Source organism: Spirillospora sp. NPDC049024, from assembly GCF_040649235.1.
Lineage (GTDB): Bacteria > Actinomycetota > Actinomycetes > Streptosporangiales > Streptosporangiaceae > Spirillospora.
In genome coordinates this window covers 1-55621 of sequence record NZ_JBEZFD010000025.1, presented here as the reverse complement: position 1 = coordinate 55621, position 55621 = coordinate 1, and the positions used below count along the sequence as shown (strand labels likewise).

Here is a 55621-nt window from a genome sequence, read left to right as displayed (position 1 = left end):
GGAGTCCCGGACGTGCCGCTCGTGGACGAAGCATCCCGCGACCGCGCCCGGACCGCTGTTGAGGTACTTGTAGGTGCACCAGGCGGCGAAGTCCACGTCCCAGTCGTGCAGCCGCAGGGGGACGTTCCCCGCGGCGTGGGCGAGGTCCCACCCGACGACGGCGCCGGCGGCCCGGCCCGCCTTGGTGATCGCGGGCATGTCCATCAGCTGGCCGGTCAGGTAGTTGACCCCGCCGAGCAGGACGAGCGCGACCGTGCCGCCCTCGCGTTCGAGGAACCCGATGACGTCCTCGGTGCGCAGGTTGTCCTCGCCGTCGCGCGGCCTGAGCCGCACGACCGCCTCGGCCGGATCGAGCCCGTGGTGGACGGCCTGGCTCGCCACCGCGTAGGAGTCGGACGGGAACGCCGTGTCCTCGATGACGATGCGGGTGCGGGCCCCGGCGGGCCGGTAGAAGCTCGCCATCATCAGGTGCAGGTTGACCGTCAGCGAGTTCATCGCGACGACCTCGTGCGGGCGCGCCCCCACGAGGCGGGCGGCGGGCCCCCGCAGCAGCTCGTGGTAGTCCACCCAGGGGCGGCGGGCCTGCGTGTGGCCTTCGACGGCGAGCCGCGCCCAGTCGTCCAGCTCCTCGCTGAGCCGCCCGGCCACGCTCCTCGGCTGGAGCCCGAGCGAGTTGCCCGCGAAGTAGGCGGCCTCCTCGTAGGGGCCGCCGGGGGCTGGCGGGACGAGGAACTCCCCTCGCAGCGTGGGCAGCGGGTCGGTCGCGTCGAGGCGCCGCGCCTCGTCCTCCAGGGTCACTGCGTCATTCCTTCGGTGGTCACCAGGTCGTGGGCGGGCGCGAAGAACTCCTCCGCGTTGCCGCCGAGCAGCAGGGCGCGCTCGGCGTCGTCCAGGCCGGGGCAGGCCCGGATGGTCGCGCCGGGGTCCTTCTCGCCGAGCGGGAACGGGTAGTCGGTGCCGAGCATGACCCGCTCGGGGCCCATCACGTCGACGAGCAGCCGGAGCGCGCGCGGGTCGAAAACGGCCGAGTCGACGTGGAAGCGGCCGACGTACTCCGACGGCGGGCGCGGCGAGTCGGCGCGGACGATGTCGCGGCGGTGCCAGGCGTTGTCGGCCCGCCCGAGCAGGAACGCGAAGCTGCCGCCGCCGTGGCAGAAGCACAGCCGCAGGGACTCCGGGAGCCGCTCGAAGGCCCCCGACAGCATCAGCCCGAGGATGCTCAGCTGCGTCTCGGCGGGCATCCCCGCCAGCCACGGCAGCATGTGGCCGCGCATCCGGTCGGCGCCGAGCATGTCCCACGGGTGCGCCAGGACGGGCAGGCCGAGCTCCGCGCAGTGCGCGAGGAACGCCGTGATCCCCTCGTCGTCGAGGTTGCGGTCCCCGACGTGGTTGCCGATGTGGACGCCGCGGTGCCCCGCGGCGGACGCCCGCGTGGCGACCTCGCAGGCGAGCTCCGGGTCCTGGAGCGGTACCTGGCACAGCGGCACGAGCCGGTCGGGGGCGTCCGCGCAGAACGCGAGGATGCGGTCGTTGACGAGGTCGCACCAGTCGGCGGCGCGGGACGGCTCGGCCGCGTACCCGAACATCAGCGGCGTGGACGAGACGGCCTGCCGGTCGACGCCGGCGGCGTCCATGTCGGCCACGCGGCGCGCGGCGTCCCAGAGCGCCTCTCCGACGGGCCGGTACTCCTGGTCGCCGCACATCATCATCCCGGCGCCGCCGCCGTCGACGCGCAGCCACGGCTCGCCCTCGTCGGCGAGGATCCGCCCCTCGGCCCGGCCGATCCGCGGGAAGACGTGCGTGTGGACGTCGAAGACCGTCACGAGGGCCCCGTCAGACACGGGGCGCCGTCGTCGGGGTCATCGAGCGCGGCCACTGCCGGCCCGGGTGGACCGCGCCGCAGTTCGGGCACGTTCGGTCACCGCCGTAGAAGCCCTCGAAGACGGGCGGCAGGTCGTCGACGATCGAGCGGACCTGGAGCTCGGCGCGGTGGACGAGGTGGTGGCACTCGGTGCAGTACCACTCGAACGCCTCGGTGAGGCCCTCCGGGCGCGGGATCTCCACGACGAGGCCGATCGACCCGGGCTCGGGCCGCTGCGGCGAGTGCCGGACGTGCGGCGGCAGCAGGAAGACGTCGCCCTCGTTGATCTGCAGGTCGGTGGGCGGGCGGCCCTCCTCCTCCATGACGCGGAGCACCATGTTGCCCTTGAGCTGGTAGAAGAACTCCTCGGTCGGGTCGTCGTGGAAGTCGGTGCGCTGGTTGGGGCCGCCGACCACCATGATGATCAGCCCGGCGTCGTCGAAGACCTGGACGTTGCCGACCGGGGGCTTCAGCAGGTCCCGGTGCTCCTCGATCCAGGCGTCGAAGTTGAACGGCCGTCCGAACGACAGCTGGGGCAGGGTCATGCTCCGCCCTCCTTTCCGGTCCGCGTCGCCTGCGGGATGTGCGCGACGCACGAGATCTCGATGAGCAGATGCGGGTGCGGGAGCTGGTGGACGGCGACGGTCGTGCGGGCGGGGCCGGTCTCGTCGAAGTACTCCCCGTAGACCTCGTTGTAACCGCCGAAGTCGTTCATGCTCACCAGGTAGGCGGTCACGTTGACGACGTCGGAAAGCCCGCCCCCCGCCGCCTCAAGCAGGTCGCGGATGTTCTCGATGACGGCGCGGGTCTGCTCCCGGATGTCGAGGTCGGTGACGCCCATGGCGTCGGCGCTCGCCCCGGCGAACGTCCCGTCCGGGCGGCGCGAGCTCGTGCCGGACACGAAGACCAGGTCGCCCGCGCGCCGCAGGTGCGGGAACCGCCCGCGCGGCCGCGCCTTGCCCTCCACCAGGATCGCCTCGTCCATCAGGTCGTCACCTCCACGGCGCCCAGGCCCGCGCCGACGACCCGGACATGGGCGTCCTTCGGCAGCGGGACGGCCGCCGTCGCGGCGCCGGCGAGGACGATCCAACCCGGCTCCAGCGTCAGCCCGGCGGCGAGCGCGAGCCGCGCCGCCGCGCGCAGCGACCGCACCGGGTCCCCGAGAATGGCGGCGGACGAGCCCGTCTGCACGGGACGCCCGTCGATCTCCAGCAGGAGCCCGGTGTTCGACAGGTCGCGGGGGGCGTGCCAGGCGCCGACGCCGAACCGGGCCGCCGAGGCGTTGTCGGCGATGACGTCCGGGAGGGTGAAGTCGAAGTTCTCGTAGCGGGAGTCGAGCACCTCGAAGCCGACGGCGACGCCCGCCACGGCGGACTCGACCTCGGCGGCGGAGCGGACCTCCCGCCCGATCAGGTACGCGATCTCCGGCTCGACGCGGGGATGGACGAGGCGGGACACGTCCACCGACGACTCGGCCGCCATGCCGTCGGTCAGCAGGCCCCAGATGACGTCGTCCACGCCCATCTGGACCATCTTGGCGCGGCTGGTGAACCCCATCTTCACCCCGGCGAGCCGCTCGCCCCTGCGGCGCCGCCGCTCGATCCCGGCGCGCTGGACCGCGTACGCCGTCGCGACGTCCAGAGGTGTCCGGGCGGTCAGCTTCGGGATCGCCCGGACGTTGCGGGCCGCCTCGTCGAGTTCCGCCGCGAGCGCGTGCACGTCGGCCATCAGGACTCCTCCTTGCCGAAGGCGACGCGGACGTCGCCGAGGCCGTCGATGCGCGCCTCGAACACGTCGCCCGGGTTCGCCGGGACGACCGGGCCGAGCGCGCCGGTCAGCACGGTGTCGCCCGCGCGCAGCGGGCGGCCGACCCGGACGAGGGTGTCGGCGAGCCACAGCGCGGCGTTCAGCGGGTGCCCGAGGCAGGCGGCGCCGTTGCCGGTCGAGACCTGCTCGCCGCGCCGCTCCATCACCATCCCGCACAGGCGCAGGTCGACGTCCTTGAGCGGGACGGGGCGGTTGCCCAGCGCGTACATGCCGGAGGAGGCGTTGTCGGCGACCGTGTCGGCGAGCGTGATGTCCCAGTCGCGGACGCGGCTGCCGACCACCTCGATGGCGGGCAGCGCGAACGCCGTCGCCCGGATCACGTCGGCGGCGGTGTGCCGCTCGTGGGTCAGGTCGTGCTCCAGCACGAGCGCCACCTCGGCCTCGGCGCGCGGCTGCAGGACGGCGCCGGCGGGGATCTCCTCCCCGTCCGGGACGGCCATGTCGGCGAACAGCATCCCGAAGTCGGGGCTGTCCACCCCGATCTGCGCCTGGACGGCGCGCGAGGTCAGCCCGATCTTGCGCCCGGCGAGGCGGCGCCCCTCCCCCAGCCACCGCTCGGTCAGCCGGTCCTGGACGGCGTAGGCGTCGTCGGCGGTGGTGATCAGGTCGCGGACGGGGGCGCACGGGGCGCCGGCGGCGTAGGCGCCGAGGAGCCGCTCGGCGGCGGCCTCGATGTTCGTGGTCACTGGGCTCGCTCTCAGATCTGGATGCAGACGTTGACGGGCTCGGAGAAGAAGTCCAAGGAGTACTCTCCCCCCTCCCTCCCGATCCCGGACGCCTTCACGCCGCCGAACGGGGTGCGCAGGTCGCGCAGGTTCCAGCAGTTCACCCAGACGATCCCGGTCTCGACGCGCGGCGCCACCCGGTGCGCCCGCGACAGGTCCCGCGTCCACACGGTGGAGGCGAGGCCGTAGGGGCTGTCGTTGGCGAGCGCGAGGGCCTCGTCCTCGGTGTCGAACGGCGCGACGTGGCAGACCGGCCCGAAGATCTCCTCCCGCACGCTCCGGGCGGTCTCGGGGAGGCCGGTGAGGACGGTCGGCTCGACGTGGAAGCCGCCGTCCCGCGCGTCCCCGAACTCCGGCGCGCCGCCGCCCGCGACGACCGTGGCGCCCTCCTCGCGGGCGAGCCGGTAGTACGACAGGACCTTGTCGCGGTGCTCGGCCGAGATCATCGGCCCGTAGCCCTCCAGCGCCCTGGCCCGCTCCCCGAGCCTCGCGGTGAACTCCTCGAAGACGGGGCGCTCCACGTAGACGCGCTCGGTGCACAGGCAGATCTGCCCGGAGTGGGTGAAGGAGGAGCGGACCGTGCCGTCCACGGCGGCGTCCAGGTCGGCGTCGGCGAAGACGAGCGCGGGGTTCTTGCCGCCCAGCTCGAACGAGACGGGGGTGACGTGGTCGGCGGCGTTGCGCATGATCGCCGCACCGGTGGCCGACTCGCCGGTGAACGCGATCGCGTCGACCCCCGGGTGCCCGGTGAGGAACTCGCCCGCGGCGCCGGGGCCGTGCCCGTGCACGAGGTTGAACACGCCGTCCGGGAGGCCCGCGTCGTCGATCACCCGGGCGAGCAGCGTCGCGGTGGACGGCGTCTCCTCCGACGGCTTGGCCACCACGGTGTTCCCGCACGCGAGCGCGGGCGCGATCTTCCAGGTGGACAGCAGCAGCGGCAGGTTCCACGGCGAGACGACCGCCACCACCCCGAGCGGCCGGCGCACCGTGTAGTTGAGCGCCTCGCCCGTCCCGGAGCTCCATCCCGGGACCCGCGTGGTGTAGGCCCGCTCGGGCCGCCCGTAAAGCAGGTCGGCATAGGCGCGGAAGTTGCCGACGGCGCGCGGCACGTCGACGGTTTCGGCGAACGCACGGGGCCGGCCGGTGTCGGCGACCTCGGCGTCCACGAACTCCTCGAACCGCGCCTGGATGCCGTCCGCGACGCGCCGCAGCGCCGCGGCCCGCTCCTCGGCGGCCATCGCGCCCCAGGGGCCCTTCAGCGCGGACCGGGCCGCGGCCACGGCGTCGTCGACGACCTCCTGCGTGGCCTCGGGGACGGTGCCCAGCTCGGTGCCGTCCACGGGTGCGATGAGGGGGAAGGCCGGACCGTCCGTACGGAACACCCCGCCGACGTAGTGCTCAGCCTTCATCCGTTTCCTCCCGCGTGGCTCGACATCCTGATCCTCTGCCCGCGAAGCTATGCCTGGCAAATACCAAACCACCCGGTCGATATGACGGAACGGGTATGCCGGAGGCCGTGGCCGGAATGCCGCACTCCCCCGCCCCGCCCATACCCGGACGGTGACCGGCGGGCCGCCGGTTATGACCGATCTGTGATACCAAGGCGGCATGCGCGCGATCGACCTGCTCAACGGACGGCTCAAGCTGCGGCACCTGGTGCTCGTCGTCGCCGTCGCCGACCACGGCAGCGTCCTGCGCGCCGCCGAGCACCTGCGGCTCGCGCAGCCCGCGGTGACGCGCAGCCTGCGCGAGGTGGAGGGCGTCCTCGGCGTGGAGCTGTTCACCCGCGGCCCGCGCGGCATGACCCCGACGATGTTCGGCGACGCGTTCGTCGAGCACGCCCGCGCCGTCCTGGCCGAGCTCCGCCGCGCCGGCGAGCGCATCAGCGGCCTGGCCGACGGCGAGGTCGGCACGGTCACGATCGGCACCCTGCTCGCCGGCTCCAGCGTGCTGCTCCCCCGCGCGATCGCGGCGCTGAAGCGGGACCGGCCCGGCGTCACCGTGATCGTCCAGGAGGCCACCTTCGACGCGCAGGTCCCCCGCCTGCTGGACGGTGAGATCGACCTGATCCTCGGCCGCCTCAACCCGATCGACGACCTGCGCGGCCTGCGCCAGATCACCCTGTACGGCGAGCCCGTCCGCCTCGTCGCCCGCCGCGGCCATCCCGCGCGCTCGGTGCCGGGCCTCGGCCTCGCCGACCTGCTCGCCTACCCGTGGGTGCTGCCCTTGGAGCGGACGGCGCTGCGGTCGGAGCTGGAGCAGGTCTTCCGCGCCGAGGGCCTGGAGCCGCCCGGCAACCTGGTCGAGTGCACCTCGGTGCTGACCGTGCGCACCCTCGTCCGCGACACCGACATGATCGCCGCCCTTCCCGAGCTGGTCGCGCGGACCGACGCCGACATCGCGCCGCTGCCGGTGCCGCTGGAGACCGTCCGCCGACAGGTGGGCGTCACGCTTCCCGCGCACCGCGCCCCGACCCCGTCCGCCCGGCTGATGCTGGACCATCTCCGCGGCGCGGCGGCTGAGATCACCGCCGGCTGATCACACCGCGCGGACCAGGTCGACGAGCGCCCGGCCGACCATGGAGTCCGGGTCCGCCAGGTCGAGGACCACGTCGAAGTGGTCGCGGTCCGGGACGACCATCAGGTCCCCGGCGTCCCAGCGCGGATGGAACATGCGGGACTGCGCGAGGAATCCGTCCCCGTCGTGCTCCGCGACGGCGATGACGGCCGGGCAGCGGTACCGCGCCGGCAGCAGCGCCGGGCTGAGCGCCGCCGCGCGCTCCAGGTCCAGCCGCACGTACTCGTTGACGTAGACGCGGGTGATCGGCCGGATGTCGAACAGCCCGCTGAACGGCATCGCGGCCTTGACCACGTCGATGGGAAGCCCCAGCTGCTCCTGCCATCCGCCGACCATGGTCATGCCGGTCAGGTGCCCGCCCGCCGAACTGCCCCCCACCACGATCCGGTCGGGGTCGAGGCCGTGGTCCCGCCCGTGCCGGTGGACCCAGGCCACGGCGGCCCGCACCTGCCGGACGATCTCCTCCAGCGTCGCCTTCGGCGCGAGCGTGTAGTCGGGCACCACGGTCGCGATGCCCTGCTCGTGGAGCGTCCTCGCCATGAACGACGACACGTCCCGCGACAGCGCCATCCAGTAGCCGCCGTGGAGGAAGACGAACACCGGGCGCGGCTCCCCGCCCGTGCCCCAGACGTCGAGGCGCTCCCCGCTCGCCTCGTCGTAGACGATCCCCGGGTGCCCGGGCAGGCCCGCGACGGCCGCCTCCGACATGGCCCGGTACCGGGCCATGTGCCGGTCGAACAGCTCGGGTCCGGCCTTCCTGCGCACGTTGTAGGCGACGTCCAGTTCCTCGTCGCTCAGCTCGCTGCCCGGCCAGTCGTCCAGATCGCTCACGAGAGCACCTCCGCCTCCGGGGCCAGCCTCCCGCCCGCCGGGGAAACGATCAAATACCCTTCCCGGCCTTCCGGTATCACGCCTCAGCCATACCCCGTCCCTCGTGCCCGGCGTCCTGCCCGCCGGGCACGAGGCCGGGGAGGTCGCCGGCGTGGTCGCGCAGGTAGGCGGAGAGCATCTCGGGGACGAGGCGGAGGGACCCGAGGGCGTCGGGCGTGCACGGGACGCGGTCCACGTCGTAGCGGCCGTTCGCGGGGTCGTCGAACTCGAGGCCGTGCCGGCGCGAGAGGTCCATCGCCACCAGCCGGCAGACGTAGAAGGTGTTGAGGCGGTGCAGCTCGGGTGTCTGCTCGGCGCACGCGAAGACCTGCCGGACGGGCCCGGCCGTGGCGCCGAGCTCCTCGTCCAGCTCCCGGCGCAGCGCGGCCTCCGGTGACGCGTCGGTGGGCTCGATCTTTCCGCCCGGGGTCGTCCAGTAGACGGGGCGGCCGGGGACGGTGCGGCGCAGGAGGACGAGCGAGCCGCCGTCCAGGAGGAGGGCGCGGGCGCCCCGGCGGACCCTCACGAGTTCAGGTAGGCCAGGACGGCGAGCACGCGGCGGTGCCCGCTGTCGGTGGGCGGGAGGCCGAGCTTGGCGAACACGGCGCCGATGTGCTTGCTCACCGACCGCTCGGTGATGACGAGCGTCTCGGCGATCGTGGCGTTGTCGAGGCCCTGCGCCATCAGCCCGAGGACCTCGCGCTCGCGGGGCGTGAGGGCCTGGAGCGGGTCCTGCCGGGACGTCATCAGCTGGGAGACCACCTCGGGGTCGAGGGCGGTGCCCCCGGCGGCGACGCGGTCCAGGGCGTCCAGGAACTCGTCGACGCGGCCGACCCGGTCCTTCAGCATGTAGCCGACGCCTCCGGCGCCGCCCGCGAGCAGCTCGGCGGCGTAGGTCTGCTCGACGTACTGCGACAGGACCAGCACCGGAAGACCCGGGAGCCGCCTGCGCGCCTCGATCGCCGCGCGCAGCCCCTCGTCGCGGAACCCGGGCGGCAGCCGGACGTCGAGGACGGCCGCGTCGGGGCGGTGCTCCAGCAGGGCGGGCAGCACGTCCGGGCCGCTGCCCGCGGCGGCGACCACCTCGTGGCCGCCCGCGTCCAGCAGCATGACGAGGCCCTCGCGGAGCAGGACGCTGTCCTCCGCGATCACGATCCGCACGGCAGCTCCACCTGAAGCGTCGTCCCTCCCCCGTCGGGGCTGTCGAGGCGGGTCGTCCCGTCGAGCGCCGCCACCCGGCGGCGGATGCCCGCGAGGCCGCTGCCCCGGTCCGGATCGGCCCCGCCCTTGCCATCATCCCGCACGGTGATCGTGAGGCGGGCGGGTTCGCGGCGGAGCGCGACCTCGCCGTGCCGCGCGCCGCTGTGCTTGGCGATGTTGGTGAGGGCCTCGGCCACGACGAAGTAGGCGGCGGCCTCGACGGCGGCGGGCGCCCGGCCGTCCTCGACGTGCAGGTCGACGGGGATCGGCTGCCCGGCGGCGAGCGCCCGCAGCGCCCCCGCCAGGCCGCGGTCGGACAGGATCGGCGGGTAGATGCCGCGGATCACCGTCCGCAGCTGTGTGAGGGCCTCCTCGACGCCGTCCCTGGCCTCCAGGAACAGCGTCCTGGCCGCGTCCGGGTCGGCGTCGAAGCGGCGGTCGGCGAGCCCGAGCCGCAGGGCGGCGGCGACGAGCTGGGCCTGCGTGCCGTCGTGCAGGTCGCGCTCGATGCGGCGCAACTCGGCGCCGTGCGCCTCCAGGGCCTCGGCGCGGGTCTCGGTCAGCTCCTCGACCCGCTCGGCGAGGCTGGTGCGCCGGGTGGGCCCCAGCAGGACCTCGGCGAGCCTGGCCTGCCACCGCACGAGCCTTGGCACCAGCCACAGCAGGATGCCCAGGTCGAAGGCCCCCTGCACGAACGGCATCGTCAGCGCCTTGGGCCAGCTGTCCAGGGTGATGAACGCCGACTGGGAGCCCTCGGGCGCCGCCCACCACCACAGCGGCAGCGAGAGCGTGAACGGGATGGCCGGCCACACCGCGACCGCGACCATCGCCGCGACCAGGGCGGTGAGGCCGTGCACCGCCATCCAGGCCGCGTCCCGCCAGGTGGACGGCGACCGCAGCAGGCGGCGCGCCTCGCCGAGGCCATCGCCTGAGGACGGGCGGTACGGCTCGGGGATCTCGCGGCCGAGGACGCGTCCGGCCCGCCGCCGTTCGGCGTTCGCGAGCGCCCGCAGGGGCTTCACGGCCGACGGCAGCCACGGCAGCACGAGGAACGACAGGACGAGCGCCGCCGTGAGCGGGACGAGCCCTGCCATCGCGGGCAGGCCCGTGCGCAGGGCTCCGACCAGCTCGCCGGTCGCCTCCGTGCTGCGTCTCAGAGCTCTGTTCATGTCACCTCGCCGTCACCTCGCAGCACACCGTAAGCGACGCCGGCGCCCCTCGCACCCGGGCCTGCCCCCGGACCGGTGGTGTAGCCCGCTACACCACCGTTTCGGGAGTGCGCGCCCATGTGCCCGCCCCCCTGCGGAACCTAGGTTCGTCCAGGTGAGAGGCGATATCCCACGGAGGGGAACCATGACCACGATGACGGCCGAGGCCACCGCGGAGGCGGTGGGCCTGGACGCGGTCACCAAGACCTACGGGGCCGTGCGAGCCCTGGACGGCGTCACCTGGACGTTCCGCCGCGGCGGGTTCACCGCGGTGATGGGGCCCTCGGGATCGGGCAAGAGCACGTTCCTGCACTGCGCGTCCGGGCTCGACCGCCCGAGCGGCGGCACGGTCCGGATCGGCGGGGTGGACCTCGGGCGGCTCGGCGAGGCGAAGCGGACGCGGCTGCGCCGCGAGCGGATCGGGTTCGTGTTCCAGGCGTTCAACCTGATCCCGTCCATGGACGTCGAGCAGAACATCACGCTCCCGCTGCGGCTCGGCGGCGCCGAGCCCGACCCGGCCCGGCTGGAGGAGATCGTCCGGCGGGTGGGGCTCGCGGACCGGCTCCGGCACCGCCCGTCCGAGCTGTCGGGCGGGCAGCAGCAGCGCGCCGCCCTCGCCCGCGCGCTGATCACCCGTCCGGAGGTCGTCTTCGCCGACGAGCCGACCGGGGCCCTCGACCCCCGCACCGCCCGCGAGGTCATGCGGATGCTGCGCGAGGCCGCCGACCTGACCGGCCAGACGATCGTCCTGGTCACCCACGACCCGGCGGCCGCCGCGTGGGCCGACTCGGTGCTGTTCCTCAGCCGCGGCCGCATCGTCGACGAGCTGGCCGCCCCGACCGCGTCCGCCGTCATGTCCCGCTGGGAGTCGCTGTGAGGAGCCGGGGGGCGTTCGCCGGGATCTTCGTCGCGCTGGCGTTCGCGGCGGTGCTCCTCGGGGCGTGCGGGGTGCTGCTGGAGTCGGCGCTCCGGGCGCACGCGCCGGTCGAGCGGTTCGGCGCCGCCGCCGCGGTCGTGACCGGCCCCGGGAGCGTCACGGAGCGGTTGGGGAGGTTCGCGGACGCGCCGGAGGAGCAGAGCCGGCCGCTGACCGAGCGCGCCCCCGTCCCGGTCGCGGCGGCCGCGAGGCTGCGGGCCGTTCCGGGCGTGCGGGACGTGGTCGCCGACGTGTCGTTCCCCGCCCTGCTCTCCTCGGGAGGGCCGGTGACGGGGCACGGCTGGGAGTCGGCGGCGCTCCGGCCCTACCTGCTGAGCGCGGGCCGCGCCCCGCAGGCGCCGGACGAGGTCGTGCTGAGCCGGTCGTCGGGCGTCGCGCCGGGGGCGGTGGTCCGCATCCAGGTCGACGGGCCGCCCCGCCCCTACCGCGTGTCCGGGCTCGTCGCCGGCGGTCCCGCCGCGGCGTTCTTCAGCACGGCGACGGCCGCGGCCCTCGACGGGCGCCCCGGCCTCGCCGACGCCTTCGCGGTGCTCGGCGACCCCGACGAGGAGGCGCTCCGCAAGGCCGTGCCCGGCCTCTCCGTCTCCACCGGCGCCGCGCGGGGCGACGCCGAGGACCCGGCCGTCGCCGCCGCGCGCCCCGACATCGTCGAGCTGTCCGCCTCGTTCGGCGGCCTCGCCGTGATGACGGCGCTCGTGGTCGTCGGCGGCCTGATCGTGCTGTCGGTGCGGGAGCGCGCCCGCGAGTTCGCGCTGCTGCGGGCGGTCGGCGCGACGCCGGGCCAGGTGCGGGCGCGCCTCGTGCGCGAGACGCTGCGGATCGGGGCGCCGGCCGCGCTGGCCGGCGGGGCGCTGTCGCTCGGGGCGGGTGCCGATCTGCACGCCGCGATGGTGAACAAGGGCGTCCTGCCGGACGGCTTCGGGCTGTCGCTCGGTCCGCTGCCCGCGCTCGCGGCGGTCGCCGTCACGCTGCTCGCCGCCACCGCGACCGCGTTCCTCGCCTCGCTGCGGCTGTCGCGGATCCGGCCGGTGGAGGCGCTCGGCGAGGCCGCCGCGGAGAACCCGCGCCTGCCCCGCTGGCGCGTGGTCACCGGCGCCGCCTTCCTCGTCCTCGGCCTGAACGCGCTCGGGTTCTCCGCCGGCGCCACCGGGCCCGCCGCCAGCGCCTCGATCGGCGGCCTGGTCATCTCGCTCATCATCGCCACGGCCTTCCTCGGGCCGCTGGTGGCGCGGGCCGGGAACCGGGTCCTGGGCCGCGCCGCCCGGGCCGTCTCGCCGGTGGCCGGGCGGATGGCCCAGCACGCGGCCGGCACCGCCGCCCTCCGCGCCGGATCGCTGATCACGCCGGTCGCCCTGGCCGTCGCGTTCGCCGGCGTCCAGCTCTTCGCCCAGTCCACCGTCGTCCAGGCCGCGCGGACGCAGGCGGAGGACGGGAACCGCGCCGACCGGATCGTCGTGGCGGCGGGCCCCGGCCTCCCGCACGGGGTCGCCGAGGCGGTGCGCCGCGTCCCCGGCGTGACGGCCGCGACGCCGGTCAAGCGCACCACCGCCGTCATGGCGGTCAGGGAACTGGGCGAGAAGAACCTGCGCTCGCTGAACGGCGCCGGCGTCGGCGCGGACGCCGCCGCGACCCTGGACCCGGGCGTGTCCTCCGGCCGGCTCGGCGACCTGCGCGGCGACGCCGTCGCGCTCAGCCGGGACGTCGCCGGCGGCCTGCGCATCGGCTCGACGACGCCCCTGTGGCTCGGCGACGGGACGCGGATCCGGGCGCGCGTCGTCGCCGTCTACGACCGGGGACTCGGGTTCGGCGACGTACTCCTCCCCCGCGACGTCGTTGCCGCGCACTCCTCCTCCCCGCTCGACGACCGCGTCCTCGTCCGCGGCAGGGCGGATCTGAGCGCGGTCACCGCCGCCTACGCCGGGACCCGGGTCCTCACGCCCGCCGACTTCCAGGAGGGCCTCTCCCACGAGGTCAGGCTCCAGGGGTTCGTCAGCCGGCTGGTCGTCGCCGCGATCACCGGGTTCGTCCTCATCGGTCTCGTCACCACGCTGGCGCTGGCGACGGCGGCGCGGCGCCGCGAGTTCGCGCTGCTGCGCCTGGTCGGCGCGACCCGCCGCCAGGTCCTGCGGATGCTGCGGCTGGAGGCCGCGATCGTCCTCGGCACGGGCGTCGCGACCGGGGCCCTCATCGCCGCGGTGACGCTGACGGCCTTCGCGGCCCGCGTCACCGGCATGCCGCTGCCATCCGTCCCGCCGCTCGCCTGCGCGGTGCTCCTCCTCGGCGTCGCCGGATCAGGCGCCGCCGCGATCCTGCTCCCGGCGCGCGCGGTGCTGCGCCGGCGCACCCCTCCCTCGCTCTCCTGAAGTCCCCCACTCACCGAAAGGCGCTCCCATGAGCAACTCCACCCGCTGGACCCTGATCGTCGTCCTGGTCGCCGTGAACGTCCTGTCGAACGCGGTCCTCGGCGACGGCTGGGTCCAGATCGCCGTCAGCGCCGTCACCGGCCTCGCGGCCGCCGCCGTCGTGATCGACCTGCTGCTCCGCGGCCGCCGCGAGCCCTGAGCCCGCCCGGGCCGCCCGGCCGGACGACCGAACCGCACGGCTCGTCCCCCGGACGGCCCCTACCGCCGTTACGATCGCCACTGGCATGCTCTGTACCGGAACGGCGTGAAATGGATGATGTGGAGGTCCGGCCCCTGCCGGGCGACCTGCCGCAGCTGTTCGACGGCGGCGCCGAGGAGGGCGCGACCGGCCGGACGCTGTCGGTTCCGCTGCCCGAAGGGGACCTGGTCTGGCCCGACCCCGGGTACCCGCAGCGGCAGCTCCTCATGCGGCCCGCGTTCTGGCTGAGCGACGAGCCGGTCCGCGGCGAGCTGTGGGCCCGGGTCCGCGCCGAGCACGCCCGGTCGGGGCTGTGGCCCCTGCTCATGGACGAGTCCGACCAGCCCTGGGCGGCGGGCCAGATCGCCCCCGAGCCGGTCGCCGAGATCGGCAACTACCACCCCCACGCGTTCATGTACGAGGTGTGGGCGGACTGGGCGGAGCAGGCCGCCGACGACGACCACGGCGACCTCGCCCCGTACGGGCGGCACTGCCCCGGCCCCGCGCCCGCCGGCGTCCCGGTCGACGACCCCGACGCCATGGCCGACCGGCACGCCCGCGCCCTCGCCGCCCGCGGCCTTCCGCTCGGCCTGGTCGCGGTGGAGCGGAGCGCCGACGCGATCGCCGCCGTCGGCTGGCAGGGCGCGCTGAACCACAACGAGTGGACGGCGCCGCTCGCGGCCGTCCTGCGCAGCTGGGAGGACCGCTTCGGCGCCCGCGTCGTCGCGCTCGGCTTCAACACCATGGAGCTCAGCGTCGCCGCGCCGCCCGTGAGCACCCGACACGCCGTCCACGTCGCGGCCGAGCACTGGGCGTTCTGCCCCGACATCCTGTTCCAGGGGCCCGGCACCCTCGCCGGATACGCCGAGGAGATCCGCGGCAAGACCAACTGGTCGTTCTGGTGGGACTGACCGGTCGGCAGGGACGGAAACGGAACGGGGACGGGGACGGATGCGACGCAATGGCAGGGCGCTCTCGGCGGTCATCGCGGCCGGAATCGCCGTCACCCTCGCCGCCGACGTCACCGTGCTCGTCCGGGACCGGACGGAGGGGGCGGACCGCGAGCCCCGCGGAGCCGGGAACCTCGTCTCGGTGGCCGACGCGCCGCGTGCGCCGGCCGTCGCGCCGCTGACCCGCCGCTACACCCCCCATCTGCTGGTCGCCGGGACCTCGACGCTGCCGCCCGCGGCCGTCGAGCGGGCGCGGCGCCTCAAGGGCGTCGCCGGGGTCACGGTCGTGGACGCGGCGCAGGCCAGCGTCGGGGGCCGCCGCATGGGCCTGCTCGGGGTCGACCCGTCGGGGTTCCGCGCGTTCGCGCCCGAGCCGACCGCCCAGTCCGACCAGCTGTGGCAGACCGTCGCGTCCGGCGGCCTGGCGGTGTCGTTCGAGCAGGGCCGGGACGGCGCGCTGCCGCTCGGCGCCGTGGTCCCCGCGGGGCGCAGCGCGAAGCCGGGGCGGGTCCGCGTCGGCGCCTACGCCTCGATGGGCATCGGCGACGTCGACGCCGTCGTGTCCCGCGGGCAGGCCCGCGCGCTGGGGCTGCCGGAGGGGAACGGCATGGTCATCAGCGCCCCGAAGGCCGACGCCGCGGCGCTGGCGAAACGGCTGAAGAGGATCCTTCCGCGCGGCACGAGGGTGGCGACGCTGGCGGCGCCGAAGAGCACCGGCGGCACGCCCCGCAGGAGCCTGCCGCGGGTGACCGGGCGGCCGGACGGGGCGGTCGGCGACCGCTCCCCCATCACCGGCAACATGATGACGCCCACGATGCGGACCGCCCTGCTGGAGATCGCCCGGATGTTCGGCCCGTTCCCGGTGATCGGCTGCTACCGCTCCACCGGCGACCCGCAGGACCACGGCGACGGCCGCGCCTGCGACTTCATGGAGAGCACCGGCGGCCGGACGCCGAGCGCCGGCGCGCAGCGGCACGGCGACCAGGTCGCCCGGTACGCCGTCGCGAACGCGCGGCGGCTGGGCATCTCCTACGTCATCTGGAAGCAGCACATCTGGAACGTGCGCGGCGGCGGATGGCGGCCGATGGAGGACCGGGGAAGCATCACCCAGAACCACTACGACCACGTCCACATCTCGGTGCTGCGCTAGCGGCCCCTCACGGGAGCGGCTGCTCGCACCAGACGACCTTGCCGCCCTTGGTGCGGCGGACCCCCCAGCGCTGCGCCAGCCGCCCCACCACCTGGAGGCCGCGGCCCGACTCGCTCGTGTCGTCCTCGTCCTCCTGGTAGCGGACCCGTGGGCGCCCGTCGGAGGAGTCGAACACCTCGCAGACCAGCCCGCCCTCCAGCACCAGCCGCAGCCCGATGCGGCCCCCGGCGTGCCGGACGGCGTTGGTGACCAGCTCCGACGCCAGCAGGGTGGTGGTGTAGGCCATGTCCTCCAGATCCCAGCGGGCGAGCCGGTCGCGGATGAGGCCGCGCGCCCGGCGGACGGCGGCGGGCTCGGCGGGCAGCTCCCAGGAGGCGTGCCGGTCGGCCGGGATCCGCGCCAGCCGCGCGACGAGCATCGCGATGTCGTCGCGGTGCTGGTCGTCGTAGACGCCGTCGAGGGCGGCCTGGCACAGGTCCTCCAGGGGGCGGCCGGCCGCGCCCGGCCCGAAGGTGGCGCGCAGCCTGGCCAGGCCGTCGTCGATGTCGCGGGCCCGGTTCTCCACCAGGCCGTCGGTGTAGAGGAACAGCAGCGTCCCGTCCTCGACGGTGAACTCGCGGCTGACGATCGGGCCCTCGCCGCCGACGCCGAGCGGCGGCGCGGGCGGCACCGGCAGGTACTCCGAGGCCGTGCCGGGCGGGGCCAGCAGCGGCGGCAGGTGCCCGGCGCTGGCGACCTCGCACCGGCCGCTCACCGCGTCGTAGACGACGTAGGCGCAGGTGGCGAAGTGGGGCTCGCGCTCGCCGAGCGTCCGCATCAGGGAGTCGAGCCGCTCCAGCGCCTCGGCGGGCGGCAACTCCAGCCCGGCGAGGGTGTGGATGGCGGTGCGGAGCCGCCCCATGGTGACGGCGGCCTTCACGCCGTGCCCGGCCACGTCCCCGACGACCAGCGCGACCCGCGCGCCCGGCAGCGCGATCGACTCGTACCAGTCGCCGCCGACCTCGATGAGCCTGCTGCCCGGCAGGTACCGGTGGTGGACCTCCACCGGCGACGGCGCCGACAGCCCGGTCGGCAGGAGGCTGCGCTGCAGGGTCAGCGCGGTCGCCCGCTCCCGGGAGTACTGCCGGGCGCTCTCGATGAAGATGGCCGCCCGGGCGGCGAACTCCATCCCGATCTCGATGTCGTAGGCGTCGAACGGGCGGTGCGCGACGTTGCGGGTGCAGACGAAGAAGCCGAGGACGCCCACCGGCGAGATGATCGGCAGCAGCAGCATCGACGCGCCCTTGAGCAGCTCGGCGACCGGCGGCCGCCGCCACGAGGAGGCGAGCCACGCCGACCCCTCGCCGCCGAGCGAGCGCAGCACCGGCTCGCCGGACTCCAGGCACAGCGCGTGCGGGGTCCCCCGCGGGTAGCCGAGGGACTCCCCGGTCGGGAACGTCGCGTCCCAGGCCGGGTCCTCGTCGTCGAACCCGATCGCCATCCGGCGCAGCTGGGGGCCGTCGGGGCCCTCCGGCCCCTCGTCGGCGTCGATGTGGGTCTCCAGCAGCAGCAGCGCGCCGGAATTGCAGAAGTGCGGGACGAGCACGTCCATCAGCCCGCGCGCGAGCATTTCCAGGTCGAGCGTGGAGCCGATCCGCGGGAGCGCGTCGTCCAGCAGCGCGCGGCGGATGACGGCCGGGTCGACGAACCGGTCCGCCAGCGGCACCGGCACCTTCACGACGGCGAGCGCGGCGATCCCGGGCGCGCCGCCGCTCATCGGGTGGACGGTCACGACGGCGTCGAGCGTGCCGCCGACCGGAGTCTCCACGGCGAGCATGGCGGTGCGCTCCCGCCCGGCCTTCAGCGCCTCCAGCAGCGGCGCGTGCGCGCCGGGGATCACCTCGTCCAGCAGGGCGCCCAGCAGGCCGTTCTCATTCGGGCTCAGAACCGCAGCGGCATTGCGGTCGAACTGGAGAATTCTCCCCGACGAATCCATGCCGAGAATGAGAATTCGGGTGGACGACTCCATCGCTCGATTATGGGACATCGAGCGGCCCGATGAGACCGATACGGGAGGGGAATCCGTCCCTTACCGATGCGTATGGGTCTCATCCAGGAACTGACGCCACGTCCGCTTCCCGACCGCGCGGTCCGGCGTCAGGTGATGCCCCTCCCGGAACCCGCGCGCGGCGCGCCCGGGGAGCGGGAGCGGCACCCGGACAGGGCGCCGCAGCCCCCGCGCCCTCAGGTAGTCCCGCATCATCTCCTCGGCCGTGAGCACCTCCGGGCCGCCCATGTCGTCGACCCGCCGCGCGGGCCCGGCGCCCAGGGCCAGCTCGGCGAGCCGCGCCGCGACCTCGCCGGCGTCGACCGGCTGGTCCCGCAGCCCTCGCGGCAGCAGCACCAGGCCGGGGATCTTGGTGAGCGCGTTGAAGACCGTGTCGGGCAGGGTGTGGAACTGGGTGGCGCGCAAGATCGTGTACGGCAGGCCGGACTCCTCGATCATCCGCTCCACCGCGTACTTGATCTGGTAATAGCGGTAAGGGATCTTGTCGACGCCGACGATCGAGATATAGACCAGGTGCGGCGCGCCCTGCCCGCGCGCGGTCTCGATCAGCCTCCGCGCGGCGGTGAGGTCCCGCTTGTAGTGGAACGGGTCGCTGGCGCAGTGCACGATCGTCTCGGCGCCGGCGAGGGCGTCCTCGAGGCCCTCGCCGGTCACGAGGTCGCCCTGGTGCCACGTCACCCCGGCCTCCGGCTCCCGGGCGCGGCGGCTGAGCGCGTGCACGTCCGCGCCGGCCTCGGCCAGCAGGCGGGTGACGGGCCGGCCGAGCGTGCCGCTGGCCCCGGTCACGAGGATCATGGTCGCCTCCTTGGGCGGGTCGTGGGATGCGGCGGAGCGTCGTCAGGACCTGCCGAAGACCTGCGGCGGCGGGACGGGCGCGACGATCTCCTCTCCGTCGTGCAGCGGCGCGGCGCCGGCGCAGAACGCGGCCAGGTCGCCGCCCTCCAGCAGCCGGGCGCGCACGACGCCGCCCGCGGCGCGGCGCGTCAGCTCGGCCACCGGGAGCGGCTCCCGCGACGCGGCCACGATCAGGTTCCCGAAGCGGCGGCCCCGCAGCACGCCGGGGTCGCCCATCAGCAGCGCGTGCCGGAACACCGAGCGGACCGTCGCGGTCACCCGGCGGGCGAACGGCAGCCGGAACCCGTCGGCGACGTTGGCCAGGTAGACGCCGCCGGGCCGCAGCACCCGCGCGGCGTCCACGACGAACTCGCGGGTCGCGAGGTCCGGCGGCATCGAGGCCCCGGCGAAGGCGTCCATCACGACCAGGTCGTCGGCCTCGTCCGCGAGCGCGGCGATCCCCGAGCGCCCGTCGGTGATCCGGATCCGCAGGCCGCGGACGTTCTTGACCGGCAGCCGCTCCCGGACGACCTGCACCAGCTCGGCGTCCGGCTCCAGCACGATCTGCCGCGAGCCCGGCCGGGTCGCGGCGATGTAGCGGGGCAGCGTGCACCCGGCGCCGCCGACGTGCACCGCGTCGAACGCCTCCCCGGCCAGGCCGAGCGAGTCGACCACGTCGCCCATCAGCCGCATGTACTCGAAGTCGAGGTAGGTGGGGTCGGACAGGTCCACGTACGACTGGGGGACGCCGTCGACGAGCAGCATCCAGCCGCCGTCGCGGTCGGCGTCGCGCAGGAGCTCGGCCTCCCCGCCGGCGATCTCGTAGGTTCGCGGCCGGGATCCGTGCCTGCCCTTGCGTGCCATGGCCTCCACCCTACGGACCGCCGCCCGCGCGGCCCGCGATCAGGTCTGTTCCGTCAGGTCCGTCAGGACGGTCTCCGCCGCGAAGTGGCAGGCGCTGGGATGGGCGGAGCCCTCCCGCTGCTCCAGCGCGGGCACCTCCTCCGCGCAGATGTCCTGAGCCTTCCAGCAGCGGGTGCGGAACCGGCAGCCGGACGGCGGGTCCAGCGGCGACGGCGGCTCCCCCTCCAGCCGGATCTGCTCGGCCCAGCCGGGCGCGTCCGGGTCGGGCACCGGGACGGCCGACAGCAGCGCCTGCGTGTACGGATGGGTGGGGTGCTCGTAGATCTGGGCCTCGTCGCCCGTCTCGACCACCTTGCCCAGGTACATGACGGCGATCCGGTCGGAGATGTGGCGGACGGCCGCCAGATCGTGCGCGATGAACACGTACGCCAGGCCGAGTTCGCGCTGCAGCTCGGCGAGCAGGTTCATCACCTGCGCCTGGACGGACACGTCCAGCGCCGAGACGGGCTCGTCGCACACGATGACGTCGGGGCGCAGCGCCAGCGCGCGGGCGATGCCGACGCGCTGGCGCTGCCCGCCGGAGAACTGGTGCGGGTAGCGGCTGACGTGGGCGGGGTCGAGGCCGACGAGCTCCAGCAGCTCCTGGACGCGCCGGCGCCGCTCGCCCTTCGGCGCGACCTCGGGGTGGACGGCGAACGGCTCCCCCACGATGTCGCCGACCGTCATCCGCGGGTTGAGCGACGAGTACGGGTCCTGCATCACCATCTGGACGCGGCGGCGCAGCGCCCGCAGCTCCGGCTTCGGCATCGCGAAGATGTCGCGGCCGTCGAAGCGGACCGTCCCGGCGGTGGGGCGCTCGGCCGCGAGCAGGAGCTTGGCCAGCGTCGACTTCCCGCACCCGGACTCGCCGACGATCCCGAGGGTCTCGCCGCGGCGCAGCTCCAGATTCACCCCGTCCACGGCCTTGACCTGCCCGACCGCGCGCTTGACCACGACGCCGCGGGTCACGGGGTAGTGCTTGACGAGGCCCTCCACCTCCAGGATCGGGCCCTCACTCGGCTCCGGCACGGTGCATCTCCTCGGCGAAGTGGCAGGCGGCCTCGTGCCCCGGGGCGACGGTGACGAGCGGCGGCCGCTCCGCCGCGCACAGCGCCTCGGCGCGCGGGCAGCGCGGCTGGAAGGGGCAGCCCGGCGGGAGCGCGACCGGGTTCGGCGGCGACCCCTTGATCGGGACGAGCGGGCCGCCGCGCCGGTCGAGCCGCGGCACCGAGGCGAGCAGGCCCCGGGTGTAGGGGTGGGCGGGCCGCGCGTACAGCTCCCGGGCGGGGGCCTGTTCGGCGACCGACCCCGCGTACATCACGACGATCCGGTCGGCGACGCCGGCGACGACGCCGAGGTCGTGCGTGATCAGCACCATGCCCATGCGCAGCTCGTCCTGCAGCCCGGCCAGCAGCCGCATGATCTGCGCCTGCACGGTCACGTCGAGCGCGGTGGTCGGCTCGTCGGCGATCAGCACGTCCGGCTCCAGCGCGAGGGCCATCGCGATCATGATGCGCTGGCGCATGCCGCCGGAGAACTGGTGCGGGTAGTCGCCGAGCCGGCTCCGGGCGGAGGGGATCCGCACCCGCTCCATCAGCTCGACGGCCTTCGCGGTGGCCTCCTTGCGGCCGAGGCCCCGGTGCACCCGGAACATCTCGCGGAGCTGGTCGCCGACCGTGAAGACCGGGTTCAGCGCGGTCAGCGCGTCCTGGAAGATCATCGAGATGCGGTCGCCGCGGTACGCGCGGCGCCGCCGCTCGGGCAGGCCGAGCAGCTCCTCGCCGCGCAGCCGGACCGACCCGCGCTCGACGCGCGCGGGCGGGACGTCCAGGATGCCCATCACGGCCTGCGCCGCGACGCTCTTCCCGGATCCCGACTCGCCGAGGATCGCGAGCGTCTCGCCCTCGGCGAGGGTGTAGGACAGCCCGTTCACCGCGTGCACGTCCTGGTCCCGCACGCGGAACCGCACGTGCAGGTCCTCGACGCGCAGGAGCGGCGCCTCCGGTTCCGGGGCGGGGACCGGGTCGTCCTTCAGGTCCGTGGTCATGTCTCGGCTCACCGCAGCTTCGGGTCGAGGGCGTCGCGGACGGCGTCGCCGAGCAGCAGGAAGCTCAGCACCGTGGCCGACAGGAACACCGCGGGGAAGATCAGCAGATGCGGATGGTCGACGAAGGCGTCCTTCGCCTGGTTGAGCTGGAGGCCCCAGGAGACCTCCGGGTACTGGAGGCCGACGCCGAGGAAGTCCAGCGTCGCCTCGCCCACGATCACGTGGCCGACGTTGAGGGTGGCCACCACGATCACCGGGGCGATCGCGTTCGGCAGGATGTGCCGGATCATGATTCGCCGGTCGGACGCGCCGAGCAGCCGCGCCGCCTGCACGTAGTCGGCGTCGCGGACGGAGATGACCTGCCCCCGCATGATGCGGATCATCGTCGTCCAGCCGAGCAGGACCAGCACCAGCGTCATCGCCCACACCCCGTGCGAGGGGAAGGCGACCAGGATCACGGTGGCGCCGAGCACGAACGGCAGCCCGAAGAAGATGTCGGTCAGCCGGGCGATCAGCGCGTCGACCAGGCCGCCGTAGTATCCGGCGAGCAGTCCGAACAGCAGCGCGATCAGCAGCGCGAACACGGTGACGGCGACGCCGATCAGCAGCGTCGGGCGGGCGCCGTGCACGACGTGCGCGTAGTAGTCGCAGCCCGCGAGGTCGGTGCCGAACCAGTGGTCGCCGGACGGCCCGAGCTTGGCGTCGTTCGGGTCGCAGCCCTCGTTGACCGCGGTGGCGGTGAACAGCCGCGGCACCGCGGCCATGAGCGTCACGAGCGCGAGGACCGCCACCGAGCCCCAGAAGATCCAGCGGCGCCGCAGTTCGTGCCACGCGTCGTCCCACAGCGACGCCCGGCCGATCTCCCCGCCGGCGACGGCGACCGCGGCGGCGCTCGTCCCCGGGGCGCCGGCGCCGGCCGGCGCCTCCGGCTCGGCGCCCGGCGGCCCGGCGTCCGGCTGCTTGATGGTCATGCGCTCCTCACTCGTACCTGATCCGCGGGTCGAGCACCCCGTACAGCAGGTCCACGACCAGGTTGACCAGCAGGAAGATCAGCACCAGCAGGGTGACCGCGCCGACCACGACGGGCCCCTCCTTCAGCTGGATCGACTCGAAGACCTGCCCTCCGATGCCCGGCAGGTTGAAGATGCCCTCGGTCACGACCGCGCCGGCCATCATGTTCCCGAAGTCGACGCCGAGATAGGTCACCACCGGGATCAGCGAGTTGCGCAGGGCGTGCCGGCCGACCACCCGCGCCCGCGAGAGCCCCTTGGCGTTCGCGGTGCGCACGTAGTCGGCCCGCAGGTTCTCCGACAGGCTCGTGCGGGTCAGCCGCGCCACGTACGACAGGCCGAGCGAGCCGAGCACCATCCCGGGCAGCAGGTAGCTCATCGGCCAGCCGTCGTCCGTCCCGGCCGTGGGGAAGATCTGCCAGTGCAGCCCGAACAGGAGCTGCGCCGCGTAGCCGAGCACGAACACCGGCACCGCGATGACCAGCGTGGTCCCGCTGAGGACGAGGGTGTCGGCGAGCTTGCCGCGGCGCAGGCCCGCCCAGACGCCGAGCAGGATCCCGAGGGCCAGCTCGAAGATCCAGGCGGTGACGGCGAGCTGCGCCGTCACCGCCCAGCGCCCGCTGAGCATCTCCGAGACGCTCTCGCCGGTGTAGTTCTCGCCGAGGTTGCCCTGGAGGAGGCCCCACATGTACTTGGCGTACTGCACCAGCAGGGGGTCGTTCAGGTTGTAGCGGTCGCGGAGGGTCGCCAGGACGTTCTCCGGGACCGGCTTGTCCCCGGCGAGCGCCTGGATCGGATCGCCCGGCAGTGCGAACACCATCGCGTAGATGAGCAGCGTGGTGCCGATGAAGACGGGGACCGCCTGCAGGAGCCGCCGGAGGACGTAGCGCCACATCGCCGGCTACTTCACCGTCACTTCGGTGGCGATCAGGCCCGTGGAGAACGGGGTGATCGTGACGTTGTCGACCCGCTTGGAGCGGCCGCCCTCGCCCGCCCACGTCCACAGCGGGATCATCGGCATCTCCCGGATGGCGATGTCCTCGGCCTGGTTGTAGAGCGCGAAGGCCTGCTGCTGGTCGGGCGTCTTGTTGGCCTTGGAGATCAGGTCGTCGAACTCCGTGTTCTTCCAGCCCATGCGGTTGCCCGCCGAGCCCCACATGTTCTCCAGGTAGTTCTGCGGGCTCGGGTAGTCGGCCTCCCAGTTCTGCCGGTACGGGCCCTTCTCCTTGCGGTCGCTCAGCAGGGAGAAGTAGTCGGAGGCGGGGACCTGCCGGAACTGGATGTCCTTGATGCCGAGGTTGTCGCGCAGCGAGTTGGCGACGATCCGCATCCACTGGGCGTAGGTCGGCTGCGCGTTGGAGAAGTACAGCTCCAGCGTCCCGGAGAATCCGCCGGCCTTGTCGAACAGCTGCTTGGCCTTGGCGGGGTCGTAGGTGCACAGCTCACCGCAGGCGTTCGCGCGGTGCCCGGGGATGATGGACGGGACCAGCGAGTCGGCGGGGAAGTAGCTGCCGTTGAAGACGGCCTTGTTGATGCCCTGCCGGTCGATCGCCATCGAGATGGCCTTGCGCAGGTCGGGATTGGCGAACCGCTTGTCGAACACGGGAATGCCGAGGTAGTCGGTCGTGCTCATCTTCCGGGTGAGGAACCGGTCGCCCAGGAGCCGCTTGGCCTCGGGGACCTTGGCGGACGGAATGGTCTGGAGCACGTCGATCCGGCCCGCCCGCAGGTCGGTGTAGGCGGTGTCCGCGCTGGAGTAGCTCTTCCAGGTCACGCCCTTGTTCTTCGGCTTGCGCGCCCCGGTGTAACCGGGGAAGGCGACGAGCTTGATGGGCCCGTTGCGCTTCCAGTTCCCGTCCATCATGTACGGGCCGTTGCCGATCGGGTGGTCGTCGAAGGCCTTGGTGTCCTTGAGCCCGGCCTTCGGCATCGGCGCGTACGCCGGGTAGGTCAGCAGCAGCGGGAACTGGCTGAACGGGTCGTTCAGCGTGACCTTGAGCGTGTTCTGGTCGACGACCTCGACCCCGGAGAGCTTGTCGGCCTTGGGCTTGGCGTTCTCGTCCTCGGGGTTCATGTCCTCGTACCCCTTGATGTACGAGAAGTAGTCGTTGGCGCCCATCGCGTTCGGCCCGTACGCGGCGTTGTTCCACGCGTCGGCGAAGCTCTGGGCCGTCACCGGCTCCCCGTTGTGGAACTTCTGCCCCGGCCTGACCTTGATCGTCCAGACCTTCTGGTCGTCCGAGGTGACCGACTCGGCCGCCAGCGGGACGGCCTTGCCGTCCTTGGTCAGGTCCATCAGGTTGTCGAACATCTCGGTGATCACGTCGAAGGCGTAGCTGCCGGTCGTGTTGGCGGGCAGCAGGTGGTCCGGCTCGGAATGGCCCACGGTGAACGTTCCGTCGCCTGCCTCGGCGTCGTCGCTCCCGCCGCAGGCCGAAAGGCCGAGTGAGGCGGCCAGCGCCACCGCGGCGAGGCCCGCGACATTCAGGCGGAGACCTCTTCCGGCACCCCTCAGGATGGTCATGCTCCTCCTCGGCCGTCTTTCTTCCGGCGGGCCTCTTGGCCGCCCGCCGCACCTGGATTGTTCGCAGCGTCGTACTCACTTTGACGGTTTGGGTACGGCGCTGACGGATCCGAAACCGGATCGAGACGTTCTTGATCATTAGTTGACACTGGTCAGCGACGGACCAAAATGAAGCTTCGTTGCAAAAGGGGACAATGGGGGTGTGGTGCACTTCGATCAGGCGGGCGCGACGGCGGGCGGCACGGTGGACGGCACGGTGGACGGGACCGGCGCCGATCCGGCGGGCGCCGAGGCGGCGGCGATCTGCGCGGACCTGATCAGGTTCGCCACCGTGAACCGGGGCGAGGGCGTGGCCGAGCCGGAGCGGCCGGCCGCCGAGCACGTCGCCGCCCTGCTGGACGAGGCGGGCGTCGAGGCGACGATCGTCGAGTCGGCGCCGGGCCGAGCCAGCACGCTCGCCCGGATCCCCGGCACCGACCCGTCCCATCCGGCGTTCCTGATCCACGGGCACCTGGACGTGGTCCCCGCCGATCCGGCGGACTGGAGCGTTCCGCCGTTCTCCGGCGAGGTGCGGGACGGGTGCGTGTGGGGGCGCGGCGCCGTCGACATGAAGGGCAGCCTCGCGATGACGCTCGCGACCGTGCGGGCGCGGCTGCGGGAGGGGCGGCGCACGCGCGGCGACCTGGTCCTGGCCTTCCTCGCCGACGAGGAGTGCACCGGCGAGTACGGGTCCCGGTACGTGGCGCGCGAGCACCGCGGGTTCTTCGAGGGCTGCACGGAGGCGATCAGCGAGTCCGGCGGGTTCAGCGTGGACGCCGGCGGGACGCGGATCTACCCCATCGCGACCGGCGAGCGCGGCACGACCTGGATGAGGCTGACGGCGCGCGGCACGGCCGGGCACGGCTCGAAGCCCGCCCCCGACAACGCGGTGGCCGAGATCGCGCACGCGGTGTCCCGGCTGGCCTCCCACGAGTGGCCGGTCCGCCTGACGCCGGGCGTGCGGGCGCTGCTGGACGGGCTGGCGGACGCCCTCGGCACCTCCATCGACCACGACCGCCTCGACGAGGAGGCGGCCCGGCTCGGCCGGGCCGGGCACCTGTTCGCCGGGACGATCCGCAACTCGGCCAACCCGACCCGGCTCGACGCCGGCTACAAGGTCAACGTCGTGCCCGGGGTGGCGACCGCGCAGGTCGACGGACGGTACCTGCCCGGCACGGGCGAGGAGTTCCTCGCCACGGTCGACCGGCTGCTCGGCCCGAAGGTGACCCGCGAGTTCATCAACTACGAGGAGGCCCCGGCCGCCGACCCGGCGGGCCCGACGTTCGCCGCGCTCGCGGACGCGCTGCGCGCCGAGGACCCGCTCGCGCGCCCCGTCCCGTACGTGATGGCCGGGGGGACCGACGCGAAGTCGTTCCACCGCATCGGGATCACGAGCTTCGGTTTCGCGCCGCTGCTGCTCGGCCCGGAGCTCGACTACTTCGGGATGTTCCACGGCGTGGACGAGCGGGTCCCGCTGGACGGCCTCGCCTTCGGGACCCGCGTGCTGGACCGGTTCCTCGACACCCGGTAGGACCGGCGGGGTCCGGGTGCGTTACGCCACCCGTTCCCCCGCCGGTCCTGCCCCGGTCACTGCGACTTCTGATAGCTCCGCAGCGAGTGGACGGCGAGCCCGACCGCGGCCGCCGTCAGGGCGAGCAGCCACCCGCCGTGCGTCCCGACGGCCCCCCAGTCGGGATCGTCGGCGAGCGCGCCGCGCGCCGCGTCCAGGGCCCAGCTCACCGGGTTGCCGGCCGCGACGTGCCGCATCCAGCCCGGCATCAGCCCCTTCGCCATGAACGCCGACGACAGGAACGTCAGCGGCAGCAGGAGCATCACGTTCAGGCCGATGATGGTGTTGCGGTCGCGCACGAGCAGCGCGAGGGTGTTGGACAGCGCGGCGAGGACGACGCCGATCAGCACCGACGCGGCGACCAGCACCGCCAGGCCCGTGAGGCCGCCCGGGTAGTGCGCGCCCGCGGCCCCTCCCAGCGCGATGATCACGATGGACTGGAACGCCGTGCTGAGGGCCTGCTCGACGACGCCGGCGTTCGCGATGGCGCCGCGCCGCACCGGCGTGACGAGGAACCGGTTGAGGGTCCCGCGCTCGATCTCGTCCATGGTCGCCATCCCGGCGAAGGAGTTCAGCGACACCGCGTTCATGACCACCACGCCGGGCACGATGTAGTCCAGGTAGGACTGCGTGCCGAAGCCGGGCAGCTCGACCACCCTCCTGAACAGCTGGCCGAACAGGAACAGCCAGATCATCGGCTGCACCAGCGTCATGACGACGACGGCCGGGTTGCGCACCAGCGCGGTCAGCCGCCGGTGGGTCATCCACCAGGTCCCGGTCACGAGGGCGGTCATCGGGCACCTCCGGCGGCGGCGGTCTCGGCGTGGGCGTCGCCGTCGGCGTGCGCGAACCTGCGGCCGGCGTAGCGCAGGTACACGTCGTCCAGCGAGGGCCGCGCGACGGTCGCCGCCGCCGCCGGGACGCCCGCCTGGTCGAGCGCGGCGAGGACGGCGGGGACCGCCGCCGCGCCGTCGTCGGCGCGGGCGCTGAGGCGCGGCCCGTCCACGACGACCTCGCGCACGCCGGGGAGGCGGTCCAGCGCCTCCCGCACCCGCGGCTCGGGCGGCGCCTCCCGCCACTCCACGTGGACGGCGTCGCCGCGCAGCTCGCCCTTGAGCGCGTCGGGGGTGCCCTCGACCACGACGCGGCCCCGGTCGACGATCGCCAGCCGCCGCGCGAGCCGGTCGGCCTCCTCCAGGTAGTGGGTGGTCAGCAGGATCGCGAGCGCGTCGTCGCCCGCCAGCCGCGCGATCTCCGCCCACATCGATGCGCGCGCCTCCGGGTCGAGGCCGGTGGTGGGCTCGTCCAGGAACAGCACCTGCGGCCGGTGGACGAGGCCGAGCGCGACGTCGAGCCGTCGCCGCATCCCGCCGGAGTAGGTCTTCGCCGGCCTGCCCGCCGCGTCCTCCAGCCCGAACCTGGCGAGCAGCTCGGCCGCGCGCCGCCGCGCCTGCGCCCCGCCCATCCCGTAGAGGCGGCCTTGCAGAACGAGGTTGTCGCGGCCGCTCGCCTCGGGGTCGGCGCCCGACCGCTGCGACACCACGCCGATGACGCGCCGGACCCGGTCGGGCCGGCGCAGCACGTCGTGCCCGGCCACGGCCGCGGCACCCGCGTCCGGCCGGACCAGCGTGGTGAGGATCTTGACGGTGGTGGACTTGCCCGCCCCGTTGGGGCCGAGCAGCCCGAGGATCTCGCCCCGCCCGACCGTGACCGACAGGCCGTCCAGGGCCCGGACGTCGCCGGGGTAGTTCTTCACGAGGCCCTCGGCCTCGATGGCATGCGCCATGTTCTCCTCCGTGGAAGGAAACGTGCCGCACGAAGGGCCCCGGATAGGCTGGTGTCGCGTCACGCCGCCAGGGCCCGCTCCGCGCGGGTTCTCGGTGGTGGGTCCCGGCCCGGCGGCGGTGTTGCAGCACCGCCGCCGGGCCTCTCGCTCGCTAGTCCTTCGGGGCTCCCCTCTCCGCCAGCTCGGCGAGCTCGGGCGGCATCTCGCCCGTCTCGTGGAAGGCCCGCCACAGGTCGAGGTCCGGCAGCGTGCCGTCCTCGATCTCGGCGAGGAAGCCGCGCACCCATTCGGCCTCGGCGCGCCGCATCGCGAGGTCGTACTCGGCCTCGATCAGGAAGAGGCGGGGGACCTCCTTCGCGGCCTCCAGGACGGCCCGGTCCTCGGCGATCTCCCGTTCCATCGCGCCGAGGCGGCGGCGCAGCAGGGCCGCCGCCTCGTCCGGGCCGAGCGCGCCGAGGACCGACAGCCCCGCCTCGAAGCGCGGCCGCTCCCGCTCGGGCACCCCGATGAGCTCCCGGACCCAGTCGGCCAGCTCGTCCCGTCCCGCGTCGGTGATGCGGTAGACGGTGCGCTCGGGCCGTGACCCGTGCCGGGAGCTCCCCTCGACGGCCAGGAACCCGTGCTTCTCCAGGTTGCCGACGACGGTGTAGAGCGACCCCCACTTGATGTCCATGTCGCGGTCCTTGCCGCGGGCGCGCATCAGCGAGGCCATCTCATACGGGTGCATCGGCTTGGCGGAGACGGTCGACAGCACGGCGAGCCCCAGAAGGTTGCCCACCTTGCGCCGCTTGGCCATCTCGCCTCCTCGTAGCCGAATACTCGCCGCCGAGTATTGCACTCGGAACCAGGCCCGTCCACCCCCGATGCACGCGGATCCGGCGCGGGTAGAGATCGGACGTGGACTTCTCCAGTGCGGCCGAAGAGTTGTACGGCGTCCTGCCCGCCGACTTCGTGGAGGCCCGCACGCGCCTGGTCCGGGAGGCGAAGGCGGAGGGCGACGCCGCGCTCGCGAAGCGGATCGGGGCGCTGCGCCGCCCCACGCTCTCCGCCTGGGCGGTGAACCTCCTGGCGCGCTCGGCCGCCGGCGACCTCGCCGACCTGCTGGACGTCGGCGAGGAGATGCGGGCCGCCTGGGGCTCCGGCCGCGGCCTCGGGGACCTGGAGCGGCGCCGCGCCGGCCTCGTCGGGTCGCTGGTGCGCGCCGCGGGCGAGCTCGCCGCGGAAGCGGGCAACGCGCTGCGGGAGCAGGCGGTCCGCGAGGTGGAGGACACCCTCCAGGCCGCCACGGTGGACGCCGGCATCGCCGAGGAGGTCAGGGAGGGGCGGCTGTCGCAGCCCCGCAGCCACTCCGGCTTCGTCCCGGCCGGTTTCGCGACGGCGCCCCCGGACGGGGAGGAAGGCGCGAAGCCGAAGCCGAAGCCGAAGGAGAAGCCCGCCAAGGCGAAGCCGTCGCCGGAGAGGAAGCCGGAGAAGAAGGAGGAGGAACCGGCGAAGTCGAACGTGGCGCGCACGAGCGCGGTCCGCGCCAAGCGCGCGGAGACGCTGCGCAAGCGCGCCGAGCAGGCCGAGGACAAGCTGGCCGACCGGGAGGAGCAAGCGGAGGCGGCCAGGAGCGAGGCGCAGGAGGCCTCCGCGAAGGTCGGGCACCTCCGGCGCGAACTGGAACGGGCGATCGCCGAGCGGGACGCCGCGTCCCGGAGGGCGGAGCGCGCCGAGCAGAACCGCGCCCGCGCGGAGGAGGCCGCCCGCGAGGCCCGCCGGGCCGCGACCGAGGCCCGCCGCGCCGCCGCCCGCGACCCCCACCCCGGGTAGTCCCCGCCCGGTAGGGGTCTGGGATAAACGGGATGGCGGGGATGAAGTAGGTTCGTTCCGAACGTGATTCGACAACCAAGGGGGCGCGCGGTGACGGCACCGGTCGTGGAGCAGCCGACTGACTGGACCGAACCGGGCGCGCACCCGGTCGCGCCGGGCGTGCACCGGATCCCCCTGGCGCTGCCGATCCCGTCGCTGCACGCGGTCAACGTGTACGTCATCGAGGACGACGAAGGCCTCGTGGTCGTGGACTCGGGCTGGGCCATGCCCGACACGCGGACCTCGCTCGAAGGCGCGCTCGCCGCACTCGGGCACCGGCTGGACGACGTGGCGCAGTTCCTCGTCACCCACGCCCACTGGGACCACTACTCGCAGGCCCTGGCGCTGCGCGAGTCGTTCGGGACGCGGGTGCGGATCGGCCGGGGCGAGCGGCCGTCGATCGAGGCGTTCGACGTCCACCGGGGACTGCATCCCCGGCAGGTCGAACTGCTGCGCCGGTGCGGCGCGGACGAGCTGGCCGACGAGATCGCGGGCCGGCCGGTGGACCGTTCCGAGCGGGACGTCCCGCACACGATGCCGGACGCGTGGCTGGACGACGGCGAGCGCATCGCCCTGGCGGACCGGGGCCTGGACGTGTTCGCCACGCCGGGCCACACGCGCGGCCACATCGTCCTGCGGGACGCGGCCGCCGGGCTGCTGTTCGCGGGGGACCACATCCTGCCGCACATCACCCCGTCGATCGGGCTGGAGACCGAGCCGGAGCCCAAGCCGCTGCGCAGCTACCTGGAGTCGCTGCGGCTCGTGCGCGACATGCCGGACACCGTGCTGCTGCCCGCGCACGGCCCCGTGCGGCCGAGCGTGCACACCCGGATCGACGAGCTGCTGGAGCACCACGCCGAGCGGCTCGACGTCGCCGCCGCGCAGGTCCGCGCCGGGCACGGCACGGCGTTCGAGGTCGCGGCCGCGATGCGGTGGACGCGCCGCCGCCGCAGCCTCGACGATCTGGACGCGTTCAGCCGGATGCTGGCCGTCCTGGAGATCGAGGCGCATCTGGACGTCCTCGCCGACCGGGGCGTGCTGGACTCCCACGAGGAGGGCGGCGTCCGCCGCTACGCCGTGCGGCGCTGACGCCCCGCGCGATCAGATCCGCGCGATCGGGTCCGGCGCGGGCGATGAGTTCCGGCGCGCCGCCGAGTCTGCATGGGAAACCGTGCAGATCGGAGGACTGAGCATGGCGCTCCCAGACGTCGCCTCCCGCGAAGAGTGGCTGGCGGCCCGCAAAGCACTGCTCGTCAAGGAGAAGGAGCTCACCCGCGCCCGCGACGCGCTGAACAGCGCCCGGCGGCGGCTGCCCATGGTGCGGGTCGACAAGGACTACGTCTTCGAGGGGCCGGAGGGCAAGGCGTCCCTGCTCGACCTGTTCGAGGGACGCCGCCAGCTCATCGTGAACCACGCGATGTGGGCCCCGGAGTGGGAGCGCGCCTGCCGGAGCTGCTCGTCGGGTCTCGCGGAGATCTCGGTCGGGCTCCTGCGCCACCTGCACGACCGCGACACGACCTACGCGGCGGTGTCGCGGGCCCCGCAGTCCAAGATCGGGCCGTTCCGGGCGGAGATGGGCTGGGTGTTCCCCTGGTACTCCTCGTTCGGCAGCGACTTCAACTACGACTACCACGTCACCCTGGACGGGTCGGTGGCGCCGGAGGAGTACAACTACCGGCCGGTGCCGCCGGAGGGCGACCGGCCGATGGACCTGCCCGGCGCGAGCTGCTTCCTGCGGGACGGCGACACCGTCTACCACACGTACTCGACGTACGCGCGGGGCGTGGAGCAGGTCGGCGGCTCGTACTACTTCCTCGACGTGACGGCGCTCGGCCGCCAGGAGGAGTGGGAGGAGCCGAAGGGCCGCGGGACGGGCGGCATGCAGGCGGGCGCCAGGCTCCCCTATCCGGACGAGTACGACGACGAGTACTCCCACTGAGAAACGCCGGAACCGGCCTGGTTACGCTGATCTCCTGATCCCCCGCGGAAGGAGCGGCGATGACGGTCGCCCCCGAGTTCACTGCGATCACCTCGGCCGCCGAGCTGCGCGAGCTCCTCGGCGCGCCGATGCAGCGCGCGATCGACAAGGAGCGCGTCACGCTGCACGCCTGGGATCGCGAGTGGCTCGCCCGGTCCCCGTTCTGCCTGATCGCCACCAGCGACGCCGCCGGCAACGGCGACGTCTCGCCCAAGGGCGACCCGCCCGGGTTCGTGCGCGTGCTCGACGACACGACGATCGCCATCCCGGACCGGCCCGGCAACCGCCGGGTGGACGGGTTCCTGAACGTGCTGAGCAACCCGCACGTCGGCCTGATCTTCCTGGTGCCGGGCCGCGGCGAGACGCTGCGGATCAACGGCCGGGCCACGCTCGTCCGGGACGCGCCCTTCTTCGACGAGATGGTCGTCAAGGGCCACCGGCCGGCCCTCGCGCTCGTCGTGGAGATCGAGCAGATCTTCTTCCACTGCGCGAAGGCGCTCATGCGCTCCAAGCTGTGGAAGCCCGAGTCCTGGGAGCCGGAGGCGCTGCCGCCGCACGCCCGGATCGTCAAGGACGTCCAGTACACCGAGGAGAGCGTCGAGGAGCTCCGGGAGTACTACCGCGAGGCGAACTACAGCAAGAAGCTCTACCAGGGCTGACACGTCCGGCGGCCGGGCGCGCGGTCCTCGCGGGGCACGGGCCGGAGAACGGAACGGCCCCCGCGCCGAGGCGCGGGGGCCGGCGGGTCGAGTCCGCCCGGTCAGCCGCTCTTGCGGCGGAACTGCCGCTGGTGGTCGGCGCGCTCGTGGGTGCCGCGCACCTTCGAGCCGCTCCGGCCGCCGCCGTTGGCGTTCTTGCTCTCCGCGCCGCGCTTGCGCTCCAGGGCCTCCCGGAACCGGCGCTTCACCTCGTCCTCGCCGTCTTCGGGCGCTCCCGCCGAGTCGGTCATGCGGACCTCCAGCTCATGTATGGGCACCCCTAGCGTCACATACCCCGCGATGGCCGCGAGCTCGTGCACGCCGAAAGATCGCCGTGGGAGATTCCAGCATAAACCGGCCAGGAGCGAACGTTCTCTCCTAGGGTCTGTGCACGTGGAGCCCCAGACGCCGCAGGCCGAGCCCGCCCCCGCCCATCCGCCGCTGGAGGCGCTCGCCGTCCAGCCGCTGCTGAACCGCGACTACGAGTCCCGCCCCGCGGCGTTCTACGAGCGGCTGCGGGCGGAGTACGGCCCGGTCGCTCCGGTGGACGTCCTCGGGGTCCCGGCCTGGCTCGTCATCGGCTACGCCCAGACGCTCGACATCCTGCGCGACGCCCGCGGGAACTGGAGCCGGCGGGTCGGCAACTGGCGCGCGTACCGGGAGGGCGCTGTCCCGGCGGACTGGCCGATGCTGCCCGTCGTCGAGTCGGACAACTGCGGGTTCCGCGACGGCGCCGAGTCCACCCGGCTGCGCGGCGCCTGGAGCGAGGGGCTGCGGCCGTTCCAGGACCGGGGCAGGCCGGAGGCGAAGGCCCTGGAGCAGGCCGTCCGGCGCTACGCCGACGAGCTGCTCACGGTACTGGCGGTGAGCGGCGGCCGGACCGGGTGGGCCGACCTGTCGGCGCAGTACGCGCGGCCGCTGCCGCTGATGGTGATCGGGCGGCTGCTCGGCTCGGGCGCCGACGGCGGCGACGAGCTGATCATCGACCTGTGGCGGGTGATGGACGCGGGCCCGGACGCCCAGGAGGCGTCCGCCCGGCTGATCGCGCGGGTCGCGGACCTGTGCGCGGCGCGGGCGGCGGACCCCGGCGACGACCTGCCGTCCTACATGCTGGCCGCCGTGCCGGACCTGACGGCCGAGGAGCTCACCGGCGAGATGGCGATGATGACCGGCCTCGTCGGCGACGTGACCGGGACGCTGATCTGCAACACCATCACCGAGGTGCTCATCGGGGAGACCGGGGCCCGCGACAGCCTCTCGGCCGGGATGCTCCAGGAGGCGATCAACCGGGCCGCGGCCGCCAACCCGCCGATGGCGAACCTGGCGTTCCGGTGGGCCAAGGCCGACGTGCGCCTCGGCCGGTTCCAGATCGCGGCCGGCGACCCGGTCATGGTCTCGCCCGCCGCCGCCCACCTGGACCCGGCGTTCGCGGCGGGCGGCGGACCGGACTCGATCTACAGCTCGCGCGCCCACCTGGCGTGGAGCGCCGGCCCGCACGCCTGCCTCGGCCGCGACCTCGCCACCACCATCACCGCGATCGCGGTGGAGCGGCTGTTCGACCGGTTCGCCGAGCTCCGGCTCGCGCTGCCCGCCGACCAGCTCCCGTGGCGCTCGTCCCCGCTGATGCGGGGCCTGCGGTCGCTGCCGGTCACCTACGAGCTGGCCGGGGACCCGCCGGAGCCGCGGACCTCCCCCGCCGCCGCGGCCGAGGAGGCGACGGAGCAGGAGGACCCGGGCGAGGGCGGGCAGAACTCGCTGGTGCGGCGCGTCCTGCGGATGATGCGGCTCGGGCAGTCCTGACCGGGGGCCGGGGCGTCACACCGCGCCGGCCTCCTCGATCCCCTCCAGCTCCACGGTCCACACGCCGTCCATGACCTCGGACAGGGTGAGGCGCAGCACCGGCCCGGAAGGCCCGTCCTGCGCCGTCCACAGCCGGAAGGCGACATGGAAGGCGCGCTCCGCGCCCGAGACCTGCTCGACCCCGGTCGTCTCCAGGTCGGCGAAGGCGCCGTCGGGCGGGCTGATCAGGTCGCGCCCGGACGCGGTCACCGCGGCGGCCGTCTCCGCCGCGCTCAGCCGGCGCCCCTCGGTGAGGGTCTCGAGCTCCTCGTACTCGCCGCGGACCAGCAGCCCGACCACGACCCGGACCGCGTTCACGCCCTCTTCCGGCAGCATGCGCCACACCGTACCGCGCGCCCGCCATGTGATCGCCCGCATGTTTGGCCGCGCCCGCCCGGGAACGCTCAGTCCGGTAGGCGCGCAAGGAGGACGAAGATGCCAGACAAGAGCGACAAGCACGGCGCGAAGATGGACGATGAGATCGGCCGCGAGACGCAGGGCATGGTCAGCGGCCACCACCCCACGCACGCCGAGGAGTTCAAGGAGACCGAGCCGTTCTCCAACGACTACCCCGCGGACCCGACGGCGGCCGCCGCCGGGGACCGGGAGGGCTCCCCGCCCGGGATGAGCGCGCAGGACGTGGAGGGCCGCAGCGCCCTCGCCCGGATGCTCAGCGGCGTCCGCTATCCGGCCCGCCCGAACGAGCTGGTCCGCCACGCCGCCGAGGGCGGTGCGCCGGACCGGGCGGTCGACCAGCTCCGGACGCTGCCGAAACGCGAGTACGAGAACGTCGCCGACGTGGCCGAGGAGCTCGGCTACGGCCGCGAGGAGCGGCGCTACTGACCGAGCCGCACCGGGGAAGCAGCGGGGTCCGGCCGCCGTGGGCGGCCGGACCCCGCTGCTTTCGTCGGAGGCGCCTCGTCAGCGTCCGGTCCCCTTCCCCGTCCCGTCCTCGCCCGGAACGGTCTGGCTGGGCCGCGGCTCGTGGGCGGGACGGTCGGCGGGTCGCCCGCACCACTGGCTCAGCGCGTCCCTGATCGCCGCCGCGCGCCGGTCCGGCGCCGTCTCGTCGGTCGCCCAGGCGATGTAGCCGTCCGGACGCACCAGCGCGGTCGTGCGGGTGGCGCCGCCGGCGGGCGCGCAGTGCACGCGGCCGGCCCACCGCTTGGCCGCCAGGTAGGTGACCGCGGGGTCGTTGGCCGCGACCACCAGCACGAACCGCCCGTCGGCCAGCAGTTCGTGGAGCCTGCCGGGGTCGCCCGCCAGCGGCACGTCAGGGGCCCGCCGCCCGGTCAGGGGATGCGACCCGCGCGGCGCCGGGTAGGCGAGGTCGATGCCGGAGACGGCGCCCGCGATCCGCCGCGCGACGGGCGGCAGGTGGGTCGCCGCGTACGCCGCCGCGGCGCGGGCCGCCCGCAGCGAGCGCGGCTCGGCGAGGGCGAACCGCAGCAGTGCGCCGCTCCTGCGCAGGACGAGCCTGCCGACGGGATGCCGCTCCTCGTGGTAGCTGTCGAGCAGCCATGACGGCGCCCATCCGCGCAGCTCGGCGGCCAGTTTCCAGCCGAGGTTCGCCGCGTCCTGCATCCCGGTGTTCATGCCCTGCCCGCCCGCCGGCGAGTGGACGTGGGCGGCGTCCCCGGCGAGGAAGGCCCGGCCCACCCGGTAGCGCGGGACCTGCCGCTCGTCGCTGTGGAACCGGGACGTCCAGCGCGGTTCCCCCATGCCGAGGTCGGTGCCGAGGGCGCGGCGGGTCACCTCGCGCAGCTCGTCCATGTCGACGGGCTCGGAGTCGGGCGCCTGGCGGCGGCGGTTCCACGCGATCACCCGGTACCAGCCGTCCCCGAACGGGGCGAGGAACGCGAACGCGTCGCCGACGGCGCCCACGCTGAGCACGTCGGCGGGCGCCCTGTCCAGCCGGACGTCGGCCAGCATCACCGACCGCACCGCCGCGCGGCCGGGGAACGGCAGCCCGAGCGCCTCCCGGACGGTGCTGCGGACCCCGTCCGCGCCGACGACGTAGGACGCGCGGAGCGTGCGCGTCCCGCCGCCGGCGTCCCGCACGTCGACGTCCACGCCCGCCGCGTCCTGGCGGAGCCCGACGGCCTCGGCGCCGTGCACGATCTGCGCGCCGGCGGACAGCGCCCGCTCCCGCAGGACGCGTTCGGTCTCGTACTGCGGCGTGACCAGGACGTACGGGAACCGCCCCGGCAGCCGCGACAGGTCGAGGGCGGTGGAGCCGAGCAGCCGCAGCCTGCCGACGCGCGTCCCGGTCGCGACCAGCTCCTCGGCGACGCCGCGCGCGTCCAGCATCTCCAGGGTGCGGGCGTGCACGGCGAACGCCCGCGTCAGGTTGGTCGTCTCCTCGGGACGGCGTTCCAGTACCGTGCAGCCGATCCCGGCCGCGGCGAGGTCACCCGCCAGGAGGAGGCCGGTCGGTCCGGCCCCCACGATCAGCACGTTCCCGGTCGGCCTGTCGGTGGGCGGCATCGCGCTCCCCTCTCGCTCGGCAGCCGGCGGCTCGGACGCCCGCGCAGAAACACTTCCCACGAACCGCCGCGCCTCACACGGCGGGAGGCCCTGGCGCGGCGGGAGTTCTCAGCCCTGGACGCGGCGGTCGCGCCCCGCCCACTCCCGCTCCCGGAGCTGGAACTTCTGGATCTTCCCGGTGGAGGTCTTGGGGAGCTCGGCGACGAACTCCACCTCGTCCGGCGCCTTGTACCGGGCGAGGCCCGCCCGGACGTGCTCGACCAGCTCGGACTCGGTGGCGGTGCGGCCGTCCCGCAGCACCACGAACGCCTTGGGGCGCTCCCCCCACCTGTCGTCCGGCACCGCGACGACGGCGACCTCCAGCACGGCGGGATGCGAGTCGATCGCCCGCTCGACCTCGACCGTCGAGATGTTCTCGCCGCCGGAGATGATGATGTCCTTGGAGCGGTCGCGCAGCTCGACGTAGCCGTCGGGGTGGCGGACGCCGAGGTCGCCGGAGTGGAACCAGCCGCCGCGGAACGCGTGCGCGGTGGCCTCCTCGTCCCGGTGGTAGCACTTCATGACGTTGTTGCCGCGCATGACGATCTCGCCGAGCGTCGTCCCGTCGGCCGGGACGTCGTTCATGTCGGCGTCGACGACCCGCAGCCCGTCGGTCTGGATCATGCCGACGCCCTGCCGCGCCAGCAGCCGGGCCCGGTCGCCCGCGGGCAGCCCCGCCCAGCCGGGCTGCGGCTCGCACACCGAGTACGGCCCGTAGGTCTCCGTCAGCCCGTACACGTGCACGATGCCGGCCCCGAGCCGCTCCATCTCCCCGATGATCGTCGGGCTCGGCGGCGCGCCCGCCGTGGTGACGGTCAGCGGCCGCTCCAGCGGGTGCGCCTCCGGCGCGTTCGCGATCGTCACCAGGACGGTCGGGGCGCCGTTGAGGTGGGTGACGCCCTCGGCGTCGATGAGCCGCCAGATCTCCCCGGCGACGACCGCGCGCAGGCAGACCTGCGTCCCGCCGATCGCGGCGAGCGCCCACGGCGTGCACCAGCCGTTGCAGTGGAACATCGGCAGCGTCCACAGGTAGACGCTCTCGGGGGTGTGCCGCGAGTGGACGACCTCGCCGAGCGCGTTGAGGTAGGCGCCGCGGTGCGTGTAGACGACGCCTTTCGGCCGTCCCGTGGTGCCGGACGTGTAGTTGATCGAGATGGCGGCGTTCTCGTCCTGGACGGCCCAGGGCAGCGGGTCGTCCGAGCCGCGCGCCATCAGCTCCTCGTAGGAGATGCCGCCGACCGCCGGGTCGGGCTCCGCGCCGGCCGCGGGGACGGTGAACACCGGCGGCAGTCCGCCCGCGATCGGCGCCACGGACGGGTGCAGCCCCGCGTCGACGACCAGGGCCTTCGCGCCCGAGTGGTCGAGGATGTAGCGGATCTCGTCCGGCGCCAGCCGCGTGTTGATCGCGACGAGGACCGCCCCGGCGAGCGGCACCCCGAAGTGCGCGACGAGGAGCTCCGGGACGTTGGGCGCCAGGTAGGCGACCCGGTCTCCCGGCTCGACCCCGGAGGCCCGCAGCGCGTTCGCCAGCCGGGTCGCCTCGGCGGCGAACTCGGCGTAGGCGGCGCGCCGGTCCCCGTAGGCGTAGGCGGTCTTGCCGGGGAACACCTGGGCCGACCGTTCGAGGAACGCGAGCGGGGTGAGCGCCGTGTGACCCGGGCCGTTGTCCATCGGGAGCCTCCGGTGCCGTCGGATGTGGCCTGCGTCTCCAGGATCCCACGCGCACCCGCCCCGCACCGGGACGCCGGGCTAGCCGCCCGCGTTGCGGGTCAGGACGGAGACGGCCCTGACGGTGGCGTAGCCCCGCCACTCCAGTTCGGCGGCGGGCGAATAGGAGGCGAAGTCGACCAGCCAGCCGCCGTCGTCCTGCTGCATGCCGTCGAGCCGCCGCAGCTCGGCGGCCACGATGTCCGGCTTGAAGAGGGAGCGGGACGGACGGTCCGGGTAGGGCGCCAAGTCGAGCGGGCGCAGCGACTCGTCCTCCAGGCCGCCCTCGACGTGGAGGAGGCCGTCGTCCGGGATGTGCTCGCCGAGCAGGGCGATGGCCTCGGTGTCTTCGACGGCGTCCGCCAGCCACAGGGCGAACTCGACCTCCAGAGCGTGCATCGTGTCCTTGGCGCGCATGGCGTCGAGGCAGTAGCGGGTGGCGCGGTCGAGCCACGGATGCCGGGCGACCGCCGTGTCGTGGACGGCGACGCGCTGCGCCATGGCCGCGACCACCGCGGTGATCTGCAGCGAGGACGTCCCCGGGTCGGCACCGGTCCAGAACGGCGCGCAGCCGGCGGGGTCGGGGATGGGCAGGGCGAACGGAAGGCCGCCGTCCGGCAGCGTCACCGAGTCCAGCCAGTCGCAGAGGGCGGCCGCCTCCGGTGCCGTCACCGGGGCCAGTTCCTCGAAGACCTCGAACGCGTGCAGCGCGGGGCCCGGCTGGCTCGTCCGCGACCGCAGGTCGGGCTCCAGCCCGTGGCCGTATCCCCCGTCGGGGTTCCGGTAGGCGTTCAGTGCGGCGAGCAGCGCCTCCCGGTCGCCCTCCCCGGTCAGCAGTTCGAAGCGGCGGCGGTCCAGGGGACGCGCGTGCATGGCCATGAAGTCGGTCGCCTTGGTCAGATCCATGACTCCAGCGTGGCCCTCGCGGGCACACCCGTCTTGTAGATTCCGGCCATCACCAGGTAAGGAACAGCTCCTTGGGCGAGCGGTGGATCAGGCTCGGCAGCATCTCCACCGGTTCCTCGACCCGCAGCCCCGGCAGTCGCGCGGTCAGCTCCTCCAGCGTGGCGCGGACCTGCTCGCGGGCGAGCTGCGAACCCGGGCAGGCGTGGACGCCGTGCCCGAACGCCAGGTGCCGCGCCGGCTCCCGGGTGACGTCGAACTCGTCGGGGCGGTCATGGGCGCGCGGGTCGCGTCCGGCCGAGGCGAAGGCGACGAAGACCTCCGCGCCGGCGGGCAGGTCGGTGCCCGCCACCCGCACCGGCCGGGTGGTGATCCGCCGGAACCCCTGGATCGCCGTGTCGTAGCGCGCGGCCTCCTCGACGGCCGCCGGGATCAGCTCCGGCCGTTCGCGCAGCAGCTCCCACTGCTTCCGGTTCCGCAGCAGGTGCAGCACCGCCGTGCCGATGAGCGCCGTCGTCGTCAGGTGCCCGGCCAGCAGGATGTTCTGCAGGTTGGAGATGAGCGTGCCGTGCGGCTCGATCGCGCGGGCCATCTGGCCGCACAGGTCGTCGCCCGGCTCCCGGTCCTTCACGTGCGCGGCCAGCACCCGCTTCATGCCCGCGACGTGCTCGGCGGCGGCGACCTGCTCCTCCGCGCCCATCGGCCGGAAGACGAGGTCCTCCGCCCGGTAGCCGCCCTCGATCAGGGCGGGCACCTCCTCCGGATCGATGCCGAGCATGTGCCCGATCACCTCGCCGGGCAGGACGCGCGCGTACCGTCCCATCAGCTCGACGCGGTTGTCGGCGGCGAAGGAGTCGACCAGCTCCCGCGCCCGCCTGGTGATGAACGGGACGGCGGCGGCGACCCGGTTCGGCGAGAGCCCGCGTGTCAGCGGCTCGCGCAGCCACCGGTGGTCGTCGCCGTCCGCCGTCACCACGACGGGCCGGCCCTGCGGGAGCGACCGCAGCACGGCGAGGGCCTCGGGGCCCGGCACCACGTCCGGCCGCAGGGCGTTCGCCGAGGAGAAGGTCTCGGGGTCGCGCAGCACCGCCCGCACGTCGGCGTGCCGGGCGACGAGCCAGGCGTCCAGTTCCGGGACGAAGGTCAGCCCCTCGGCCTCGCGCGCCCGGGCGTAGAACGGATAGGGATCGGTCCGGTCGAACTCCACGGCGCCCCCTCCAGTCGACTGGTCCACCGTAGGAAATCGGAATGCGGCACGGGAAGCCTCCGGCCTAGCCTGGCCGGATGGACGTGAGTTTCGAACGGACGGGTGAGCGCCGGTACGCGACCGTCGTCCGGCTCCCGGGGCGGAACCCGCGCCGGATGGATCCCGCCCCCGGCTACGACGACCACGTCCCGCACGACCTCGTCCACTACCTGGTCGAGGCGGAGGTGGGCCTCGCGTCCGGCGTGTTCGGGCGGGCCGCGGCGGGCGGCGGCGACTTCGCCGAGACGGGCGAGACGCCCGGCGATCCGCGGCGGCGGGCCAGGGAGCAGCGCCGGCTGAAGAAGCGGGAGGCGTTCCTCAGCCGGTCCGACCACGGCGACATGGCCAGGTCCGAGCACCTGGCGGGCCTGTGCGACCTCGCCTGGCGCCGCCGCGCGGGCGCGCGGACGCCCGCGTGGGCGGACCGCCGGCCGATACCGCCCGAGGACCGGCCCGCAGTCGACCGCGTCCTCGCCCGGCTGGACGAGCTGGCGCCGCTGTGGCACGACCTGCCCGTCGGCGGATCGCTCACCTTCACCTGGCCCCGGACGGCCCCGAACCCCGTCAGCCCGCGCGCAGCGACAGGCCCAGCGTCCTGAACTGCTCGACGGGCCGGTGGTAGCCGCGCTCGATGTGGTGCACGCCCCTGAGCGTGGACGGCCCCTCCGCGACGGCCGCCGCCAGCACGGCCGAGAACCCGGCCCGGATGTCGGGCATGGTCACGTCCCCGCCGCGGAGCTTGCTCACCCCGCGCACCACCGCCGAGTGCAGCGCCGCCGTGTCGTGGTACCGGCAGGCCGGACCGCCCAGGCAGGTGTCGTAGACCTCGATCTCCGCGCCCATGCTCTGCAGCGCCGGGACGTAGGCGAGCCGGTTCTCGTACACGGTCTCGTGCAGCACCGACATGCCGTCCGCCTGCGTGAACAGCACCATCAGGGGCGTCTGCCAGTCCGTCGCGAATCCCGGGTGCGTGTCGGTCTGCACCGCCGCGGGGCGCAGGCCGCCGGGCGCGGACGCCATGATCCAGTCGTCGGTGATCTCGAACTCGGCGCCCATCCTGGTCAGCGTCGTGATGGCGGTGACGAGCCGGTCCTGCGGGCACCCGTGCACCCGCACCTCGCCGCCCGTGACCAGGCCCGCGACCAGGTAGGAGAACGCCTCGATCCGGTCGCCGCCGAGCCGCGTCTGCGCGCCGCTCAGCCGCTCGACGCCCTCCACGACGATGCGCCGGTCGGGGGCGAAGGAGATCCGCGCCCCCATCCGCTGCAGGAACAGCGCCAGCTCGGTGATCTCCGGCTCGGTCGCCGCGTTGCGGATGACGGTCTTGCCCTCGGCCCGCACCGCCGCCAGCAGCACCGTCTCGGTGGCGCCGACGCTCGGGTAGGGCAGTTCGATGCGCGTCCCCACGAGCCGCGTGGCGTGCGCGTGGATCCCGTCGGCCGCGAGCGACACCTCGGCTCCGAACGCCCGCAGCGCCTCCACGTGGAAGTCGACCGGCCGCCGCCCGATCGGGTCGCCCCCGACCAGCGGCACGAACGCCTCGCCCGCCTGGTGCAGCAGCGGCCCCAGCATCAGGATCGGGATGCGGTTCAGACCGGTGAACGCCTTGCCGACGCTCGGGTCCGAGACCGGGCCCGGCACGACCGTCACCTCGCCGCCGGACCGCTCCACGGTCATCCCGACATGCTCCAGCATGCCCGCCGTGATGCCGACCTCGCCGACGTCCGGTGCGTTGCCGATCGTGCTCGGCCCGTCCCCCAGCATCGCGGCGACCATGTGCTTGCTGACCGCGTTCTTCGCGCCCCGCACGGTGACGTCCCCGCGAAGCGGCCCCGACGGCTCGATCTGCCAAAGCTTCTCAGTCACCCGAGCAGCCTACGGCGTCCGGGAGCCCGGCCCCCCGATTTCGCCGCAACCCCGGCACGCTCCGCTCCGTGCGGGTGACCTCCGCCCACACGCAGGTGTCGCCGCCATCGCGCCGCACGCCCCACCGCTCCGCCACCGCCGTGACGATCACGAGCCCGCGCCCGCCCTCCTCCTCGTCCCCGGGCGCCCGCACCCGCGGCTCCCCGCCTCCGCCGTCCGTGAGCTCCACCCGGACCCGCTCCCCGTCCCCGGTCAGGACGAGCGCCATCCGGTCCCCCGCGCCGTGCTCGACCGCGTTGGTCGCCAGCTCGCTCGTGATCAACTGGACGTCCTCCGCACCGATGCCCTCCAGCTCCAGAGCTCCGTCCACGTACCGGCGCAGCAGCGCCACGGACGACGCGTCCCGGTCCACCGTCAGCGCGCCCAGCACCACCATGCTGCCCAAGCCGCCCTCCCATTTCCGACACTTCCTGAATTACTCCGCGCCACCTTCCGCGACGCGGCCAGCGCAAGCATGGACAACCGGGCCGGGACGCATCCGCCGACCACCGGACAACGGGAATTCCTCCAGCGGGAATTCTCTGATCTTGGCGTTCGCGCCCCGCACACAGGCGGGTCGACACACAATGGAATCGAACGGCCACGGAGGGAGAGCGACAATGTCCGCTGAACCGACACCGGATGTGCGGACCGTGCGCCTCGGCCTCGAACTACGCCACATTCGGCTCGAACAGAACCTCACCCTGCAGAAGGCTCACAAACTGCTGCGGCGCTCCGTCTCCTCGATCAGCCGCATCGAGAAGGGCCAGGTCAGAATCCCCGAGCGCGACCTTCCCCCCATCCTGGACGCCTACGGGATAACCGACCCCGCCCGCCGCGAGGCCCTTCTCGCCCTCACCCGCCGCAACGACGCGAAGGACTGGTGGCAGAGCTACCGCGACGTGCTCGTCGTCTACCCGACCTTCATCAGCATGGAGAACGAGGCCACCCGCATCCGAGCCTTCGAATGCGTCTTCCTGCCAGGCCTCCTCCAGACCCCCGAATACGCCTGGGAGATCTTCGCGGCGGGCGTTCCCGGCCGGTCGCCCCTCGAGACCAAGCGTCTGACCGACGTCCGTATCAAGCGGCAACAGATTCTCGACCGGGCCACCCGCCCCGACGTCCATGCAATCGTCGCCGAGAGCACCCTGCGGCAGAGCGTCGGCGGACCCGAGGTGATGCGGCGGCAATTGCAGCACCTGCTGACCGAAATCGACGGCGGGCGGGTCGGCCTCCAGGTGCTGCCCTTCACCGCCGGCGCCCATCCTGCTTTGGGCAGCTTCAACATCCTCACCGTCCCGGCCCTCGGCGGCGATATAGTCCATATCGACGAGACGAATCAGTCGCGGTTCGTAGACGACGGTGCGGCTACGCGCCGTTATCTCGACGTCTACGAAAGGCTCCGCGCCGCCGCACTCTCCGAGGACGATTCGAGGCAGCGGATCGAGCATCTGGTCTTCGAGTCGCAAGCTCAGGCGAAGGGAAGACCGAGGCGAGCATGACCGGACGAGACCTCTCCCGACTCGACTGGCGCAAGAGCACGCGAAGCGGCGGCGTGGACGACAACAGCTCGTGCATCGAAGTCGCGTCGATGGGCGGCCGTTCCGTCGCCGCCCGCGACTCCAAGGACCCGGACGGGCCCGTCCTCCACTTCGACGCCCACGACTGGGCGTCCTTCCTCACCCGGCTCAAGCAAGGCACCACCCGCTAGAGGACTCGGGCAGCTAAGGGCGGTCGGCCAGGAGGTTGGCGGCGAAGCCGAGGAAGGCCACGCCGCTGAGTTGCTCCATCCGGCGCCGGAACGACGGGCGCCGCAGGCGCTCCCCCATGGCGGCGGCCGCGCCCGACACGAGCCAGAACCAGACCGCCAGCTCGACCACGTCGATCGCGGTGAACAGGATCGTCGTGCCGAACACCGGTGCGCCGTGCGGCATGAACTGCGGGACGAGGCTCATGTAGAAGACGCCCGCCTTGGGGTTCAGCAGGTTGGTCCCGACTCCCGCGCGGAACGCCGCACGCCATCCCGCGGCCACGACGGGCTCGGGATGTTCGACCTCGCCCTTCCTTCTGGCGTGCCAGAGCGCCGTGGCCCCGAGCCACACCAGGTAGGCGGCGCCGCAGACGCGCACCACGTTGTACGCGACATGCGAGGCGGTCAGCAGCGCGGTCAGCCCGACCGCCGTGGCGAGTCCCCACACCGCGCACCCGGCCATGATTCCGAGCGCCGCGGCCAAGCCTTGGCTCCGTCCCTGCGCGACGGAGGTCCTGAGCACCAGGAACGTGTCGAGTCCCGGCACCACGTTGACGATCAACGCGGCGACGGCGAAGGCGAGCGCGGCCGTGATCATGAGCGAATGCTATATCGCTCCTTACGGCCGCACCACGCCCTCGACGGTCAAGCGGTCACAGGATGCCCCGCGCGGCGAACGCCGCCTCTGCGGCCTTCGCCGCCTTCGCTCCGTAGAGGCGCTGGGCCGCGGCGACGGTCGCCTCGGCGGCGGCCTTGAACGAGGTGTCCGGCGCGAACGCGAACTGCGCCTCGACGATCAGCGTGCTCGCCTGGGTGTCGCCGAGCGACTGCCGGATGTCCCAGAGGGCCCGCGACCAGATCTCGCCGTCGGCGTGGACCTCACCGCGGACGTCCTCGGGGTAGTGCTTCGTCCCGTCCAGCCTCCGCAGGCAGTGCGTGGGCCCGGACGTGTAGGACACCGAGTCCCAGTCGGCGACGCACGGCTCCGGGGTCTTGGTCGGCGTGCCGGTCGCCCAGCTGGTGACCGCCACCGCCAGGTAGTCGCCGAACGCCTCCCCGATCGAGCCCGACTCCAGGTTCGTGCCGAACCCGGTGACCTGGCCGTCCTGCACGGAGTGGCCGTACTCGTGGATGACCACCTCGGCGTCCTCGGCGTCGTCGATCCCGCCCTTGCCGAGCGTGATGTTCGCCTTGTCGGGGCGGAAGAAGGAGTTGTCGCCGCCGTACTGGTTGATCCGCACCTCGATCTGCCGCTGGTTCACGGGCCGGAGCCCGGACCCGAACCCGAGGTGCTGCAGGTACCGCTGCGCGGTCGTCACCCAGTAGTAGCCCATCACCTGCTCGAACTGGTCGGAGTCGCGGTGGTAGGCGGGCAGCGCGCCGTTCTCGATCCGGGCGGCCTTGCCGGTCTCGCTCTTGACCCGCGCGTACCGCCCGGTGAGCGACCCGGACCCGTCGAGGTCGGTGAGGGTGACCTGCCGGTAGGCGGGCGCGAGGGCGGCGTAGTCGGCGTCCTTCGCGTCGGTGAGGGACTGGTCCCCGAGCTGCTGGACGGGGTTGGGGTAGAAGACGGTCCCGGCGGCGGTCGCGCCGGAGTCCGCGGCGGACGCCGCCGGCAGCGCGGCCATGAGGGGAAACGCGGCCACGGCCGCGAGGGCGAGACGTCGTGTGTTACGCATGGGCGGACGTTATGGCCAGGTCCGATGCGGGGACAGGTCCAATCCGCGCCGTGTCCAAGTCTGTCTGGCCTCGCCTGTTCGCGGCCCCGAACACTGGCGAAGTTTGTGCTGGTGCCGGTGCCCGTGCCGGGAGTAGCGCGGCGTTCCGGGCGCGACGACAGGTCAGTGCGTCGAGTCCGCGGCCGGGCAGCTCGCGACCGTCTTCTCCGTCATCTGCGCCGTGGCCGCACCCGGGGCGGCCGTGGCCACGGCGTCCTGAGCGCGGCGCCGCCGCGGGCCGGCGGCCGCGCCGGTGCACGTGTGTGGGTTGGCACCGACGCGACCATGATTCCGGCCATGGCCGGGCGGTCCAATTCTGCCGCATCCCACGTTGCACAAGCGTTGCGCGGGCCCCAGATGTCGCGGACGCCACATGCACCTCACCCCGGGTTGACGGGGACGTGCGTGTCGCGGAGCTTCGGGGCAGACAGGTGACCATCCCAGCGACATCCGCGAGGAGCGCCGTGCCGTCGACCGATCACCCGCGATACCCGTTCCCCTGCCAGGACGTTCCGGTCGACGGGGTTCGTCCCGACGATCCGATGGGGCTGTCCCCTCTCTACGACGGACTCGCGCCGGTCGCCCGTGTCCGCCTCCCGGAAGGGCACGAGGCGTTCCTGGTCACCGGGCACAGGGAGTGCCTGCGCGTCCTGCGCGAACAGGACACGTTCCGCCGTGCGGGAGCCGACGCGATCCCGCCCTACCCGCCCACTTCCCCGACGATGCTGGCGCGGGACGGCCGTGAACACCGCGTGCACCGCGACCTGGTCGGCAACGCGTTCGCGCCCGCCCGGATCGACCGGTACCGGCCGACCGTCGACCGGCTCACCACCGCGCTGCTCGACTCGCTCGTCCAGGCGGGCGGTCCGATCGAGGTCAACGAGCAGCTCGCCCTGCCCCTCACCCTCGGCGTCATCGGCGGCGTGATGCACCTGCCGGACGACGACCTGCCGCTGTTCCGCAGGTGGGGCGACATGTTCCTGTCCACGGGCGCCGACCGCGCCGCCGAGAACGAGCGCGCGGTGCTGGAGATGAGCGGCTACATGGCCGAGCGCCTCGGCGGGCTCATGGCGGAGGCGGAACCCGGCTCCGAGGAAGGCGGCCTGCTCTCCGTGATCGCCGCCAACGCCGTCCGCCGGCGGACCGGTCTGGAGGAGGCGGCGCTGCTGGCGGCGAGCGTCGTCGTCGCGGGATGGGAGACGACGGCCGCCGCGATCGCGGGCTTCCTGTTCCGGCTCCTCACCACCCGGGAGGACGGCGGCGACACCCTCTACCGCCTTCTCGCGGCCCACCCGGACCGCATTCCCGGCGCGGTCGAGGAACTGCTGCGCACCACTCCCGGCACCGCGTTCGAATCCGCGCAGCCGCGCCGGGTCGCCCGCGAGGTCGAACTCGGCGGCGTCCCGCTGCGCGAGGGCGACCTGGTGATTCCGGCGGTCGACCGCGCCAACCGCGACCCGGGCGTGTTCGACGGCCCCGAGCGGATCGACCTCCAGCGCGCCCCGAACCCCCACCTCTCCTTCGGAGCCGGTCCCCACGTCTGCCTCGGCGCCCCGCTGGCCCGGCTGGAGCTGAACACCGTCCTGCGCGAACTGACCCGCCGCTTCCCGGACGCGCGGCTGCATCACGCGCCGCACGACGTCGTCTGGAACACCGTCACCGTGATCCGTCACCCGGCCGAGCTCTGGCTCGACCTCGAATCTCCGCAGCGGGACGGATGACCGTAGGCTGACGCTTATGATCAACCCCGCGCCCGACTGGGAAGCGCGCATGGCCGCCCTGTGGGACGCCTTCGACGACCACACCCCCGAGGACTTCCTCGGCAAGGTCGAAGCCCTGACCGGCGAGCTGCCGCCCGGCGACGCCGTCGCCGAGTACGAGCTGGCCTCCGCGCACGACGCCCTCGACCACGAGGCGGAGGCCGCCGACCACTACCGGCGGGCCTTCGCCGCGGGGCTTTCCGGACCGCGGCGGAGGCAGGCCGTGATCCAGTACGCCAGCACGCTCCGCAACCTCGGCCGGGCCGACGAGAGCGTCGCGCTGCTGACCGCGGAACGCGAGGCCGGCTCGGACGAGCTCGACGACGCCGTCACCGCGTTCCTCGCGCTGGCGCTCACCGACGTCGGACGCGAGCGGGAGGCGGCCGGGCTCGCGCTGGGCGCGCTCTCCCGCCACCTCCCGCAGTACAACCGCTCGCTGTCCGCCTATGCGAAGGCCCTCGCACAGGACGGCCCCGGCCCGCGTCCTTAGTGCGGCGGCTCCTCACGCTTCGCGCGGACGTCCCGCCGAGCCTGGACCAGTAGCCGATCGGCGTCGGGCGCGTACCCCCACGCGCGTTCGGGCGGGCTGGTGCGGCCGACCCGGCTGAGATGGCGCCGGGCCCGGTCGTGGTCGCCGGCCCGGTAGAACACCGCACCGAAGAAGTGGTGGGCCTCCAGGTTCCTCGGATGCGGCCGGTCCCCGGCGAGCCACCGGTCGGCGGCCGCCACGAGCGCGGCGTGCACCGAGGGCCTGGCCAGGTAGCGGTTCAGGTCGTCCCAGGTGCCGATCTCACCGCCGATCTCCAGGTGCGCCACCGCCAGTACCGCGGTCACCGGGTCGCCCGGCTCGGCCGCGGCGACGGTCGCCTCGGCGAAGTCCAGCACCTCGGCCTCCGAGCCCCACCACTTCTTGCACAATGCCTGGGAGCGGGAGATATGGCCCGCGTAGAGGGACGGGTCGCGCTCCGTCAGCTCACGCCAGATCCGGTCCAGCTCGTCCCGCCCGAGCTGCATGCCGATGCCGTACCACTGGAGGCTGTCCCAGGGAACGGGGTCCGCGGGCAGCAACTCGGCGGCACGGTAGAGCGGCGGGCCCGCGAGGGCGAGCAGCCGCCAGAACCGGCCGAACCGTTCCGCGTCGACGTGCTCCGCGCGTTGGGCGCTGCGCGCCTCCCACGCCTCGGCGACACGGGTCGCGCCAAGCCACAGGCACAGGTCCGGGTCGTCGGGATCGTCCGCGTACAGTCGTGTCAGCCGCTCGGCCTGGCCGAGCGCGGCGTCGGTGAGGCCATCCACGTAGAGGCTGCGGGTCTCGGCGTCGTCCCGGGTGCGTGCAAGCAGTTCCAGGCCCGCGCGCAGGTCGCCGCCGCGCACCTTCGGCAGCGCCGCCGCCAGCGCCTCGTCCTGCCAGGCCGGCCGTCGCCGCCGCGACCTGATCTTGCCGGGCAGCCCGAAGAGCGCGGCCACCACGCCGGGTGAAGCCTTGCCGGTCTCCTCCGGTTCGGCCGAGGAGGCGTCGTCGCCCGGAGACGGGACGCGGTCGTCGAGGCGGGCCGGCTTGCGGACGACCCGCTCGGCGGGGGCGTGCCGGTCGATCTCCGTGACGGCGGCCGTGCCGGAGCGCCAGAGGTTCGGCTCGACCCCGACCGTCACGCCGTCCAGGCCGATCAGCGCGCGTGCCCCGTCCGGCCACGCGAACACCGCGGCGCACTGGTCGAAGCGCACGGTCGCCATGATCGGGCCGGTCAGCGAGGTGACCCCCTCAGGGCCGACGATCAGGCCCTGCTGGACGTCGCCGGCCCGGCTGTGGACCCGGCCCTCGACCGCGACCAGGGAACGGGTCGGGGCCGGGGCGAACCGCGCCCCTTGCGGCTCTTCGCCGTGCGGAAGCATCAGGAGCGCGGTGTCCAGGACGGCGCGGCCGACCTCCTGGACGTCCTCGGGCCGCACCGCGTCCAGCTCGGCCAGGGCCTCCTCGGTCGTCAGCAGCGGGGCTCCCAGCAGTTCGGCGAGGCACCGCCTCATCGGCTGCGAGGCGCGGGCCTCGTCGGAGCCCGTGCGGGCACGGCGCGCCGCGACCACCTCCGCGAGTTCGGCCGCGTCGACCGGCTCCGCGGCGATGCGCCCGAGCTCCCCGCAGAACCGCTCCGCCAGTTCCGGACGCACCTCGGCCAGACCGTCCGCGAAGGCGAGCAGCTCCACACCGTCCCCGGTGCTCGATGAGAAGTCGACGCTCGTCGTGTAGCTCAGCGCGTTGTCCCTCCGCAGCACCCGGTGAAGGCGCCGGCCGAGGACGTCGGCGTAGACCCGGGCGGCGGACGAGCGCGGCACGATCGCACTCAGCGCGACACCCTTGACGTCGGCGTTGAAGTAGGCAGGCGTCCGAGGCAGGGCGCTCGTCGGTTCCGGGACGGGCCGCCGTTCGCCCTCGGGAAGCGGCAGCGTCAGCCCCTCGGGCGGCGGGCCGCCGACGATCGCCAGTGCCGCGTTGTTCTTGGTGAACCAGCGCGCCGCCCACTCCTGCACGTCCTCTGGGGTTAAGGCGCTCAGACCGTGCTCGTCGTAGGCGGGCAGGCCATAGGTGGCGGCTCCGTAACGCCACAGCAGCAGCTGGCCTTGCAGCCCTGCGTCGCGTCCCTCGGCCTCGGTCCGCAGGATGTTCTTCTCCGCCTCCAGACGGTCCATGGGAAGCGCGCACAGCGATTCGCACACGGTCGTCAGAAATGAAGCGATCTCCGCGGGCTCGCCATGGGTGACGAACATGGTGGTCACGGCGTTCACGACGCCGTTGTGGTGATAGTCGGAATCGCCGACCGCATGCAGCGCCAGATGCTCGACCAGGTGGGTGAGCCCGCCCCTTGCCAGGGTCTCGTCGGCCCGCCCCACGCGGAACACCAGCGCCGCTCGATGGTCGTCGTCGCCCGGCGCGCCCTTGCTCCAGAACACGGGAACGCCGTCGATCTCGGTACGTGTAACGTCCAAATGATCTCCCTCTCCAGGCCGCAAGATCGTACAATTCGCGGGTGCCGAAAAAGGTTGCATATCGGTATCGGGTGCCCTTCGCCACGTCCTGGCGCGCGTATCTGATTCCGGCTTGGCCCGTGGTCCTGCTCGCCTTGCTCACCGCGCTCTTCTGGGGGACGCACCACGCACTCCTCACCGCGAGCACGGTCGACGCCGTCCGCTCCGGAAACGTCCCCAACGACCCCCGTCCGGTGCTCTGGGTGGACGAGGGTCTGCGCTACCGCGTCCACGTCGTCGGAAGCGCCGCCGACCCGGGTTCCTGCACGCTGGCCGGGCAGAACGGCACCTATCCGCTGACGCTGGACCGCGTCCGGCATTCCGGCGACTCCGCGGAGATCAAGGGATACCGATGGGTCGGGGCGTTCCAGGCCCCCGCCACCGACTACGTCGCAGTCGCATGCGACCGCTCCAACGAGGCACTGCGAATCAAGGTGGACGCTCCCGGAACCGGCCTGCTCGTGGCCCTGCTGGTCCTCTGGCCGGCGCTCCTCATCTGGGCGGTGGCCAAGATCTGGCGGATCCGGCGGCGGAGCACACGACGCACGCTCACCCATCGCCCACCGGAGCCGCCGGCCACCGTGTCCGAGGCCGCCCTGGCCGCTGCTGACCGGACCCAGACCACGGTCTACTTCCGCAACGGCACCTTCGTCCCAGCCGGAACCCGCGAGGCCGACTCCGCGACCGACTTCGCCAAGGAAAGACTGGCGGCGCCGCGCGACCCACGCGATTTCCGAACCGCCCCAGCCGGCGACGGCGGATGGCTGGTCACCTTCCCCGACCTGACCGTCTACCTGACCCAAGAAGAGACCAAGCACTCCGGAACGGCCGACCTCGGCCGCCACGCCCTAGCCAAGATCAGTTTGGACGCCCGCACCCCCGAGGTGGCACGCACCCGCAAAACCGAGACCCTCGCCACCCGAACCTGAAAGGCGAACTCACGCCGACCGCTCAACGGGTACGAGACCTGGCACCACCAACGCGCCATCTCTACATGGGACGCATAGCCCTGCTCGCGGCCCTCATCGACCAGCGTGCGGTCACGCAGAACGGCCGGGTTGCGCGGGCTGGCCGAGCCAGCCGACACCGCTTGCGGCATCAACTGGAGGGGCGCGCCGCTGAACGTCGAGTTGCCGGTCGGCGTCCTGAGCGATCAACCATGCCGCGCGCGGCCTCCTCGCCGACCAACTCCGCCGTCGTCGGCGAGCCGTCGAATCGGATAGAAAGATCATTCCGTACCGCCTCAACGAGGGGCTCGGACGCGCCCGGGGCGGCCTCGTCTGTGAGATTGCCCGCGGCGGAGAAGGCGAGCGCCTCCCTTTGGCCTTATTGATTACTCCGGGCCAGTGAACGCTTTTCATCCTCGGGTGCGAGGTCCCTGATCGCGGCGTGATCGCGAGCGGGGCGTCGCGCCGCTCAATGTCGTCTGCCAGGGAAACGGCGTCCGGTTCGTGTCACGCTCTTCCGAGCGGTGCGGTAGCGCCCGCTGTGGCCGTTCTTACGGCCCGGTTCGCACGTCGGTCGGCTCATGACCTGGGCTTCGGTCGACCGAACGCGCGAGCCTGCGGCCATCTGGCGGCTCCAGGTCACGCGCGTAAGGCGCGGTGGCCGCGTCTGGCCTCCACGAAGCCACCCCTGGCAGAAGGAACTCCCCAATACTGGGGAAATGGGTTCGCGTCCCCTGACTGTGGTGTCGCTGACGGTCGGCCTGACCGCGCTGGCGGCGTGCGGCGGCTCACCGCACAAAGGGCCGGCGGTCGACCCCGTGACGCTCACCCCCTCGGCGACCGGGACGGCGACCGGTCAGCCGACCGGCGGCACATCCGGGCCACCGTCGGTGGGTCCGTCGCCGCGCGCCTGGACGACGCCGCGCGTGAACACCGGCAGTGGAGCGTCCCTCCAAAACCAGACACCGGACGCGCTGTGCCAAATGGTCTGGAGCCCTTATCCAGTGCGGATCGAGGGCTTCACGGCCGCGCAGTCGGGCGAGCCCGTGCAGATCACCGACAGCGACATGTCCGACGAGGTTCTGGCGCGGTCCAGGTTCGGGACCGTCACCTACGAGACGGCTCCGACCTGTACGGGCTCCGCCGGCGAGGGCCTCCAGGCGCGCAAGCCCTGTGCGCCGGACACGGTGATCGGCCCCACGGACCCGTGCGCGATCACGCCTGTGTACACCGACCAGCCAGAGATTCCAAGGCCCGCCCGCTATACGGTCCTGGTCACGTGGCGGCTCTCGAAGCTGTGCACGGACTCCTCCGGGCCGTGCGGTGGTCTCGGGGCGAGCGCCGACCGTCCGGTGCGCGCGACCTGGCGGACGACGCAGACACTGACCGCCTGCACCAAGTGGACGCCCTTCCCTGAGGCGCCGAACGGAGGCGAGGGCGATCTCGGCCAGTGCTAGGAGCCGATCCGAGCGGCTGGCGAGGGCGCGCAGGCCTGTCCCTTCGGACCCCGATCCCCGACCGGCGCCGGACTGGACGCAGCGACTCTCCGCACTGGGCACCTTCGGCCCGCCGACGTCGCTCGTCGCGGCCGTCCTGATCTGGTACGGATATGTCGCAACACTCCAGCGGTTCCGCTACTTCGGCGTTGATCTGCAACTCACCGACCTCGGGAACCAGACGCTCCTGCTCTACGGCGTGGAGGTGGCGTACCCGGCGGCAGTGCTGCTCCTGCTGATCGTGCTCGCGTCTCTCGGCGGACATGCGGTCGTGCGCGGCATGGTGCTCCCGGACCGGGTGCGCGCCGCACGGCGGCTCGCGCTGGCCGTGGCGCTGGCCGGGCTCGCGCTGACCGGCAGGGCGCTGGTCGGAGTCCTGTCGACGAAGGTCGCCGCGAACGAGACACCCGGCGTGACGCCGCTTTGCCTGACGGCCGGCGTACCTTCACTGGTCTACGCGTTCTGGCTGTTCCGCCAAGCCGGAGACGGCGGTTGGCGAGAGCGTCCGGCTCTGACCGACGTGGAGCGCGGCGGACGGTACGTAGCGATCGGGGTGGTCACGTTGGGCCTGTTCTGGGCGGCGAACAGCCTCGCAGGCGAGGTCGGTGTCGCCCGCGCCTACAACGATGCCCGCGGCTTCGCCAAGCTCCCCGAGGTCGTGCTCTACACCAAGGAGCCGCTGAGCGACGCTCCGCCCGAGACGCTGCACACCGATTTCGGCAAATCAGTCACCTACCGCCACCGCTACCAGAACCTGCGACTTCTTCTAGCCTCGGGCGGGCGACTTTTTCTCGTCCCGTTGACCTGGAAACCCGACGCTCGCACGGCCCGGATCTCAACGTTCGTCGTCGCGTATGACGGTAACATTCGCCTCCAGCTCATCCCGCAGAAGACCAATTGACCGGGCCGCCTGAAGGCGAACTGCCGGTGACGGTCAACTTCGAGCCAATGAACGCTTCTATCCCAGCGGCACAGTGGGAAAGCATGCGAAGCCCCTGGCAGATGATGCAGATCTTGGTCGATCGCTCCGCCAACGAAGGCTTCCCTGCGCTCAAGGCTGGACGCGCCGCTCGCGATCACAACGTGACCTCGGGACCCGCCATCAAGGATGAGAAGGCTTCAATGGGGTGACGCTCCGGGCCGAAGAACCAGCAGGCCATCGGTAGCCGGCTGGTAGGCCCGGCAAGTGGTGGAGTCCACGCACACCATGCACCAGCGGATGCGGTCCTGGCATCCCCATCGGCCAGTACGGCCGCGTAGATCTCCTCCCATACAGGATCCGCTGATGATCCTGCGGTGGCTGACCAACGCCCACCTCGCTGCCCGGTCTTGGGCAGACGCCCCTTAGTCAGGCTCATTCCTCGCTCGGGACAGTCGAACCCCGAACTTCACCGCCAGCTCAGCGCGGACGAGGAACATGCCGCCGCACGGCTGGCGGCCTGTTGTCCGTCTCCACCGCACTGACTTCCTGAAAATCGATCTCAAAACGGCGGCCACTACAATCCTGGGAATACAAGAAAGGCCCCGCCGTGATCGGCGGGGCCTTTCCTAATAAGTGTCCGGCGGCGTCCTACTCTCCCACACGGTCTCCCATGCAGTACCATCGGCGC

At 73.4% G+C, this 55621-nt stretch carries 55 protein-coding genes and 1 pseudogene (1 of these 56 cut by a window edge); 23 read left to right on the top strand and 33 right to left on the bottom strand.

Going from position 1 to position 55621, the window contains the following annotated elements:
* The 7 genes in view from kynU to AB0C21_RS35285 are tightly spaced (at most 11 nt apart) and all read right to left on the bottom strand, a layout consistent with a single transcriptional unit that may run on beyond the window.
* Nucleotides 1–798, bottom strand: partial view of a kynureninase gene (gene kynU, locus AB0C21_RS35315; RefSeq protein WP_500210223.1) — the 5' portion only. Its footprint begins 453 nt before the window's first position; the window shows 798 of its 1251 coding nt (coding positions 1–798); it begins with the start codon at nt 796–798; its stop codon lies beyond the left edge, outside the window.
* The gene (locus tag AB0C21_RS35310) at nt 795–1841 is read right to left on the bottom strand and encodes an amidohydrolase family protein (protein ID WP_235037424.1); all 1047 of its coding nucleotides are present in this window, start codon (nt 1839–1841) and stop codon (nt 795–797) included. The genes kynU and AB0C21_RS35310 overlap by 4 nt, the downstream gene beginning before the upstream one ends.
* Nucleotides 1834–2406 (bottom strand): 3-hydroxyanthranilate 3,4-dioxygenase, encoded by a 573-nt coding sequence (locus AB0C21_RS35305; RefSeq protein WP_500210222.1) that lies wholly within the window; start codon nt 2404–2406, stop codon nt 1834–1836. The genes AB0C21_RS35310 and AB0C21_RS35305 overlap by 8 nt, the downstream gene beginning before the upstream one ends.
* Nucleotides 2403–2846 (bottom strand): RidA family protein, encoded by a 444-nt coding sequence (locus tag AB0C21_RS35300; protein ID WP_500210220.1) that lies wholly within the window; start codon nt 2844–2846, stop codon nt 2403–2405. The genes AB0C21_RS35305 and AB0C21_RS35300 overlap by 4 nt, the downstream gene beginning before the upstream one ends.
* Nucleotides 2846–3589, bottom strand: a complete 744-nt coding sequence (locus AB0C21_RS35295) for a 2-keto-4-pentenoate hydratase (RefSeq protein ID WP_149264719.1) — start codon at nt 3587–3589, stop codon at nt 2846–2848. The genes AB0C21_RS35300 and AB0C21_RS35295 overlap by 1 nt, the downstream gene beginning before the upstream one ends.
* Entirely contained in the window at nt 3589–4374 is a 786-nt protein-coding gene (locus AB0C21_RS35290; protein WP_305790882.1) for a 2-keto-4-pentenoate hydratase, read from the bottom strand. The genes AB0C21_RS35295 and AB0C21_RS35290 overlap by 1 nt, the downstream gene beginning before the upstream one ends.
* Before the next feature lie 11 nt (nt 4375–4385).
* On the bottom strand, nt 4386–5822 hold the full coding sequence (locus tag AB0C21_RS35285; protein ID WP_500210218.1) for a 2-hydroxymuconic semialdehyde dehydrogenase: 1437 nt from the start codon (nt 5820–5822) through the stop codon (nt 4386–4388).
* 199 nt (nt 5823–6021) lie between these two features.
* Between AB0C21_RS35285 and AB0C21_RS35280 the strand changes: the two genes are divergently transcribed.
* Nucleotides 6022–6951, top strand: a complete 930-nt coding sequence (locus AB0C21_RS35280; RefSeq protein ID WP_500210217.1) for a LysR substrate-binding domain-containing protein — start codon at nt 6022–6024, stop codon at nt 6949–6951.
* Here the strand turns inward: AB0C21_RS35280 and AB0C21_RS35275 are convergent, their stop codons facing one another.
* From AB0C21_RS35275 to AB0C21_RS35260, 4 genes are all read right to left on the bottom strand, one after another.
* Nucleotides 6952–7821 carry an alpha/beta hydrolase gene (locus AB0C21_RS35275; RefSeq protein ID WP_500210215.1) on the bottom strand — a complete coding sequence of 290 codons (870 nt, stop codon included), beginning with the start codon at nt 7819–7821 and terminating at the stop codon, nt 6952–6954.
* A 76-nt stretch (nt 7822–7897) separates the two neighbouring features.
* The gene (locus AB0C21_RS35270) at nt 7898–8386 is read right to left on the bottom strand and encodes an NUDIX domain-containing protein (RefSeq protein ID WP_500210213.1); all 489 of its coding nucleotides are present in this window, start codon (nt 8384–8386) and stop codon (nt 7898–7900) included.
* A complete protein-coding gene (locus tag AB0C21_RS35265; protein WP_149264715.1) occupies nt 8383–9021 on the bottom strand; it encodes a LuxR C-terminal-related transcriptional regulator in 639 nt (212 codons plus the stop codon). Before AB0C21_RS35265 ends, AB0C21_RS35270 begins: the two co-directional genes overlap by 4 nt.
* The gene (locus AB0C21_RS35260; protein WP_500210212.1) at nt 9009–10229 is read right to left on the bottom strand and encodes a sensor histidine kinase; all 1221 of its coding nucleotides are present in this window, start codon (nt 10227–10229) and stop codon (nt 9009–9011) included. The genes AB0C21_RS35265 and AB0C21_RS35260 overlap by 13 nt, the downstream gene beginning before the upstream one ends.
* A 184-nt stretch (nt 10230–10413) precedes the next feature.
* On the opposite strand from AB0C21_RS35260, the gene AB0C21_RS35255 reads away from it, so the two are divergent.
* The 5 genes from AB0C21_RS35255 to AB0C21_RS35235 all read left to right on the top strand — a co-directional run bounded on the left by AB0C21_RS35255 (nt 10414) and on the right by AB0C21_RS35235 (nt 15906).
* Nucleotides 10414–11145, top strand: a complete 732-nt coding sequence (locus AB0C21_RS35255; RefSeq protein ID WP_500210211.1) for an ABC transporter ATP-binding protein — start codon at nt 10414–10416, stop codon at nt 11143–11145.
* Nucleotides 11142–13568, top strand: coding sequence for an FtsX-like permease family protein (locus AB0C21_RS35250; RefSeq protein ID WP_500210210.1), 2427 nt, complete (start codon nt 11142–11144; stop codon nt 13566–13568). The genes AB0C21_RS35255 and AB0C21_RS35250 overlap by 4 nt, the downstream gene beginning before the upstream one ends.
* Before the next feature lie 28 nt (nt 13569–13596).
* A complete protein-coding gene (locus AB0C21_RS35245) occupies nt 13597–13767 on the top strand; it encodes a hypothetical protein (protein WP_160161229.1) in 171 nt (56 codons plus the stop codon).
* 110 nt (nt 13768–13877) lie between these two features.
* Complete coding sequence (locus AB0C21_RS35240; RefSeq protein WP_149264712.1) at nt 13878–14717, top strand: DUF4253 domain-containing protein; 840 nt, start codon at nt 13878–13880, stop codon at nt 14715–14717.
* A gap of 40 nt (nt 14718–14757) precedes the next feature.
* Nucleotides 14758–15906, top strand: coding sequence for a VldE C-terminal domain-containing protein (locus AB0C21_RS35235; protein WP_500210207.1), 1149 nt, complete (start codon nt 14758–14760; stop codon nt 15904–15906).
* 7 nt (nt 15907–15913) lie between these two features.
* Here the strand turns inward: AB0C21_RS35235 and AB0C21_RS35230 are convergent, their stop codons facing one another.
* The 8 genes from AB0C21_RS35230 to AB0C21_RS35195 all read right to left on the bottom strand — a co-directional run bounded on the left by AB0C21_RS35230 (nt 15914) and on the right by AB0C21_RS35195 (nt 25271).
* Complete coding sequence (locus AB0C21_RS35230) at nt 15914–17881, bottom strand: ATP-binding SpoIIE family protein phosphatase (protein ID WP_500210206.1); 1968 nt, start codon at nt 17879–17881, stop codon at nt 15914–15916.
* Between the two features lie 93 nt (nt 17882–17974).
* Nucleotides 17975–18748, bottom strand: coding sequence for an SDR family oxidoreductase (locus AB0C21_RS35225; protein WP_500210204.1), 774 nt, complete (start codon nt 18746–18748; stop codon nt 17975–17977).
* A gap of 42 nt (nt 18749–18790) precedes the next feature.
* On the bottom strand, nt 18791–19651 hold the full coding sequence (locus AB0C21_RS35220) for a spermidine synthase (protein ID WP_500210202.1): 861 nt from the start codon (nt 19649–19651) through the stop codon (nt 18791–18793).
* 39 nt (nt 19652–19690) lie between these two features.
* On the bottom strand, nt 19691–20719 hold the full coding sequence (locus tag AB0C21_RS35215; RefSeq protein WP_500210201.1) for an ABC transporter ATP-binding protein: 1029 nt from the start codon (nt 20717–20719) through the stop codon (nt 19691–19693).
* Nucleotides 20703–21737 carry an ABC transporter ATP-binding protein gene (locus tag AB0C21_RS35210; RefSeq protein WP_500210199.1) on the bottom strand — a complete coding sequence of 345 codons (1035 nt, stop codon included), beginning with the start codon at nt 21735–21737 and terminating at the stop codon, nt 20703–20705. Before AB0C21_RS35210 ends, AB0C21_RS35215 begins: the two co-directional genes overlap by 17 nt.
* An 8-nt stretch (nt 21738–21745) precedes the next feature.
* Nucleotides 21746–22708 (bottom strand): ABC transporter permease, encoded by a 963-nt coding sequence (locus AB0C21_RS35205; RefSeq protein WP_500210198.1) that lies wholly within the window; start codon nt 22706–22708, stop codon nt 21746–21748.
* Between the two features lie 7 nt (nt 22709–22715).
* A complete protein-coding gene (locus AB0C21_RS35200) occupies nt 22716–23642 on the bottom strand; it encodes an ABC transporter permease (protein ID WP_500210197.1) in 927 nt (308 codons plus the stop codon).
* 6 nt (nt 23643–23648) lie between these two features.
* Nucleotides 23649–25271, bottom strand: coding sequence for a peptide ABC transporter substrate-binding protein (locus tag AB0C21_RS35195; protein WP_500210196.1), 1623 nt, complete (start codon nt 25269–25271; stop codon nt 23649–23651).
* A gap of 244 nt (nt 25272–25515) precedes the next feature.
* On the opposite strand from AB0C21_RS35195, the gene AB0C21_RS35190 reads away from it, so the two are divergent.
* A complete protein-coding gene (locus AB0C21_RS35190; RefSeq protein WP_500210316.1) occupies nt 25516–26841 on the top strand; it encodes a M20/M25/M40 family metallo-hydrolase in 1326 nt (441 codons plus the stop codon).
* A gap of 56 nt (nt 26842–26897) precedes the next feature.
* Here the strand turns inward: AB0C21_RS35190 and AB0C21_RS35185 are convergent, their stop codons facing one another.
* From AB0C21_RS35185 to AB0C21_RS35175, 3 genes are all read right to left on the bottom strand, one after another.
* A complete protein-coding gene (locus AB0C21_RS35185; protein WP_500210195.1) occupies nt 26898–27674 on the bottom strand; it encodes an ABC transporter permease in 777 nt (258 codons plus the stop codon).
* Entirely contained in the window at nt 27671–28666 is a 996-nt protein-coding gene (locus AB0C21_RS35180) for an ABC transporter ATP-binding protein (RefSeq protein ID WP_500210194.1), read from the bottom strand. The genes AB0C21_RS35185 and AB0C21_RS35180 overlap by 4 nt, the downstream gene beginning before the upstream one ends.
* A 151-nt stretch (nt 28667–28817) precedes the next feature.
* Nucleotides 28818–29462 carry a PadR family transcriptional regulator gene (locus AB0C21_RS35175; protein ID WP_500210193.1) on the bottom strand — a complete coding sequence of 215 codons (645 nt, stop codon included), beginning with the start codon at nt 29460–29462 and terminating at the stop codon, nt 28818–28820.
* A gap of 101 nt (nt 29463–29563) precedes the next feature.
* Here AB0C21_RS35175 and AB0C21_RS35170 point away from each other — a divergent pair, with 101 nt between their 5' ends.
* The 4 genes from AB0C21_RS35170 to AB0C21_RS35155 all read left to right on the top strand — a co-directional run bounded on the left by AB0C21_RS35170 (nt 29564) and on the right by AB0C21_RS35155 (nt 33154).
* Nucleotides 29564–30478: a hypothetical protein gene (locus AB0C21_RS35170; RefSeq protein ID WP_500210192.1), complete on the top strand. Its 915-nt coding sequence runs from the start codon at nt 29564–29566 to the stop codon at nt 30476–30478.
* Between the two features lie 90 nt (nt 30479–30568).
* Nucleotides 30569–31606 (top strand): MBL fold metallo-hydrolase, encoded by a 1038-nt coding sequence (locus AB0C21_RS35165; RefSeq protein WP_500210191.1) that lies wholly within the window; start codon nt 30569–30571, stop codon nt 31604–31606.
* A 103-nt stretch (nt 31607–31709) separates the two neighbouring features.
* A complete protein-coding gene (locus AB0C21_RS35160; RefSeq protein ID WP_500210189.1) occupies nt 31710–32456 on the top strand; it encodes a DUF899 domain-containing protein in 747 nt (248 codons plus the stop codon).
* Between the two features lie 59 nt (nt 32457–32515).
* On the top strand, nt 32516–33154 hold the full coding sequence (locus tag AB0C21_RS35155; protein ID WP_500210187.1) for a pyridoxamine 5'-phosphate oxidase family protein: 639 nt from the start codon (nt 32516–32518) through the stop codon (nt 33152–33154).
* Between the two features lie 101 nt (nt 33155–33255).
* Here AB0C21_RS35155 and AB0C21_RS35150 read toward each other — a convergent pair whose 3' ends face one another.
* On the bottom strand, nt 33256–33444 hold the full coding sequence (locus tag AB0C21_RS35150; RefSeq protein ID WP_149264696.1) for a DUF5302 domain-containing protein: 189 nt from the start codon (nt 33442–33444) through the stop codon (nt 33256–33258).
* 142 nt (nt 33445–33586) lie between these two features.
* Here AB0C21_RS35150 and AB0C21_RS35145 point away from each other — a divergent pair, with 142 nt between their 5' ends.
* Nucleotides 33587–34993 (top strand): cytochrome P450 family protein, encoded by a 1407-nt coding sequence (locus AB0C21_RS35145; RefSeq protein ID WP_500210185.1) that lies wholly within the window; start codon nt 33587–33589, stop codon nt 34991–34993.
* Nucleotides 34994–35008: 15 nt separating this feature from the next.
* Here AB0C21_RS35145 and AB0C21_RS35140 read toward each other — a convergent pair whose 3' ends face one another.
* The gene (locus tag AB0C21_RS35140) at nt 35009–35368 is read right to left on the bottom strand and encodes a DUF7668 domain-containing protein (protein ID WP_500210184.1); all 360 of its coding nucleotides are present in this window, start codon (nt 35366–35368) and stop codon (nt 35009–35011) included.
* A 99-nt stretch (nt 35369–35467) separates the two neighbouring features.
* Between AB0C21_RS35140 and AB0C21_RS35135 the strand changes: the two genes are divergently transcribed.
* Nucleotides 35468–35875: a DUF2795 domain-containing protein gene (locus tag AB0C21_RS35135; RefSeq protein WP_500210182.1), complete on the top strand. Its 408-nt coding sequence runs from the start codon at nt 35468–35470 to the stop codon at nt 35873–35875.
* A 78-nt stretch (nt 35876–35953) separates the two neighbouring features.
* Here the strand turns inward: AB0C21_RS35135 and AB0C21_RS35130 are convergent, their stop codons facing one another.
* The 4 genes from AB0C21_RS35130 to AB0C21_RS35115 all read right to left on the bottom strand — a co-directional run bounded on the left by AB0C21_RS35130 (nt 35954) and on the right by AB0C21_RS35115 (nt 41375).
* A complete protein-coding gene (locus tag AB0C21_RS35130) occupies nt 35954–37519 on the bottom strand; it encodes an FAD-dependent monooxygenase (protein WP_500210180.1) in 1566 nt (521 codons plus the stop codon).
* A gap of 108 nt (nt 37520–37627) precedes the next feature.
* A complete protein-coding gene (locus tag AB0C21_RS35125; protein ID WP_500210178.1) occupies nt 37628–39229 on the bottom strand; it encodes a long-chain-fatty-acid--CoA ligase in 1602 nt (533 codons plus the stop codon).
* Nucleotides 39230–39307: 78 nt separating this feature from the next.
* Nucleotides 39308–40171, bottom strand: coding sequence for a hypothetical protein (locus tag AB0C21_RS35120; RefSeq protein ID WP_500210176.1), 864 nt, complete (start codon nt 40169–40171; stop codon nt 39308–39310).
* Nucleotides 40172–40220: 49 nt separating this feature from the next.
* A complete protein-coding gene (locus tag AB0C21_RS35115; protein WP_500210175.1) occupies nt 40221–41375 on the bottom strand; it encodes a cytochrome P450 in 1155 nt (384 codons plus the stop codon).
* A 77-nt stretch (nt 41376–41452) separates the two neighbouring features.
* Between AB0C21_RS35115 and AB0C21_RS35110 the strand changes: the two genes are divergently transcribed.
* Nucleotides 41453–42013, top strand: a complete 561-nt coding sequence (locus AB0C21_RS35110; protein ID WP_500210173.1) for a hypothetical protein — start codon at nt 41453–41455, stop codon at nt 42011–42013.
* Here AB0C21_RS35110 and murA read toward each other — a convergent pair.
* Entirely contained in the window at nt 41979–43280 is a 1302-nt protein-coding gene (gene murA, locus AB0C21_RS35105) for a UDP-N-acetylglucosamine 1-carboxyvinyltransferase (RefSeq protein WP_500210172.1), read from the bottom strand. The genes AB0C21_RS35110 and murA overlap by 35 nt on opposite strands.
* On the bottom strand, nt 43273–43716 hold the full coding sequence (locus AB0C21_RS35100) for an ATP-binding protein (protein WP_500210315.1): 444 nt from the start codon (nt 43714–43716) through the stop codon (nt 43273–43275). Before AB0C21_RS35100 ends, murA begins: the two co-directional genes overlap by 8 nt.
* Before the next feature lie 223 nt (nt 43717–43939).
* On the opposite strand from AB0C21_RS35100, the gene AB0C21_RS35095 reads away from it, so the two are divergent.
* Nucleotides 43940–44821, top strand: coding sequence for a helix-turn-helix domain-containing protein (locus tag AB0C21_RS35095; protein ID WP_500210171.1), 882 nt, complete (start codon nt 43940–43942; stop codon nt 44819–44821).
* Entirely contained in the window at nt 44818–45030 is a 213-nt protein-coding gene (locus AB0C21_RS35090; RefSeq protein ID WP_500210169.1) for a DUF397 domain-containing protein, read from the top strand. Before AB0C21_RS35095 ends, AB0C21_RS35090 begins: the two co-directional genes overlap by 4 nt.
* 13 nt (nt 45031–45043) lie before the next feature.
* Here the strand turns inward: AB0C21_RS35090 and AB0C21_RS35085 are convergent, their stop codons facing one another.
* The gene (locus AB0C21_RS35085; protein WP_149264682.1) at nt 45044–45667 is read right to left on the bottom strand and encodes a LysE family translocator; all 624 of its coding nucleotides are present in this window, start codon (nt 45665–45667) and stop codon (nt 45044–45046) included.
* A gap of 55 nt (nt 45668–45722) precedes the next feature.
* Complete coding sequence (locus AB0C21_RS35080) at nt 45723–46748, bottom strand: M4 family metallopeptidase (RefSeq protein WP_500210166.1); 1026 nt, start codon at nt 46746–46748, stop codon at nt 45723–45725.
* Between the two features lie 503 nt (nt 46749–47251).
* On the opposite strand from AB0C21_RS35080, the gene AB0C21_RS35075 reads away from it, so the two are divergent.
* Entirely contained in the window at nt 47252–48508 is a 1257-nt protein-coding gene (locus tag AB0C21_RS35075) for a cytochrome P450 (protein WP_500210165.1), read from the top strand.
* A 16-nt stretch (nt 48509–48524) separates the two neighbouring features.
* Nucleotides 48525–49037, top strand: coding sequence for a tetratricopeptide repeat protein (locus AB0C21_RS35070; protein ID WP_500210163.1), 513 nt, complete (start codon nt 48525–48527; stop codon nt 49035–49037).
* On the opposite strand, the gene AB0C21_RS35065 is transcribed toward AB0C21_RS35070, so the two are convergent.
* Nucleotides 49034–51529 carry a hypothetical protein gene (locus AB0C21_RS35065; RefSeq protein ID WP_500210161.1) on the bottom strand — a complete coding sequence of 832 codons (2496 nt, stop codon included), beginning with the start codon at nt 51527–51529 and terminating at the stop codon, nt 49034–49036. The two genes, AB0C21_RS35070 and AB0C21_RS35065, sit on opposite strands and share 4 nt — an antisense overlap.
* Before the next feature lie 41 nt (nt 51530–51570).
* Between AB0C21_RS35065 and AB0C21_RS35060 the strand changes: the two genes are divergently transcribed.
* The 5 genes and pseudogenes from AB0C21_RS35060 (at nt 51571) to AB0C21_RS35040 (ending at nt 55142) form a co-directional block, all read left to right on the top strand.
* On the top strand, nt 51571–52497 hold the full coding sequence (locus AB0C21_RS35060) for a hypothetical protein (protein ID WP_500210159.1): 927 nt from the start codon (nt 51571–51573) through the stop codon (nt 52495–52497).
* Nucleotides 52498–52804: 307 nt separating this feature from the next.
* Nucleotides 52805–52915 (top strand): annotated as a pseudogene (locus AB0C21_RS35055) (IS5/IS1182 family transposase); the annotation flags it as partial.
* A gap of 319 nt (nt 52916–53234) precedes the next feature.
* Nucleotides 53235–53972, top strand: coding sequence for a hypothetical protein (locus AB0C21_RS35050; protein WP_500210157.1), 738 nt, complete (start codon nt 53235–53237; stop codon nt 53970–53972).
* 262 nt (nt 53973–54234) lie between these two features.
* Complete coding sequence (locus AB0C21_RS35045; protein ID WP_500210155.1) at nt 54235–54912, top strand: hypothetical protein; 678 nt, start codon at nt 54235–54237, stop codon at nt 54910–54912.
* A gap of 26 nt (nt 54913–54938) precedes the next feature.
* The gene (locus tag AB0C21_RS35040) at nt 54939–55142 is read left to right on the top strand and encodes a hypothetical protein (protein WP_500210153.1); all 204 of its coding nucleotides are present in this window, start codon (nt 54939–54941) and stop codon (nt 55140–55142) included.
* Nucleotides 55143–55621 lie beyond the last annotated feature (479 nt).

Coding starts and splice junctions, on each gene's coding strand:
- AB0C21_RS35300 (WP_500210220.1), bottom strand. CDS start 2,846: ATGGACGAGGCGATCCTGGTGGAGGGCAAGGCGCGGCCGCGCGGGCGG.
- AB0C21_RS35225 (WP_500210204.1), bottom strand. CDS start 18,748: ATGATCCTCGTGACCGGGGCCAGCGGCACGCTCGGCCGGCCCGTCACC.
- AB0C21_RS35260 (WP_500210212.1), bottom strand. CDS start 10,229: ATGAACAGAGCTCTGAGACGCAGCACGGAGGCGACCGGCGAGCTGGTC.
- AB0C21_RS35140 (WP_500210184.1), bottom strand. CDS start 35,368: ATGCTGCCGGAAGAGGGCGTGAACGCGGTCCGGGTCGTGGTCGGGCTG.
- AB0C21_RS35285 (WP_500210218.1), bottom strand. CDS start 5,822: ATGAAGGCTGAGCACTACGTCGGCGGGGTGTTCCGTACGGACGGTCCG.
- AB0C21_RS35085 (WP_149264682.1), bottom strand. CDS start 45,667: ATGATCACGGCCGCGCTCGCCTTCGCCGTCGCCGCGTTGATCGTCAAC.
- AB0C21_RS35230 (WP_500210206.1), bottom strand. CDS start 17,881: ATGGATTCGTCGGGGAGAATTCTCCAGTTCGACCGCAATGCCGCTGCG.
- AB0C21_RS35125 (WP_500210178.1), bottom strand. CDS start 39,229: ATGGACAACGGCCCGGGTCACACGGCGCTCACCCCGCTCGCGTTCCTC.
- AB0C21_RS35155 (WP_500210187.1), top strand. CDS start 32,516: ATGACGGTCGCCCCCGAGTTCACTGCGATCACCTCGGCCGCCGAGCTG.
- AB0C21_RS35100 (WP_500210315.1), bottom strand. CDS start 43,716: ATGGTGGTGCTGGGCGCGCTGACGGTGGACCGGGACGCGTCGTCCGTG.
- AB0C21_RS35090 (WP_500210169.1), top strand. CDS start 44,818: ATGACCGGACGAGACCTCTCCCGACTCGACTGGCGCAAGAGCACGCGA.
- AB0C21_RS35295 (WP_149264719.1), bottom strand. CDS start 3,589: ATGGCCGACGTGCACGCGCTCGCGGCGGAACTCGACGAGGCGGCCCGC.
- AB0C21_RS35245 (WP_160161229.1), top strand. CDS start 13,597: ATGAGCAACTCCACCCGCTGGACCCTGATCGTCGTCCTGGTCGCCGTG.
- AB0C21_RS35050 (WP_500210157.1), top strand. CDS start 53,235: ATGGGTTCGCGTCCCCTGACTGTGGTGTCGCTGACGGTCGGCCTGACC.
- AB0C21_RS35175 (WP_500210193.1), bottom strand. CDS start 29,462: ATGGCCAAGCGGCGCAAGGTGGGCAACCTTCTGGGGCTCGCCGTGCTG.
- AB0C21_RS35135 (WP_500210182.1), top strand. CDS start 35,468: ATGCCAGACAAGAGCGACAAGCACGGCGCGAAGATGGACGATGAGATC.
- AB0C21_RS35080 (WP_500210166.1), bottom strand. CDS start 46,748: ATGCGTAACACACGACGTCTCGCCCTCGCGGCCGTGGCCGCGTTTCCC.
- AB0C21_RS35195 (WP_500210196.1), bottom strand. CDS start 25,271: ATGACCATCCTGAGGGGTGCCGGAAGAGGTCTCCGCCTGAATGTCGCG.
- AB0C21_RS35120 (WP_500210176.1), bottom strand. CDS start 40,171: ATGGATCTGACCAAGGCGACCGACTTCATGGCCATGCACGCGCGTCCC.
- AB0C21_RS35150 (WP_149264696.1), bottom strand. CDS start 33,444: ATGACCGACTCGGCGGGAGCGCCCGAAGACGGCGAGGACGAGGTGAAG.
- AB0C21_RS35180 (WP_500210194.1), bottom strand. CDS start 28,666: ATGGCGCATGCCATCGAGGCCGAGGGCCTCGTGAAGAACTACCCCGGC.
- AB0C21_RS35220 (WP_500210202.1), bottom strand. CDS start 19,651: ATGGCACGCAAGGGCAGGCACGGATCCCGGCCGCGAACCTACGAGATC.
- AB0C21_RS35205 (WP_500210198.1), bottom strand. CDS start 22,708: ATGACCATCAAGCAGCCGGACGCCGGGCCGCCGGGCGCCGAGCCGGAG.
- AB0C21_RS35095 (WP_500210171.1), top strand. CDS start 43,940: ATGTCCGCTGAACCGACACCGGATGTGCGGACCGTGCGCCTCGGCCTC.
- AB0C21_RS35280 (WP_500210217.1), top strand. CDS start 6,022: ATGCGCGCGATCGACCTGCTCAACGGACGGCTCAAGCTGCGGCACCTG.
- AB0C21_RS35305 (WP_500210222.1), bottom strand. CDS start 2,406: ATGACCCTGCCCCAGCTGTCGTTCGGACGGCCGTTCAACTTCGACGCC.
- AB0C21_RS35200 (WP_500210197.1), bottom strand. CDS start 23,642: ATGTGGCGCTACGTCCTCCGGCGGCTCCTGCAGGCGGTCCCCGTCTTC.
- AB0C21_RS35130 (WP_500210180.1), bottom strand. CDS start 37,519: ATGCCGCCCACCGACAGGCCGACCGGGAACGTGCTGATCGTGGGGGCC.
- AB0C21_RS35235 (WP_500210207.1), top strand. CDS start 14,758: ATGCGACGCAATGGCAGGGCGCTCTCGGCGGTCATCGCGGCCGGAATC.
- AB0C21_RS35210 (WP_500210199.1), bottom strand. CDS start 21,737: ATGACCACGGACCTGAAGGACGACCCGGTCCCCGCCCCGGAACCGGAG.
- AB0C21_RS35110 (WP_500210173.1), top strand. CDS start 41,453: ATGGACGTGAGTTTCGAACGGACGGGTGAGCGCCGGTACGCGACCGTC.
- AB0C21_RS35160 (WP_500210189.1), top strand. CDS start 31,710: ATGGCGCTCCCAGACGTCGCCTCCCGCGAAGAGTGGCTGGCGGCCCGC.
- AB0C21_RS35255 (WP_500210211.1), top strand. CDS start 10,414: ATGACCACGATGACGGCCGAGGCCACCGCGGAGGCGGTGGGCCTGGAC.
- AB0C21_RS35240 (WP_149264712.1), top strand. CDS start 13,878: ATGGATGATGTGGAGGTCCGGCCCCTGCCGGGCGACCTGCCGCAGCTG.
- AB0C21_RS35185 (WP_500210195.1), bottom strand. CDS start 27,674: ATGACCGCCCTCGTGACCGGGACCTGGTGGATGACCCACCGGCGGCTG.
- AB0C21_RS35070 (WP_500210163.1), top strand. CDS start 48,525: ATGATCAACCCCGCGCCCGACTGGGAAGCGCGCATGGCCGCCCTGTGG.